Raw genomic sequence first — 57,671 nt, 5'->3', positions numbered from 1 at the left:
GAGCCGCACCCCGGCGCCGGGATGCCACTTCGCGAGCTCGGACGGCTTCACGGAGTAGTAGGTCCAGAGGAAATCCTCGACCGGGTGGCGCTCGTGCCGGAGCCGTCGGTCGAGGTGTGCGGCGGTGAGTGCGCGGGCCCGGCTCGCATGGGATTCCGCACGTGCACACCACTCGGATGACGCGAGAACAACGGGAGCCGGCACCCAGCGAGTGTAACGCTCGGAACCCGCACGCTTATGATCCTGCTGCTCACCGGGGCGGGAGCGCTGCTGATCGTGCGACGACGACGTGAGGCGGAAGCGGTGGCGGCGGGCTAGCCCTCGCCGTCGCGGCCCCGCAGCCGGTCGATGTCGCGCCGTTCGCGCTTCGTCGGCCGGCCGGCGCCGCGATCGCGCACGATCTCAGCCGGCCGCTCCACTCGGGGGAGCGGAGGAGGCGTGAGGTCTTCGAAGTGCTTCGCCGCCTCATCAGCGCTTCCGCGGCGCACCGGGAGGCCGGTGACGCGGTAGACCTTGTCGAAACCGTGCTGACGCACGCGCACCTCGTCTCCGAGCCGCACCGCCTGCGACGCCTTCGCTGTCGCGCCGTTCACCCGGACGTGGCCGGCGCGGCACGCAGTCGTGGCCTGGCTCCGAGTCTTCGCGAGGCGCACGCCCCAGACCCACGTGTCTACCCGTACGCTTTCACCGCCCATAGACTCGATGGTAGTCGGGGCGGGAGCGAGGCCCCTGGTCGGAGCGAGGGCGATGGAATACGAGACGATCGCGGCCCCGGTGGACGCCGAGCAGGAGATCTCCCGCTCACGATTTCTCGTTCGGCTCGAGCGCGTGGAGGACGAGCACGCGGCGCGCGCGGTGATCGCCCGCGTGCGCGCAGAGCACCCGCGCGCACGGCACCACTGCTCCGCGTTCGTGCTCGGGCCGGACGGGCGGGTGCAGCGCTCGAACGATGACGGCGAGCCGAGCGGCACAGCTGGAGCCCCGATGCTCGACGCCCTGGTATCGGCCGGGCTCAGCGACGTGGTGGCCGTGGTCACGCGGTACTTCGGCGGCGTGCTGCTCGGCGCCGGAGGGCTGACGCGCGCCTACCGGTCGAGTGTCGCGATCGCGACGCAGCGGGCGGGCCGGCAACGACGGGCGATGCGGCGATCCGTCACCGTGAGCTGCGCGTACGACATTGCGCCGCAGATCGAGGCCGAGGCGCGTCGCCGGGGATGGGCGGTGGGAGCAGCGGAGTACACGGATCGGGTGCTGCAGCGAATCTCCGTCGCCGAGGAGGAGGTCGCCGTGCTGGCATCGCTCGCCGCGGAACTCAGCGCGGGAGCGGCTGCAGTGGAAGCGGGAACCGCCGAGTACGTCGATCTCCGCTGAGCGGGCACGAAAAAGCCCCCGAAATCCTGGGGGACAGGTTCGGGGGCGTGTCTCCCGTGCCATATGGGGAAACACGGCTCGGGAGCGTGGTCTGAACTCGGGGGAACGAATCTTCAACCACTGAAGAGCATATGCCCGGGGTGCGGTCTTCGGGAGGGCCCGACGCACTATTCACCCGCGGTTTCACCCTCGGCCGGGACGAGGGCGGTGCGGGTGCGGGACGGGTCGAGCGATTCGCATCGCCGAGGGGAGGTCACCCATCGCGGTGTCGGCGGGGCGCGATACGATTCCGGGGTGGAGTACTGGGCGGAGATCGTGGGTCAACCGGAGGCGGTGCGCACCCTTGACGCCGCCGCAGCCCTCGATACGACGCCGTCGCACGCGTGGCTCATCACGGGTCCCCCGGGTTCCGGTCGCTCGAATCTCGCGTTCCGCTTCGCCGCGGCCCTGATCGCGCGCGGGCAGGATCGCGACGCGGTCTTCGCCCAGGTGCGCGCCCGCACGCACCCCGATCTCGGCGTCCTCACGACGCAGAAGCTCCTCATCGACATCAAGGCCGCACGCGATATCGTCACGACGGCCCACTACTCCCCGGCTGCAGGCCGATACCGGGTCATCGTGATCGAAGACGCGGACCGGATGCCGGAGCGCACATCCAATGTGCTGCTGAAGGCGCTCGAGGAGCCGCCCGAGCGCACCGTCTGGATTCTCTGCGCGCCGAGCGAAGCCGACCTGCTCCCCACGATTCGCTCCCGCGCCCGATCGCTGCGCCTCGTGACGCCTGGCGCCGCCGACATCGCGCGACTGCTGCACGAGCGCGATGGCATCGATGCCCGAGTCGCGGAACGGGCGGCGCGGCTCGCGCAGAGCCACATCGGCATGGCCCGACGACTCGCGAGCGACGCGGACGCGCTGGCGCGCCGAGAGCGCACGATCGACGTCGCCCTCAGCGTTCAGACGCTGGGGGACGGCATGCGCGCCGCGGCGACGCTCGTGAAGATCGCAGAGGCCGACGCTGCCGCGCTCACCGAGACCCTGGACCAGCGCGAGCGCGAAGACGCGTTGCGCAGCCTCGGCCTCCCCGCAGGGGCGGCGATCCCCCCGCAGATGCGCAGCCAGATCCGCGTGCTCGAAGAGGACCAGAAGCGCCGCGCGACGCGAAGCCTGCGTGACGGCATCGATCGGATCCTCACCGATCTGCTCTCGCTCTTCAGAGACGTGCTGCTCACCGCACTGCGCGCATCACCGGAGCTGATCAACCTCGAACGCGAGCCGGCGATCGCCGAACTCGCCGACCGATGGGGCGCGGAGCGCGCGCTCGCCGTCGTCGCCGCAGTGGAGGTCGCTCGGGAGCGCCTCGGGCGCGGCATCACGCCCGGGTTGGTGCTCGAAGCCCTCTTCGCCACTCAGAGCACCGCCGACATGCTCGTGCTCGGGGCATCGGAGAACGGAGCGCTTCGATGAACCGCCCGTTGCGTCGCTCCGCGAATGATCGTGGGCGCGACTCGCGCTCGACCCGCGCCCGTCGCGTCCTCGGATTCGCCGCACTCGCCACCGTCGCGGCCCTCACCGTCACCGGCTGCGCACCGATCGCCGCACTCCTGCAGCAGGCGACGGCACCGGAGCCCGAGCTCCCCGCCCTCCCCGACGGCACCGTGGCCGGCTTCGGCGCGCAGCAACCCGAATGGGTCGGGTGCGAGGACGGCCTCGAATGCGCCGTCGTGCACGCCCCGCTCGATTGGAATCAGCCGTCGGGGGAGACCATTGTGCTCCGGCTCGTGAAACAGGAGGCGCTCGGGGGTGAAACCGCCGGCACGCTCTTCGTGAACCCCGGCGGCCCCGGCGCCTCGGGCGTCGACTACCTCTCGGGCGGCGCCGACGGCGCCGTGCAGCCCGACGTGCAAGAGGCCTACGACGTCGTGGCGTGGGACCCGCGAGGGGTGGGGGCCTCGTCGCCGGTGACCTGTCTCGACGACGCCGGAATGGACGAGTACCTCTTCGGCGTCGACCCAGCCGAGGCCGACCTCGACGTCGGCAGCGACGCATGGATGGAGGCGGCGCTCGCGCACGAGCAGGCCTTCGGGGATGCCTGCCTCCAAGAGACCGGAGACCTGCTGGCGCACGTGAGCACGGCGGAGACCGTGCAAGACCTCGACATGCTGCGCGCGATCGTCGGCGATCCGAAGCTCAACTACCTGGGGTACTCCTACGGCACCTACATCGGTGCGCGCTACGCGGACGCCTATCCCGAGCGTGCGGGCCGCCTGGTACTCGACGGTGCGATCGACCCCGCGGCCAGCCTCTCCGACGTCGTGCGCGAGCAGACACGCGGCTTCGAGACGGCGCTGCGCACCTACGTTGCCGATTGCATCTCGCGGCAGGACTGCCCCTTGAACGGACCCGTCGACGTGGGCATGGCGCAGATCAGCGCACTGCTCGACCAGGTGGACGCGAAACCCCTGACCGGGTCTGACGGCCGCTCCTTCACGGCATCGACGATGCTCACCGCGATCATCACTCCGCTCTACGCGCAGAGCAACTGGGGCTACCTCGACGAGCTCTTCTCGTCGGTGGCGCAGGGGGATCCAGACATCGGGCTCACGCTCGCAGACTTCTACTACGACCGGGAGAACGGGACGTATCGGAGCAACTCCACCGAGGCCTTCACTGCGATCAACTGCCTCGACTACCCGGCCGGAGACGTCGACCGCGATCAGATGCGCGCCGACGCCGCCGAGCTCGCCGAGATCGCGCCGACGATCGGACGGTTCCAAGGCTACGGCGACCTCGCCTGCGCTGCGTGGCCCGAGCAGCCGGCGGCGGAGCGCGGGCCCGTCACGGGCGCCGGCGCCGATCCGATTCTCGTCGTCGGAACCACCGGGGACCCCGCAACGCCGTATCGCTGGGCCGAGTCGCTCGCGGAGCAGCTCGAGAGCGGCGTGCTCGTGACCTACAACGGCGAGGGGCACACCGCCTACGGCGAGAGCGCCTGCATCAACGGCGTGATCGACGAGTACCTCCTCACCGGGGCGGTGCCGACCTCCGACCCGCAGTGCTCGTGAACGACGTGTGCGAACCGGGTGCCAGAACGTGCTAAAGTGATCTCTCGTGTGCGAGAGCGTTCTCGCACTCCGCCGACTTAGCTCAGGGGTAGAGCAGTTCCCTCGTAAAGAACAGGTCTCGGGTTCAAATCCCGAAGTCGGCTCTCATCGGCCCCCGCCTCGGCGGGGGCCTTCTGCGTGGGTCGCCGGCGCTTCATCGCCTCGTCAGCTCGCGCGAGATCTCGTCCGAAGCGTGCTGCACCTCTGAGACGAGTGCCGCATCTCCCGGGCGCTCAGGATCCAGCCACTCGTCGTGCATCTCGCGGGGCAGCACGAGCGGCATGCGCGGCCAGACCTCCGCGGCCTCACCCACGGCGTCCCGCGTCACCATCGAATAGCTGATGAGCTCCGAGCCGTCTTCGAGCGTGACCGTCGACGTGAGTGCGGCGATCCCGAACGCCTCGTCACTCGGAAGACGGAAGCGCCCCTGTTTCTCGACGTACCAGGTCGCCGGCAGTATCGCACGGTGCTGAAACGGGCGCTTCCACGAACGCAGCAGCCGATCGTCGCGAGAGTTGAACGCCGAGAACTTCACCGGACCGCTCGCATCGAGCCAGAGCCACCACCAGGCGAGCTGCACGTGGCGCTCGCCCGACGCATCGGCGGTGATCACCGGATTCAGGTTGCGCGCGTTCTTGCCCGTGATCTTCGCGTTGCCCGACCGCTGCTCCAGCCACGCATCGATGAGCGCTGCACTGCCCGGTTCGCTGAGCGGCTCGAGATCGAGTGGGAGCGAGCCGCCGAGGCCGTAAGAAGCGCACATGCGGTCAGAATACGCCGGGCGGCGTCGCTAGGCTACAGAAATGAGTTCTCCGACGACGGCATCGGTGGCCCGACAGGCGGGGGCGCCCCGCGTCGCCTTCTGGGACAACGCCCGCTTCGCGCTCATCGCGCTCGTCGTCGTCGGCCATACGATCTCCACCGTTCGTCACGATACGGCCCTCGCCTACGGCGTCTACACCTACCTCTACCTGTTCCACATGCCGGCGTTGATCCTGCTGAGCGGCTACTTCTCTCGCGCGAACGCCTCGTCGAAGACGATCCGCGCGACGGTGCAGCTCATCGTGGTCTGGGTGCTCTGGGAAGGGATCTGGGCGGTGATCGGATTCGCCGTCGTCGAGGAGACACCAGCCGAATCGTTCCTGATCTCGCCGTCGTGGACGCTCTGGTACCTCGTCAGCATCGTCACGATGCGGATCATGCTGCCGTACCTCGCCCAGCTGCGTCGCCCGCTGGTCGTGTCGGTCGCGATCGCGCTCGTCGGCGGTGTGATCCCGGTGATCGGCACCGAATTCTCTGCGGCCCGCACGCTCACGTTCCTCCCGTTCTTCGTCCTCGGCTGGCTCGCGAGAAACCGGGGATGGCTGAACGGCCAGTGGTTTGCGCTGCCCCACCGGTGGGTGCGCACCGTGTCGTGGGGCATCCTGGCGCTCGTCGCCGCGATCCTCATCGCAGTGCCCGGCCTGCGGTCGTGGTGGCGCGTCGATGATTGGCTGACCTGGCGCGACGGCTACGGCGCGCGCTTCTCCGAAGCGCCGATCGGTGATTGGGCGCCGCACCACTGGCTCGAAACCTCACTGGGGGGAGTCGCCGTCACCGCGGCGCTGTTCGTGATCGCGGCAGCGATGACGTTCGCGGTCCTCGGGGTGACCCCGCGTCGCCGGCTCGTCATCACCGACTGGGGCGCGCGCACCCTCTCCGTCTACCTCCTGCACGGCCCCATCGTCTGGGCGCTGCGCCAGACCGGGGTGATCGATACGATCGGCGGCCTCGGCGCGTCCGGCGTCGTGATCCTGATCGCCGGAGCCGTTTCGCTCGCGGCGGTGCTCGCTCTCGCGCCCGTCGAACGCGCCTTCCGCTGGATACTGACGCCGAATGTTGACTGGCTGTTCGGGAGCGCGCGACAAGACGCTGATCGCGGCGGTCCCTGACGCCGCAGCTGCAGGCGTCGCTCAGCGATCTTCGGGCACGAGCAGCTGATGCTGCGCGAGCTCGCGATACAGCGGGGTGCTCGCGATGAGCTGTTCGTGCGTGCCCTCGCCGATGACGCGTCCCTCGTCGAGCACCACGATCTTGTCCGAGTCGACGACCGTCGACAGTCGATGCGCGATCACGACGAGGGTGCGCCCCGTCGAGACCGCGTCGAGCGCCTCCCGCATGAGGCGCTCGTTCACACCGTCGAGGCTGGCGGTCGACTCGTCGAGCAGCAGGATCGGCGGAGCCGTGAGCAGGGCGCGCGCGATCGCGAGTCGCTGCTTCTCGCCGCCCGAGAGCATCACGCCGTTCTCGCCGACGGGCATGTCGAGCGCAGTGGCGAGGGCAGCATTCGCATCCCCCGTCTTCCACGCGCCTCCGCGCTCGAGCAGGCCGCCCAGGTTGACGGCGCGCAGCACGCGCTCACAAGCAGCGTCGCTCGCCTCGGGTGCAGCCAGAAGCAGGTTCTCGCGCAGCGTTCCCGCGAGCACGGGCGCATCCTGTTCGACGTACCCCATCTGGCGGCGCAGCTCGCCCCGATCGAGCGTGCGCACATCGGCGCCGTGCAGTGCGACGGTTCCCGCTTCGGGGTCGTAGAAGCGCTCGATCAACCCGAGGATCGTCGATTTGCCGGCACCGGAGGGGCCGACGAGAGCGACCCGCGATCCGCGGGGCACCGTGAAGCTCACCCCCCGCAGCACCTCGGTCTCGATGAGTGCAGCGGGAGCGGCCTCAGCGTCGCGGCGCGCACCTCGGCCTCCGCGCACGAGCTCGCGCGCGTCGGCGCGCTCAGGTGCGGCCGAACGGTAGGTGAAGCGCACATCGGCGAGCTCGATCGCGGGCGCGTCGTCGTCGCGGACCTCGGCGAGCGGCACGAGACGGCCGAGCGGGGAACGGGCGACGTCGCGCTCCGCCTCGGTCTCCAGGCTCGCGATCTCCTGGATGCGGCCGAGCGCTCCGAGTGCCTGGTTGACGGCCGAGATCGCCCCGAACGCTTGGGCGAGCGGCGTCACCATCAAGAACAGGAAGATGATGAACGTGACGAGCTGGGCGATGGTGATCGCTCCCGTGGCGACCCGGAACCCGCCGAGCCCGAGCACGATCAGGAACGAGAGCTGCAGCGCGAGGAACGACACGGGCACGATGAAAGCCGAGATGCGAGCGACCTTGATGCCGAGCAGATACGCCTCGGTCGCGTCGCGCTCCGTCGCGGCCTGCTCGCGTTCGGCGGCCCCCGCCGCCCTGATGGTGCGGATCGACGAGATGGACCGGTCGACCTGCGCGGCGAGGTCGCCGACCTTCTCCTGCGCGCGAGCGACCGCCGGCCGGATCCGGGAGGAGACCGCGACGACCACCACGAGCGCGACGACGATCACGCTGAAGGTGATCCCGAACAGCGCCGGGTCGATCACGAGCATGCCGACGAGAGCGCCGACGAAGATGAGGATGCCGCTGGCCGCCTCGACGAGGCCCTGCGTCAGCACCGCGCGCAGCAGCGTCGTGTCGCTGCCGACGCGTGAGACGAGATCGCCGGTGCGGCGGCGATCGAACTGCGCGATCGGCAGATGGAGGATCTTGGCGATCAGGCGCTTCCGGCTCGTGAGCACCACGCCCTCGCCCATGCGCTGCAGTACGTAGTGCTGCAGACCGCTGAGCACGGCACCGACCACGACGATCGCGGAGAGCAGGCCGAGCAGGCCGGCCAGGGGCAGGCCCTCTTGGACGCGGGTGATGATCTGCCCGAGCAGGGGCGGCTGCACGAGCGAGGCGACCGCGGCGACGAGGCCGAGCACCAGGGCGACGACGAGCAGTCGGCGCTGCTCGAAGAGATAGGGGAGCAGCTCCCGCAACGAGGCCCGCGGCCCGCGGGGTGCGGCGGTGGTCGTCGCGCTGCCGGCCGATGCGGTGTCGTCTGCGGCGGAATGTTCTGCTGATGCTGCTGGCCGGGTCACCCGCCCAGCCTACGCCGTCGCGCTGATCGGCAGCGCGGAGCGACCCCCCCTTTGCGGCCCCAACCTCCCCCTTTTTTTTGCGAGCCGGGTCACTCTTCGTGCGTGTTGGGATGGTGACACGCACGAAGAGTGACCCCGCTCGCAGAGAGTGGGTAGGGGAAGGGGGACGTGAGGCGGCTACGCCGAGATGCGGCGGAGGGCGACCGCGAGGTGCAGTGCGGCCTCGGCGGCCTCGCGACCCTTCGACTCTGGAGCGCCCGGGCGGCCGGAACGGTCGAGCGCCTGCTGCTCCGTGTCGGTGGTCAGCACGCCGAACCCGATCGGCTTTCCCGCGTCGAGCTGCACGCGCGTCAAGCCGTCCGTGACCGCGGAGCTGATGTACTCGAAGTGCGGGGTGCCGCCGCGAATGACGATGCCCAGGCACACGGCAGCGTCGAACCCGCCGCCCCCCGCCTCACGAGGCGCCAGGGCGACCTGGGCCGCGAGCGGCAGCTCGAACCCGCCCGCCACAGTGAAGGTTTCGTGCTCCGCTCCGGCTACCGAGATCGAATGCTGGGCGCCAGCGACGAGGTGCTCCATGATCTCGGCGTGCCAGCTGCCGGCGATGATGGCGACCCGCAGGCCGGTGGCGTCGACGGTGAGATCCGGGGCTCCGGCTCCGCTCATGATGTGCTCCTTCGAATCGGGTGTGTGGGTGGGGTTGGTGATCGAGCGCTGGATCGCCGCCTACTGGGCGTCCCGCACGTTCTCGGGCAGCTGATGGCCCATGCGGTCGCGCTTGACCGCGAGGTACGCGAGGTTCTCCTCCGTGACGCCGACGAGCAGCGGCACGCGCTCGGTCACGGCGATGCCGTGCGCTTCGAGCTGCGAGACCTTCTCGGGATTGTTCGTGAGGAGGCGTACCCGGTCGATGCCGAGGTCTGCGAGGATCTCCGCCGCAGCCGTGTAGTCGCGGGCGTCAGCGGGGAACCCGAGCTGCAGGTTGGCGTCGAGCGTGTCGACGCCCTGCTCCTGCAGCTGGTAGGCGCGCAGCTTGTTGGCCAGGCCGATGCCGCGACCCTCCTGCCCCCGCAGGTAGACGACCACGCCGCCGGTCTCGTGCACGCGGTCGAGCGAGGCGTCGAGCTGCGGGCCGCACTCGCACTTCAGGGAGCCGAACGCCTCGCCGGTGATGCACTCGGAGTGCACGCGCACGAGGGTCTCGCCCGAGGGCAGTGAGCCGTCGGGCAGCGGCGCGACGAGCGCGATGTGGTCGATGCCGGCTCGCCGGTCGCGGTAGGCCATCGCGCGGAACTCGCCGTGCTCGGTCGGCAGCAGCGTGTCGGCGCGCAGGCTCACGCCGCGGCGTTGCTGCTGCACCGCGGGAGCGCCCTCGGGATCGTGGGCGTTGAGGTACGCGATGAGCTGCTCGATCGTGATGACCGGCACGCCCTCGCGGTTGCCGAGGGTGATGAGCTCCGGCAGGCGCATCATCTCGCCGTCGTCCGCGACGATCTCGGCGATGGCCGCGACCGGCCGCAGGCCCGCCAGCTGCATGAGCTCGACGCCGGCTTCGGTGTGCCCGTCGCGGGCGCGCACCCCGCCGTCGACCGCTCGCAACGGCAGCACGTGGCCGGGGCGGCGCACGTCGGTCGGCTTCGCCTCGGGGTTCGCGAGCGCGCGGAGCGTGGTGGCGCGGTCGCTCGCGCTGATGCCGGTGGTGACGCCGTTGGCCGCGTCGACGGTGACCGTGTACGCGGTGCCCCGCACGTCCTCGTTGCGTGAGACCATCATGGGCAGATCGAGCTCGTCGGCGATCGCGTTGGTCATGGGGGCGCAGAGGAGGCCGGACGACCAGCGCACCGTCCACGCGATCCACTCGGAGCTCGCGAGCTCGGCCGAGATGATGATGTCGCCTTCGTTCTCGCGATCCTCGTTGTCGGCGACGATCACCGGTCGGCCGGCGCGGATCGCCTCGATGGCCGATTCGATCGTCGAGATCCCGGGGGTGCGGGGGGCTGCGGTGCGCGGGGTGGCCGCGGGGTCGGTGGTGCTCATGCGCGGGTTCCTTCGGTGTTCGGATGGGCTGATGCATCGGTGACGCCGAGGCGCAGCATGCGGGCGACGTGACGGGCGAGGATGTCGGTTTCGACGTTGACGCGGTTGCCGGGTTCGAGGTCCCCGAGGATCGTCGCGGTGAGCGTCTCGGGGATGAGGGAGACCTCGAACCACTGCTCCGGATCCGATTCGGGGGCGATCGCCGAGACGGTGAGGGATACCCCGGAGAGCGTGACCGATCCCTTGTCGACGAGCAGGGGAGCGAGCGCTCGGTCGAGCGAGAACCGGAGCACCCGCCAGGCCTCGTGGGGCGTCGCGGAGATGAGGGTGGCGGTACCGTCGACGTGCCCCTGGACGATGTGGCCGCCGAGGCGGGTGTCGACGCGCACCGCGCGCTCCAGATTGACGCGGGCGCCGGCAGCGAGGTCTCCGATGGTCGACATCGCGATCGACTGGGCCATGACGTCGGCGGTGAAGGTGCCGCGGCCGTCCTCCGTGGTGCCGCGATCGATCACGGTGAGGCATACGCCCGACACTGCGATGGATGCCCCGTGGGCGGCGTCGCTCGTGACGAGCGGCCCGGCGATGACGAGTCGCAGTGAATCGTCGACGGGTTCGACCGAGACGACCTCGCCGATTTCTTCGATGAGTCCAGTGAACATCAGGATCCTTCCGTGGCGGAGCCAGGAGCTCGGGGGATGAGGGGCGCGGAGTGGAGTGCGGGGAGCGCGGCGGTCACGAGTACGTCGTCGCCGAGGGGCTCCAGACGGGCGTCGGCGAGGCGCTGGATGCCCGACATGCTCGGGATCCCGAGGTCGCCGATCGCCAGCCGCCCGCCTCCGAGCAGCGCGGGAGCGACGTACACGAGTACCTCGTCGGCGAGGCCCGCCGCGATGAGCGCGCTCGCCACCGCGGGTCCGCCCTCGACGAAGACGCTGCGCACGCCCCGCGCGGCGAGCGAGGCGAGGTCGGCGACGAGATCGGTGCCGCTGTAGTGCAGCGGCTCGGTCAGGCCGTTGGCTGCCAGCGCTGGGTGGGCGCGAACACGGGCGCCGTCCGGAATGGAACGGCGCCCGAGCACGACCGGAATTGGCTGCTCGACCGCGGGTACGAGCAGGTCGCCCGAGGCGGCACGGGCGGTGAGCGCCGGATCGTCGGCGAGGAGCGTGCCGGTGCCGATGAGGATCGCGTCGGCTGCCGCGCGTCGGCGATGCACGTCTGCGCGAGCCTCGGCTCCCGTGATCCACTGGCTCGACCCGTCGCTCGCGGCTGCGCGGCCGTCGAGGGTCTGCGCCCACTTGACGATGACCTGCGGGCGCGCCGAGGCGTCGGCGGGGGGACGTCGAGCCGCCGCACGCGGTGCGGCCGCGGGATCCTGCTTCGCGAGCCACGTGCGGAGCAACTCGCGAGCCTCTGAAGCGAGCACGTCGCCGTGCACCTCGACGCCTGCCGCGCGCAGCGTGTCAGCTCCGCCGGACGACTCCTGGCCCGGATCGGAGAGCGCGTACGCGACGGCCCCGACACCAGCGGCGATCAGCGCTGCGGCGCACGGGCCGGTGCGACCGGTGTGGTTGCAGGGCTCGAGGGTGACGACCGCGGTGAGTTCTCCTGCCCGATCGCGCCACTCGCCGGGGAGCCGGGAGATCGCGTCGACCTCCGCGTGCGGAGTGCCGGCGCCGCAGTGCCAGCCCTCGGCGACGATGCGGCCAGCCCGGTCGAGCAGTACGCAGCCGACCTGGGGATTCGGGGTGTCGGAGGGCCCGCGCCGTGCGATGGCGAAACCGCGGCGCATCCCATCCTCGATGAGGCTCTGCTCGAGCATCCCCGGTCCACCGTTTCACTCAGTGCCGGGTGCGCAAGGGTCCACGGACGTCCGTGACTCACGCGTTCCTCTCATCCGGACTCGAACGCACGAGGCGTCCATCACCGTCGGTACCGGAGTTCCACCGGTTCAACATCGCTGGAGCGACGCTCGCGGACTCTCACCGCCGGTTCGGAATCACACCGACCCCGGAACACGATCCTCATCGTAGTCGCCCGCGCGATCCAGCGCGCACTCGATGGCGGATATTTCGCCCGGGGCGCAACACTCCGCAACGCTCCGCAGTGTTCCGCGCCAGCTCTCAACAGCGTTTCGCGACGGGGTCGAGGGACGCGATCAGGATGCGCCGTGCGACGACATGCCGACCGCGGACGAGACGAGGTCGCGCATCGACGCGTCCGGCAGATAGGCGCGCGTGAGTGCGATGCCGATGCGGGGCAGATCGCCCTCGTCGCGGTAGAGCAGGTACAGCGGCTCGGAGCGCGGGTTGAATTTCTGCTTGAAGCGGTGCAGCGACTTGAACCCGTAGAGCGGCTCGATGAGCTCGCCCAGCTGGTCGAGCACCTGATCGACGGGCCCCGCCTGCGCGTCCTCGGGTCGCACCAGCGGCGCCCCTGAAAGCGAGACGAACTCGTAGCCCGCCTCCGAGAAATGCAGTGCCGACGAGGCGATGAGAAATTCCATGACCGGTCCGAAGCCGCCGTCGCGGCGTCGCATGAGGTCGAGCGTCCAGCCCACGATGCGCGGCTCGGTCTCGCCCGAGCCGTCGTCGCGCGCCGCCGCGGGCCCGTAGACCGGGAGCCACGAGGTGATCCCGTGCAGGTTGCCGCCCGCATCGACGGCGAGGCCGACGTAGACCGCCGGATCCAGCGCCTCTTCGACCGTGCCCAGTGTGAAGCGCATCTCGGGTAGGCCCTTGTCGCCGGTCCACTGCTCGGAGATCGCACGCACCTGCGCCAGTACGTTCCACGGCTGCTCAGCGAGACGCACCATGCGGAACGAGATATCCTCGCGGCCGGCGCGGTTGATGGCGGTGCGCACCGCGCCCCAGGCCTTGCCCGTGAACGCGAGCCCGGGCAGATCGACGATCGTGTCCTCGGCGACGATGACCGAACGCCACCCATCGGGCTTCGCCGCGGCCGAGACTCCGCCGGCCGAGAACGCGCACGGTATGAGGCCGGCCTGCTGCGTGGCGTGCGCGAACTGCTCCAGGGCGTCGGCGTGGCCGCCCTCCGGGACGATCGGATCGCCGAGCATGATGGCGACCTCCGCGTGCGACTGGTAGGCGATCGCACCGGTGCCGCTCGCGATCCGCTGATTCGCCTCCCACGTCGACATCCAGGAGATCGTGCCTCCCCCGAAGCGCTCGAGCCGGTGCACGAGCTCGTCGCGAGTGAGCGCCGCTGCGGGCAGCACGCGTCGCGACTGGCGCAATCTGACGCGGAACGCACCTCGACCGATGACCAGGAAGACGAGGATCGCGGCCCAGAGCAACGCCGGAGCGAGCAGCAGCGCGAAGACCTGCCGCGGTGAATCCAGCGCTCCCGTGTCGACGAGCGCGGGGAGCAGAGCGAACCCGAGCGCCGCGGTCAGCAGGTTGAACCCGCCGAGCACGAGCGCGCCGATCCAGGCGACCCGGTAGCCCTTTCGAATGCCGTTCGCGACGAGCGCGATCACGATCACGTCGATCGCCACGTCGATCAGCGACGCCGTCGGGTGGTTCTCGCCCAGCGGCCCGTTGAAGGGGACGATGAGATCGAACACCTGAATGACGCCGACGGCGACCAGCCCGGAGAGCCCGATCAGGCGCCACTCGCGCTGGGTGGGGCGTCCCGCGGGGTGCCGGAAGGCCGGCAGCCATCCGCTCACAGCGAGGCCGGCGGTCATCGCGACGGCGTGCTCGAGATCGTAGAGCTCGCCGAGGTAGAGCACGGAGATGCCCACCCACAGCCCGATCGCGATGCGCGCGCGCAGGCGCCAGGGGGCGGGGAGCGTGGCGATGGCGAACACGAGGGCGGTGAACGCCGCGCACGACGGCCCGACATCGACGGATTCGGTGAGTCGTACGGCCCAGTGCCACCCGGTCGACGAGACGAGGAGGAGGATCCCGGCCGCGCCGAGCACTCCGACGATGTGGCCGCCGAGTGCGATCGCCACCGTCCGCAACGACCCGAATCGCCACTCCGCCCAGCCGAGCCCGCCCACGACGAGGGGGAGCAGCGTCAGGTAGACGAGCGGGTGATCGACGAAGAACGGAGATGTCAGCAGCGTCCACCAGCGACCGTCGGCGAACGACGGGATGCCCGTGGCGACCTGCGAATACCAGCTCTGCTCCGCGGTCGGTCTCCAGAGCGTCCCGGTGGCGAGCCCGACGGCCAGGAGAGCCACGATGAACGACGCGGTGAACGGCGTCCTGCGAAGCACGTGCCCCACGCGTGATCGAGTGCGTGCAACGGGCTCGTCGGCGCTCTTCGGCACCACGGGGGCAGTCATGGGCTCAGTCTAAAGAGCGGACTGCGAGGCGGCTAGCGAATGAGGCCGATGCGTTCGTAGACGAGGTCGAGGGTGCGATTCGCCACTTCATCGGCCCGTTCCGCAGCGCGACCGAGCAGCCGGTCGAGCTCAGCCGGGTCGGCGAGCAACTCCTCGGTGCGCGTGCGCACGGGCGCGAGGCTCTCCTCCACGACCTCGACGAGGCCCTTCTTGAGGTCGCCGTAGCCGCGGCCTGCGTACTCCTGCTCGAGTGACGCGATCGGGCGGCCGCTCAGCACCGAGTAGATCGTCAGCAGATTCGCGACGCCCGGCTTCGCCTCGCGGTCGAAACGGATCTCGCCATCGGCGTCGGTCACCGCTCGCATGATCTTCTTCTTCGTGACGTTCGCGGGGTCGAGCACCTTGATGAGGCCCGCCTCCGACTCCGCCGATTTCGACATCTTGGCGGTGGGCTCCTGCAGGTCGTAGATCTTCGCGGTGCCCTTCGGGATCTGGGCCTCGGGAACCACGAACGTGTCGCCGAATCGCGAGTTGAAGCGGTTCGCGAGATCGCGCGTGAGCTCGACGTGCTGGCGCTGATCTTCACCGACGGGCACGCTCTCGGCCTGGTAGAGCAGGATGTCGGCGGCCATCAGCACGGGGTACGTGAACAACCCGACCGAGGCGGCGTCGGCGCCGTTCTTCTGCGACTTGTCCTTGAACTGCGTCATGCGGCTGGCCTCGCCGAACCCGGTCACCGTGTTCAGCACCCAGGCGAGCTCCGCGTGCGCCGAGACCTGCGACTGCACGAACAGCGTCGATTTCTCCGGGTCGATGCCGGCGGCGATGTACTGGGCCGCGGTGCGTCGGGTGCGGGCGATCAGCTCTGCCGGGTCCTGGGGGACCGTGATGGCGTGCAGGTTCACGACGCAGAAGAACGCGTCGAAGTCCTCCTGCATCTGGGTCCACTGGCTCAGCGCGCCGATGTAGTTGCCGAGCTGGAGCGAATCGCTCGAGGGCTGCATGCCGGAGAAGAGGACGGGCTTGGAGTGTGCACTCATAGGAGTTCCTTGCGGGAGATGCTGCGAAGCGTGGGTGGGGATGGAAGAGGCGCGTGCCAGGGCCGGATCGGCCGGAGGTGCCCGCGCCGCGCGTCAGACGCGGTAGTCGACGACGACTGCTGCGTGATCCGACCATCGCGCGTCGTACGACGCGGCGCGATCGACCGTGTACGACTCGACGCGCTCGGCGAGCGCCGGCGTGACGACCTGGTAGTCGATGCGCCAGCCCGTGTCGTTGTCGAACGCCTGCCCGCGGTTCGACCACCAGGTGTACGGCCCATCGACCTCGCCGTGGAAGCGGCGCCCCACATCGACCCAGCCGTAGCCGACGCCGTCGGTGCCGTCGACGCCGACGACGGGCTCGCCCGCAGCGCCGAAGAAGCGGTCGAAGTAGGCGCGCTCTCGGGGGAGGAAGCCGGCGCGCTTCACGTTGCCCTTCCAGTTCTTGATGTCGAGTTCGCGGTGCCCGACATTGAAATCGCCCACGATCGCGACGAGTTCGCGCTCTGCCGCGAGTTCGTGCATGCGCTGCCCCATCGCGTCGAGGAAGGCCCACTTCGCCTCCTGGCGCGGGGTCTCCACCTCGCCGGAGTGCGTGTAGTTGCTGACCACCGTGAGGGGGGTGCCGCCGAGATCGAAGTCGGCCTCGAGCCACCGACCCGACGACTGGATCTGCTCCTGAGCGGCGAGCGCCCCGAGTCCGACGCGGTGCGCGGTCGCAGGCACGCGGCTCGCGATCGCGACTCCGGCGCGGCCCTTGATCTGGCAGGGGTCGTGGATGAAGTGCCATTCGTCGCCGAGGAGCTCTGTCAGGTGGGCATCGTCCGCCCGCACTTCTTGCAGCGCGAGCACATCGACACCGCGGGCATCGAGCCACTCGCCCATGCCCTTCCGGAATGCGGCCCGGATGCCGTTGACGTTGACGGATGCGACGCGCAAGGTTTCAGCCATACCCGCCAGTCTACGTCGGGAGCGGCGGCAGCATCGAGAGCCGCCGGTATTCGACCCGGCCGGGCCGTGAGGCGCCGAACGCGTCAGAACACCATCGGGCGGTCGTCGTCGTCGTCGAAGGTGCCGCCGAGCAGATCGACGTCGATGTCGCAGACGACCGGAACGTGGTCGCTGGGCGCATCGCCCTTGCGTTCGTCGCGTTCGATCGACGCGCCGGTCACGGCGTCGGCGAACGCGGGCGATCCCATGATGAAGTCGATGCGCATGCCCTGGTTCTTCGGGAACTTGCCGGCCTGATAGTCCCAGAAGGTGTAGCCCTCCGGCACGATCGGGCGCACGACGTCGGTGAGGAGCGTTTCGAAGGAGGCGAACATGGAGCGCTCCTCCGGGGAGACGTGCGTGGAGGCTCCCGGACGGAACGAGGGATCGGCCATGTCCGTCTCGAGCGGCGCGATGTTCCAATCGCCCATGAGTGCGAGCGGCAGCTGCGGATCCTCATCGAGCCAGGCGCGCGTGTCTTCGCGGAGCGCCTCGAGCCACGCCAGCTTGTAGGCGAAGTGCGGATCGTCGAGCGAGCGGCCGTTGGGCACGTAGAGACTCCACAGGCGCAGGTCGCCCACCGTGACGCCCAGCGCACGGGCCTCGTGCGGCAGCTCGTTCGGGCCGAAGCCCTGCACGGCCTCCTGGCCCTTCACCGGCTTGCCGAACCCGGGCATTCCGTCGAACTCTCGCGCCACGTCCGTCATCTCGTGACGGCTCGCGATCGCCACGCCGTTCCACTGGTTGAGCCCGTGGATCTCGACCGAGTAGCCGGCCTGCTCGAACGCGGCGATCGGAAACTGCTCGGGGCGGCACTTGATCTCCTGCATCGCCAGCACGTCGATGTCTTCTCGCACGAGCCAGTCGACGACGCGGCCGAAACGAGTGCGGATCGAATTGACGTTCCAGGTGGCGATGCGCATGCGAATCAGCCTACCGCTGGGCGCTTGCGCAACTCCGCTTCCCGAGTCAGACTCTGGGCAAGGCCCGCGAGGATTCGGGGCGCGGAGGGAGCGTCATGGCGGCGCGGGGGCAGGGCGGTCCGGTCGGGAGCGCATCGCGGTTCCACGACGCAGGCTCCGAGACGTCGTCGAGACCGCGCGCGCCGAGGGTTCGGTCACGCTGCTGCTCGGAGAAGCGGGGAACGGCAAGGGATACCTCGCGGAACAGGCCGCGCTGGCGCTCGCCCACGAGCATCCGGGCGTTGTCTCGGTGCACGTGCTGCCGCGGCCCCCGCGCCCTGCGAGCGGCATCGCCTCCGTTTTCGCCGCGGATGCGTCTCAGTCTGCGGGGGAGCACGCGCTCGGAGACGCCTCGCCCGCCGACCGAGTCGAAGAGGTGCGCGCCACCATCGGGCGCGCGGATCCGGCGGCGCCCGTGATCCTCGTCGCTCCTGACATCGACGAGTACTCCCCGCAGGATCTGCGCATCCTCACCGAACTCGCGCGCACCCGCGCGTTGCGCATCATCGCCACCGCGCGTCAGCTGTCGAGTGCGATCGAGCGCGTGGGCAGCGGGCCGCAGGTGCGTCGCCTCACCGTCGGACCCCTCGACCTCGAAGAGAGCGCTCTGTTTCTCTGCACCATGCTCGGCGTCGACCGCATCGACCCCGATACGCTCCGCCGGTGGCACACGGTCTCGGGCGGCAACGGGTACGCGCTCGCGGTGCTCGCGCTCGCCGCAGACCGGAGCGGGGAGCTCCGCCGCAGCCACGGCACGGCGTGGGCGGCACGGCTGCACGACGTCGTGACGGGGGAGTACGCCCACCTGCTCGCCGACTCGTGCACCGACGAGGAATGGCGGGCGCTGGAGTTCGTCGCGCAGGCGGAGCCCATCATCGAGACGGCGCTGCTGCGCAGCGTCGATGCGGGCGCGCTCACGGCGCTCTTCGAACGCGGCCTCGTCGTCACGCAGTCGCGCTCGGGCACCCCCTCGCTCACGCTCGGGCATCCATTGCTCGCCGCATCGTTGCGGGCAGGCATATCGCCGGTGCGGCGCATCGAACTCGACGACCGCATCTTCGTCCTGCTCGATGAGGATCGCGCTGGCGTCGACCCGGTGCTCGACACCGAGCGACTCATCCGGCTCGTCGTGTTCGGCACGGCCGCGGGCCGGAACGTGCCGTTCGCCTGGATCTGGCGAGCATTCGAATCCATGGCCACGGGCGGCGACCCGCGTCTGCTGCTGCGTCTCGCGCGCGTCATCGCCGCGCACACGGATGCCGACGGGGCGCAGGCCGGAAGCGCTGCGCTTCGAGCCGTGCGCATCGCTCGGCTGCTCGGCGACGAACCCTCCCGCCGCGGCACGCTCGACCGCATCGAGGAACTGCTCGACGACGCCCAGCGCCGCGATGAGATGCCCGCGACGCTGGAGATCGGGCTCGCGACCACCGTCGCACGGGAACGGGTGAGAGACGGCGGCGATCTGGACGCCGTGCTCCGCGATCTCGACGCGCTCGAAGTGCGAGCGTCGAACGACGCCGCCATGGCGATGCTCGGGAGCACCCGCGTGCACGTGCTCGCCTACACCGGCCGACTGCGCGAGGCGGCGGACGCATGCCCGCCGCTCGAACTCTCGCCGGATCTCGGCATCGAGTGGGCCAGATCTCCCGGTCGTGCGATGGCCTCCCTCATCCTGGAGCAGCGCGGCGCGTTCGAGGACGCCGTGGCGAGCGCCGAGCATGCGCAGGCGCTGAGCCGCCTCGGGCCTCGTTCTCGGAGCGATCTGGTCGACATCCACGGTTTTTGCACCTTGCTGGGCTACTGGGTCAGCGGCAGCCGCGAGAGCGCGCGGCGCGTGTACGAGGAGCTCTCCGGTCAAGCGTCGGCAGATGCGCACGCGGAAGCGCACTACTCCGGGCTCGTCGAGGTCGGAGCGATGCTGCTCGCGGTGCAGGAGGGGCGATGGACCGAGGCGGCCGCGAGCGGTGATCGACTGGCGGATCGCCTCGGCGCGAGCGACCCGTACTCCCTCGCGCCGCTTGTTCAGGCCGCCATCGCGCTGGCTCTCGCGGTGCTGGGGGAACGCGACCCCGCACTGCGCGCGCTCGCCGCATCGGAGTCGCCGGAACGCGGGGTCGCGCTGGCGCTCAGCGGACACCGACGGATGCTCGCGCTCCGCGCCCGACAATGGCTGCGGGATCCGAACGCGGTCACCGGCGCGGCCGACATCGCCGAGTGGGCTGCGCAGGAGCACCTGCCGTACATCGAACTGCTCGCGCGGCACGCGCGCGCATTCGAGTCCCGCAGTGCGACATCCGATGAACTCGCGCATGTGCGGCACCTGGCGTCCCGTGTCGATGGTCCCCTCGGGGCGGCGCTCGTCTCCCACATGCAGCGGCTCGCTCGCGCGGACGGGGCCGGATCAGCGGCCGGAGGCGGTGTTCGCTCACGAGCGGGCACCGCTGCCGGGCAGCAATCCGCCGGGCAGGATGAACCCGAGATCCGGTTGCTCGCAGATCTCGGAGTCTGGCTTCCGCTCCCCCCAGCCGGTGGGTTGACCCCCCGCGAACGCGAAGTCGTGCTGCTCGCAGCGCTCGGATACTCGAGCCGATTCATCGCCGAGCGACTCTCCATCTCCGCCCGCACAGTCGAGACGCATCTCTCGCACGCCTTCGGCAAGATCGGGGTCGAGAACCGCGATGAACTGCGCGAGTGGGTGGCACGGAATCGCTCCGTGATGGCGCCCGCGAAAAGTACGTAATTCCCCCGGATCCGCCCCGGAAATCGCGCACGTAGCCTGCGATCAGGTTGACCGAAGTCGCGCGGCCCGGGGGAATTCTCAAGTGCCATGCGCACCTGAGAAGCGAGACGAATCATGCATACATCGATTCGGGGCAACGGCGATGGAGCCGCACCCCGTCTGCAACGCAGTCGCTGGTTGATTGCTCTCGTCGGCGCCGTTGCGCTGACGCTCGGCCCCGGTATCGGCGCTGCCGTCGCGGCAGAACCGCTCTCCCCGGCCGACGGCACCGTCGAGGTTTCCGCCGCCGATGCCGGCGCGGTGACGGAGCCGGAACCACAGATCGCGCAGCCCGCCGCGGCACCCGTTCCAGAGCCGGTGGTCGAGCCGGTGGTCGAGCCGGTGGTGGAGCCCGTCGTTGAGCCGGCGGTGGAGCCGGTCGTTGAGCCGGTGGTCGAGCCCGTCGTTGAGCCGGTCGTTGAGCCGGTCGTCGAGCCGGTGGTGGAACCCGTGGTCGAACCTGCCGCAGAGTCGGTGGTCGAACCTGCCGCAGAGCCGGCCGCACCCGCGGCGGCACCCGAGCCCGCTCCAGCGGAGGACACCAAGACGAAGACCGGCAACGGCAGCGAGAACCCGCATAACAAGGTCACGCTGTGCCACGCCACCGGCTCGGAGAAGAACCCGTACGTCTCCCACACCGTGAACGCGAACGGCACGGCCAGCGGACACATCGGTCACCAGGGCGGCCGCGACATCATCCCCCCGTTCACCTACAACGAGCACGGCTCGGAGATGTCATACGGCGGCCAGAACTGGGATGCAGCAGGTCAAGCGATCTGGGCGAACGGCTGCAAGCCGGTCGATCCTGATCCCGATCCCGGTTCGCCCGTGCTCACCATCGATCCCATTGCCTGCGTCGCAATCGATGCCCCGCTGCCCGAGACCGTCGCCGTCACGGTCTCCGGCCTCACCGAAGCCGGCAGCTGGACGCTGACCGTGACCGGTGGAGCCAACGGGAGCAGCTCGGTCGACGTGACCGGGAACGGCGTGTACGCGGTTCCCGTCAGCGGTGTCGGCAGCTACTCCGTCACCATCGGGAACGGCGACACCGTCGCCGGTTCAGCGAGCTTCGTCATTGCTCGGTGCCCCGACCCGCGCGGAACAGATAAGCCTGTCATCGAGGTGCCGGACCTCGCCTGCGTCGAGGTCGACGCGGAGCTGCCGGGCACGATCTCAGTGATCGTCAGCGGACTCGTCCCGCCGGAGGACGGCGCAGCACTGGCCGACGAGGGCGGGTACCTCCTGCAGATCAGCGGCGGATCGGGTGAGACAGCCTCTGTGCCGGTGGACGGAAACGGAAGCTACGCACTGCCGCTCAGCGGAACAGGAACCTACACCGTGGAACTGCTGAGGGGCGGCATGACCGTCGCTTCGGGCTCCGTGGTCCTCGAGCGGTGCGAGCCGGTGACTCCGGTGACCCCGCCGGAGCCGCCTGCACCGCCTGCACCGCCTGCACCACCGGCCGTGCCGGTCGAGCCGAGCCTCGTCCAGCCACCGACCGTCCCGTCGATGACGCATCAGCCCGCACCCGCGGCGCCGATGCACGTGACGCAGCAGCAGCCGTTGCTCGCAGTGACGGGAACGTCCGGTGACGCCGCCCTGCTGGGAGCTGCAGCCCTCGCGCTGATCGTCGGGAGTGGGCTGATGATATCGCTGACGCGTACTCGTCGCTCGTAGTCGCGACACGACGCACTGGAGGCATCGGGGATCTCCCCCGATGCCTCCAGTGCGTCGTGCACCGGCATGCTCAGCTGAGTTTCCAAGGGCACACCCAGTGCCACCATGTACATTGAATCGTTATGTCGGGCGCGATCAGCGCTGCCCGCGCGATCCTGGGAAGCTGAATGACACAGAAACCTGCTGGAGCACTCGAACGGCACTCGTTCGTGCGACATGGCAAGCTCCGTCGTTCGAGCGCATGGGGCAACGCGCTCCGCGTGCTGCTCACCACCGCAATCGTCGTGGTGCTCAGCGGCGTCGCGACCGTCTCGTACGCCGTCTGGGGCCTGGTGCAAGACATCGACACGGTCGAGCTCGGCAACGAGTCGACCGCTGTGGGCGTGGGCGATGCCACGATCGACGGGCCCCTGACGATTCTGCTCGTGGGCTCCGATTCACGGGCCGGCCAGGAGATCGACGACGGCGAAGAGGGTGAGCTCAACGACGTCACGATGATGCTGCATGTGTCAGCAGACCACAAGAATGCGACGGTCGTCAGCTTCCCGCGAGACCTCATGCTGCCGATTCCGAGCTGCCCCGGACCGAACGGCGAACCCGACTACTTCTCGGCGATGAGCGAGCAGCAGCTCAACTCGACCCTCGCAAACGGAGGATTGCCCTGCGTCGCCGAGACGGTGTCTGAACTCACCGGCATGGAGATTCCCAACGCTGCGCTGATCACGTTCGACGGCGTCATCGGCGTCTCGAACGCGATCGGCGGCGTCGAGGTCTGCCTTGCGCAGCCGATCGTCGACGAGCACACCGACCTCGACCTTCCCGCCGGTGAGAACACTCTCGTGGGGCTCGAGGCGCTGCAGTTCTTGCGCACCCGCCACGGCGTCGGCAACGGCGGCGATACCAGTCGCATCAGCAACCAGCAGGTCTTCATGTCTGCGCTCGTGCAGAAGATGAAGAGCGCCGACACGCTCTCCGATCCGGTGAAGGTGTACGGGCTCGCGAAGGCTGCGGTCGAGAACATGACCATGTCGAAGAACATGGCGAGCGTGCAGTTCATGCAGCAGGTCGCGAACACGGTGAAAGACATCGACCTGCAGAACATCAACTTCGTGCAGTACCCGTCGTTCGACCACCCCTACCAGTCGGGCCGACTCACGCCCGACTACACGAGCGGCAACGCGCTGTTCGAGGTCATCAAGAGCGGCCAGCCGTTCGCGGTGAACGGCGTCGGCGAAGGCGTCGAGGTCGAAGGGGCCGACGACGGCACCGTACCCGAGACGGGAGCCGAGACTCCGGCGACGGAAGAGGCGCCCGCGAGCGACCCGAATACGGGCGAGCCGATCCCGGACCCGGCAGTCGAGGACCCGGCAGCCGACCCGGCTGCTGAACCGACGGACCCGGCGACAGGGGGCGGCGCGGGGGAGACTCCGCTGCCCGACAACGTGACCGGCGTGCAGGCGGACAAGTCGGTCTGCTCCCTCGGTCGCACCGCGTACTGAGCCCGATCGATTTCCACCGCGCCCGTTCGTTCGGGTAGAGTGGATGACGTTGTTCGTGTATGGAGACGTGCCAGAGCGGCCGAATGGACTTCACTGCTAATGAAGGGTCGGGGTTAACTCGACCGGGGGTTCAAATCCCCCCGTCTCCGCCAATTGAACAACACCGAGAACCCCCGAACATCGTCGAGAAATCAATGGAGTTCGGGGGTTCTGGCCTTGCGTACTCGCGGATCTGGCAACAAATTGGCAACATCCTGGGAAGCGATCGCTTGATCGAGGCGCTTTGTGAGCGCTTCGAGGTCGTCATCGAAAAGGTCGGAATAGACATCGAGGGTCATTGCCGCCGACGCGTGACCGAGCATTCGTTGAACCGCTTTCACGTTAGCTCCGGCGCTCACAGCAAGCGAAGCTGCCGTGTGCCGAAGGTCGTGGAGCACCATCCGATCCACTCCAGCATCGTCTAACGCGCTTTTCCACCACGATTTCGATCCTCTACTGGCTCGAACCCGCTTCATGAATCCGCCGTAGCCGTTATCGAAGACGAGGTCCGTAGATTGTTTAGTCGCGCATCGGATTCTGAGTCGCTCGAGCACTTCCGCGGGAACGGGTACCGCGCGAGTCTCATGAGTTTTGGGAGTGCCTTCATGAAATTTGCCATCTACCTCGACTACGTTCCGTGTGACATGGATGCGGCTCTTGTTGAAATCGATGCTTGATACTTGGAGTCCAATGAGCTCGCCCCATCGTAGGCCGCAATAGCCAAGCGTAAGCACGAGCGCGTGGTGTTGGCCTGCTGCCGAAGCAACTCGCCAGAGCTCTCGGTGCGTTAAGTATCGGCGTTTTCTGTGAAGCGTCTTTCGGGGAAGTGAGATACCGCGGGACACGTTGCTCGCTACGCGTCGATCCCTCTCAGCCGTATCAAGAATGCTGGCGAGAATTCCGTAGGCCCTTGCGACGACCGTAGAGCTCATGCCGATGCTGGATACCCACGTCTGCACCTCAGAATGACGTATGTCCGCGATCGCGCGCCCACCCCACTTCGGTTCGACGTAGTTCTTCCACGAGGCTTGCAAGGAAGCAAAGCTCGAAGGCTTCAAGACGCCTTTCTTGGAAGCGAGCCAGGTAGCGCCAAGTTCGCGCACCGTGACTCTACCTTCACTGGCCGTGACGTACTCGCCACGGGCCTTTGTGATCTCCACTTCAGCGAGTCGCAGTTCGGCATCTCTCTTGCGCCTGAAGCCTCGCTCACTAGTTTGTTTGTGATCGGGACGTCGGTAGATGATGCGATAACGTTTCTCGCCCTTCGCTGTCTGATACGCGGAGATGCTGCCCATGATTAAGCCCCGAGCTCTGCAGCGGTGTGCAACGCTTGTTGGTTGTGCTTCCCTTCGGCTAAACGGTGCGACAGGTTGAGTATCGGAGCTCCATCCTTTTCACCGCGCGTTGTCATAAAAATGATGATGGCAGCACTCTCGTTTGGGAGAAGGGCTGAAGTCCATCGACTTTCGCGAGCGTGCCTAAGGCTCGTTCGTGTGGCTCGCCGCCACCTTTGGGGGTCATGACTCGTGTCCTCCATCCCGTAAAGCGCTTTTGTAATAGCCGGCGGTATGTGGAGGGCGGGTTTCACAAAGCGCGCGGCCCGCGTTGTGTCCTCCGCCGGGATCGCCCCATCACGTGTAGCAACGGGTCCACAGACACACGCGTCGGATGGTACGTCAAGGTTGAGATCGTTCAAGCTGTTCATTTTCATTTGGAAAGCGTATCGGAACAAAAACTACATGTACACTTTTTACGTACACGATGCATAAGGGGGGGGATCTGATGGGCGAACGGCTGCTTACTCCAAAGTCGCTTACGGAGCTAGTTCCAGGCACGACAGTCAGTTACTGGGCTGGGCTGCGTTTCAAGGCAGTAGGACCGAAATATTTGAAGCCCAGTCCTCGAAAAGTTCTGTACGTCGAAGCGGACGTACTTGCGTGGCTGCGAAGTACTGAGCGCGGTGGTGCTGCGGAGGCCGCCCGACGGGCGTAACGACTTCGTGCGCATCCGCACGAGAACGAAATGGACAGCACGGGGACCCGCGGTATGCGGCTCATGCTAAACATGGTTTTGAGCCTATTCCCGCGGTTGGATGGAGTCTGAGCAGCAGTGTCGAGAAACTCGATCTGAGCTGGCGGAGAACGTACACCATAGAATGCCCCAGAGTCTGCCGCACCGACCCCACCCGCGACGACCGATACAGTCGCATTCGAGTTCCCCTCAACTCCGATGGCGGAAGACGTGCCTAAAGCTGTCCCCGCCCCTGGGCGTCCCCAAGCGATATGCGATGAAAAGGTACAGCTCGGTGTGAAAGTGAGCGAAGAGCTGAAAGGGCGAGCGCGGGCCGCCTACAAGGAAGCTGCGTATCACGAAGACGTGTCCACCTTCCATCAATTCGTATCGCAGGCGCTCGAAGCTGAAATTCACCGCATCGAACTTGCCTACAACAACGGAGAACGACTCCAGCCGCGCGCAGAGAACCTCCGCCGTGGCAGACCAGCACTCTAACTGTCAGGCCGTCAGAACCCCGCGCTGCCAAGCCGGCGCGAGGGGTTCGTCGTTGCCTTCACGAACTGACGCACCAACGCGCGCTTCTTGAGGAAGTACGCATGCCGTTCGAGCTCGCCCGCCGCATACTGTGACTCGAGTTCCACGAGGGTCTCATCCGCGGCCGCCGCACCAAACCGAGAACGGTCCTGCCCGAAATCATCACTCGATCTGATCTTCATGCTCTTGCCTCACGCACTTCATCTCAATGTGTTGTGGCACGCCTAAACAGCATCTCTCGTTTCATCGTCCACACCGGAGCGCCCTAAAGCCCGCCACGGCCGATCCTGATCGTGCGCGGGCCGAGCTTCTGAGTGATCGCATCGAGCGTTTCCCCGATGCGTCGACCCTCATACTCCGGCTCGAATAAAGCCAGGGGAGTGACGTTCGTCTTCGTTCGCAACCCCGTGAGCACGACGCCCGCTCGCACGTAGTCAGAGCCCGGGCGAATCTTCGGGAGCACCGTGAACGCCGCCTTCGTCAGGCCCACCGGGTCATCCGTCTCGGTCGGCATCCCCACGGCCACGTGGGCGGTATGGAATTCGCCATCGCGGAAGGGCCTGGTCGACGCCCACGCGGACACGATGCCGGCGACCAGGCCGTGCTCGCGTAGCCGGCTGCTGGCGCGCTGCGCGTAGATTGACAGCATCTGCTGCATCGACTCTCTCGTCTTGACGGGCTGAGAGAACGAGCGCGAGAGCATCAGCTGGTCTTTCTGGGGCGGCTGCTCCTCGAGCGGGATGCACGGGATGCCCCGCAGCTCGAACACGGTGCGCTCCATCACGACGGAGAATTTCTTCCTGATCCACTTCGCGTCCGTATCGCGGAGATCTTTCGCGGTGAAGATGCTCATCGCTGCGAGGCGCTTCCCGGTGCGGCCGGCAATGCCCCAGAGGTCGGTCGTTTTCGTGCCCGCGAGAATGCGTTCCAGCCATTCGGGGGAGTACGCCCCCAAGTGGCACACGCCGCCGAGTGAGAGGTCGGCTTTCGCGCCCCGGGACGCGAGCTTGGCCTGCGTCTTAGACGGGGCGATACCGACCCGGACGGGGATCCCGGTGTAGCGGAGTACTTCGGCGCGGATCTCGTGCCCGATCGCGGTGAGCTCCGCAACTGTGCCGTGCAGACCGATGAAGGACTCGTCGATCGAGTACACCTCCTGCCAGGCGGAGTATCTGCCGATGATCTCCAGCACCCGGGCCGACAGTGAGCCGTACAGTTCGTAATTGCTTGAGCGGGCGACGACGCCGGCACTTGCTGCCCAGTCTTTGATCTTGAACCAGGGAGCGTCCATCTCCACCTGCAGCGCTTTCGCTTCGCGCGATATCGCCACCACGCAGCCGTCGTTGTTGGAGAGGACCACTACTGGGCGGCCATAGAGGGAGGGGTCGAGTACGCGCTCACAGCTCGCGTAGAACGATTCGCAGTCCACGAGCGCGATCATCCGCTTACGATCGGAGGACACGGAGCAGGATCCTCGTTACGACGCCCCAGATATGCAGCTTGGACAGCTCGGCGACCTCGATGTTGGGATGCTGCCGATTCTCCGCCGACAGGATCACGCCGGAGGGGGTGACGCGGAGGCGTTTCACAGTCATCTCGCCGTCGACGACGTGCCCGTCCTCCGGTGAGATCGAGCGGTCCACGATCAGCTCGTCGCCGTCGTAGATCCCGGCATGGGTCATGCTGTTCCCGCGGGCGCGGATCAGGAACGTGGCGACCCGGTTCGGCATCAGGTGCTCGTTCCGATCAAGCTCGGTGGTCTCGTAGTCCTGAGCGGGGGAGGGGAACCCACACGCCGCCTCAACGCTGGCGAAGGGAAACGCTATGGCAGGCGCGTCAATGCTGAGTACCCGCACATTTTCCACCCACATATCGCCCCACAATCATCGAACACATGTAACCGACCTCAACGATGGATCACCCGCTATCTCGTCGATTACGAGTCGGACATACTCGAGCGCCTCGCATCATGGGTGACAATTCCCTCGGTCGCTGCGGGTGGTGGTTGGCGTGTCGAGAGGCCAGATGTTATCAATCACAACCGTGGCAAACGCAGATCAGTGAAGCCTGGGATGGACCGGGTCTATGTGGCCATCTGGGACCATTCTCATCTCGCGTACGCTCGTGTGCTTCCGGATGAGAAGGGTGCAACATGTGCACCGTTTCAGCGGGACGCGGCAGCGTTCTTCCATGGTCACGGGGTCATGATCCGAGAAGTAATGACGGACAACGCGTTTAAATATTGGTTATCGTGGGAGTTCCAGCACTAACTCGAAGTGCTGGGGCGAATCAGGTGCTGACAAGGCCGCACTCGCCATCGCAGAATGGGAAAGCCGAACGGTTCAGCCGCACGATGCAAGAAGGCAAGAAGGATGGGCGTACCGTCGCCCCTTCACATCGAACCAAGAACGCACAGATGTGCTGGGGCCATGGCTTGAGCACTACAACTATGATCGGGGACACACCGCTTGCGGAGGCCTACCCTGATCAGTCGTGTGTCACCAACGATCTCACCGGGTATATCTAGATCTGCATACCCGACGCCTGCCCCAACCCGCAGGATGCAATCTGCCTTGCGGTGCCTGGAGTCGAACTGGTCGAAACTGCATCGGCTGAATGGCTCCAATGCTTACTTTCCAATGCTTGCCGCCTGCCGACACTGCAAACATCACCCTCGGGCGTACTGGCGCAAGATTGGGAATATCCATAAAGGCCTAAATTATCTTGAATGGTATCCAGATTGGATAGGCCTGTTTGGAGCCCGTCGATCTATCGTGTAATCACACGTACTAGGTGGACTCGCCATAGTCCCGTACGCATTTGGAATCAGCTTGCACCAAGGAAGATGTAGGTAAATCATGCAAATGACTGGTAACGCACTCCTTTTTGAAGGTGTAGGCAGCGAACCGTATCTTCAGTCTATAGAAACACGTCCGCCTCGCCATGGCGAAGTCCTTGTCAAGTTAGAGGCCGCTGGTATCTGTCACTCTGACTTGCATGTGTTGAAGGGTGAATGGCCGATCTGGGAACGGACCGCGCTTGGGCACGAAGGTGCGGGCATAGTTGTCGGGTTGGGTGAAGGGACTACCGGCCTTACCGTGGGAGATCGTGTGATACTGAGCTGGTATGCCGCGTGTGGGTACTGCAGTGCATGCGTGGACGGAAAAACCTGGCTTTGTAGTAAAAGTAATGCTGTAAATCATATGCTTCCTGACGGCACCACGCCGTTGTCTGCGAAAGACGGCCGACCAGTGCAGCCCTATCTCGGCGTGTCCGCCTTTTCAGAGTACGCGGTGGTTCCGCGTGAAGCAGTAGTGAAGGTCCCGCACGAAGTGCCTCCCGAGATTGCGGCGTTGATCGGTTGTGCGGTTACCACAGGTGTAGGTGCTGTGTTGAACACTGCCGGGGTTAAGGCGGGCGAGACTGCGGTGGTTGTGGGCGCTGGCGGCGTAGGGCAGGCGATTGTGCTCGGACTGCGACTATCGGGGGCAAGCAAGGTCATTGTGCTCGATCCATCAGAGGAACGACTCGAAATAGCCGCTCAACTTGGTGCCACAGATGTCATCGATGGCATGTGTTCGCAACGCTTCGAGAAAGTTAAAGAACTGACTGATGGTGAAGGCGTGGACTTCGTATTTGACGCCATCGGTATATCTCGTGTTACCGCCGACGTCATGAAGTACTTGAAGTATGGCGGCGCAGCCGTTCTCGTAGGTATGCCAGCGAAAGACGACAAAGTTACCATCGACCATTGGCCTCTTGTGTACTCAGGTCAGAGAATTTTAGGTTGCCACTACGGTTCTTCGCGACCCCAAGCAGACTTTGTGAAAATCGCGCGGCTCTACCTCTCCGGGTTACTTCCCCTCGATCAGTTGGTCGGCGACAGAATTCCGCAAACGCAAATTTCTGATGCGATCTTGGGGCTTGAAAAGGCGGCGGGAAAACGTGTTGTCGTCGACTTCAAAATGACCTGAAGTCCAGTCGAAAGCTTTAACCACTGACGTAGAAACCCATTTTTTAGCGAAAAGGAACATTGTGAAGAAACAGTTTCGGAAATGGGCCGGTATGGCCGCATCAAGCCTTAGCGTTGCAGCACTGCTGGTCGGATGCAGTGCCTCTAGTAATGAACCGGGCAATGACGCCCCAGAAGCAACCAATGGCGCCATCGCTATGGGCTTTGCAGGACTGGACATTGACATCTGGAATGACATCCTGGCTCTCATGGAAGAGGAAGCAGCGGAAGCCGGATATGAGCTCTTGAGCAGTGACCCACAGTGGGACGTGCAGAAGCAAGTTTCTGACTGGGAAGCGTGGGTTCAGCGGGGTGATGTGAAAGCCATCATGGGCTTTCCAGTTCAGAGCGACGCAATGGTGCCCGTGACGACTCGAGCAGTGGAAGCGGGTGTTCCAGTACTTGCTTACGGAACTTTATGGGATGGTGCGCTCGAAGGAACTATGTTCGACCCTTACGAAGACGGCTACATGGTAGGTACTGCGGCCGCGAAATGGATCAATGAGAATAAGGCGGAGGAGAGCACAGTCCCTGTTGCTCTCATCGCCGACAAGACTTCGGATCTCGGTAATGGCCGAGTTCAGGGCATCCAGGACGCTCTGAGGGAGTTGGCACCCCAGGCGAAGGTACAGGAGCTTCCAGGAATTTCACGCGAAGATGGCAATAGTGCAGCTAAGAGCCACCTAATCGCTGTTCCTGAAACTTCGGTTTGGATCGGAAACAACAATGACAATGCGCTCGGTGCGTACCAGTCACTGCTCGATTCGGGTGTAGCTAAAGACGATGGGAATTATTGGATTGGCGCGCCTGACGCTACGAACGAAACACTCGATGTGATTTCTATTCCCAACAGCATCTGGCGAGGTGGGTTCATCCTTCCTGCAGCACCTATCGCTGAAAGCAATGTGAAATTGCTCATCGCAGCCGCTGAAGGAAGAGAGGTCGTAGCTAACACGGTACCGTTGACGCCCGTTGACGCCTCGAATGCCAACGAATTCTACGTTGACTAACGCTCGCGCCCTGCCCAACGTAGCGGTTGGGCGCGTCTCTTTGCGTAAGGGTTGTTTTGAGAATTCATAATGTGATCGGAGCAAAGATGGCTCGGTTGAGCTTCTCGGGCGTTTCAGTACGTTTTGGACCCACAGCTGCACTGGACAACGTAAGTCTTGAGTTCTCGGCTGGAGAGGTAGTCGGACTTCTCGGTCACAATGGTGCGGGAAAATCAACGATGTTGAATGTAGCCACCGGCGCACTTGCGGCTACGTCGGGATTTTTAGCGCTAGATGGGGAGACTATTGGGAGGCGTGCTACGCCGGGTGAGATTGCCGACCGCGGGGTAACCGTTATTCACCAAGAGCCAGCGTTGGTCCCAAACCTCAGCATTATCGATAATTTGTTTCTAGCTCGGGCAGACGCGCCGCTTCGAGCTAGCCGTGTCAAACGTGCCAGGGAAGCCCTTTCTGAGCTGGGCGCAGATCATTTACACCTTGAAGCACCAGTATCGACGCTTTCGCTGGGCGAACGACAACTCGTCGACTTGGCACGAGGCCTACTGAGAGGCGATATGCGTGTACTCCTTCTCGATGAGCCGACTGCAGCTCTTGGTCAGGCCGAAACTACGGCGCTACACCAGCTTATTCGCAAACTCGCTGCCAAAGGCACGACCGTTATCTATGTGTCGCATCGCCTACCAGATATCTTGGATGTCTGCGAGCGTGTGGTTGTTCTCCGTGGTGGAGGCGTCGTCATGGACACGCCTGCCATCGGGCTTAGCCTTGCTGATCTCACCCATGCGCTCGCTCCCGAGGTGGAGCGCGAAGAGGAATGGATCCCAAAGCCATCTCACTTGCGACTTCAGGTGCGCGAGCCGGCGGCCGACTTGGAGTTTTACGATGGAGAAATTGTCGGACTCTTTGGAATGGCCGCAGGTGAACAATTCCATTTGCTCGAGCGACTTTTCGGGATTCGTGGAGGACTTGATGCAAACCTCAGCGACAAACGATACCGTATTGCAAAACCCATTGATGCGATCATCCAAGGGGTGCACCTAGTGCCTGCTGATCGCGAAAGCGACGGCCTTATAGGCGGGCTTAGTGCCATCGACAACACATATTTGCCATGGTTCTCAAGAGGTTTTCGTTCGCGAAAAAATATCGCGCAGGCTTATGCGGGAATTCGTTCGACGCTCAATGTTCAAGGCCCAGCTGGCGATGCTCCAGTCATGAGTTTCTCTGGTGGAAATCGGCAAAAACATCTCTTAGCGCGATGGATGTTTCCCGTTGCACCCAAAGTTCTGTTGCTTGCCCAGCCCACGCAGGGCGTGGATGTAGGAGCGAAGCAAGATATCCGACTTGCGCTACGGGAACTAGCCGATACTGGAGTTTGCGTGCTCGTCGCTTCAGCGGAAGCGGATGAAATTACGTCACTTTGCGAACGTAGCTACGTCATAGCCCGCGGAGCCTGCCGTGAAGTGACACGCTCCTCCCGTTATGAAACAGAACTCCTTGAAACCCTTTTGGATATTTCACGCGTAGGAAGCAACCGCAAATGAATCGATTGAAAATATTCCTAGTACAGAACAGCACCTTCGTCGCGTTGCTCGCACTTGTTGCGTTTTTCGCCACAGCGAATCCCCGATTCTTGAGCTTTGGCAACGCTCAAACGATCCTGCTTCAAATTGCGGAGCTTGGCTTAATTGCTCTGCCCCTTGCATTCCTAGTTATGGCGGGCACTCTTGATCTTTCTGTTGGTTCAGTAGCCAGTCTTGCCGCGATCCTGAGTGCTCTTACTATCAACGAGACCGGGAACATAGTTCTTGGTCTCGTCGCAGGGGTCGGTATGGGAATCGTGGCGGGATTGTTAAACGGGATTCTAATCGCTTATCTTAGAATGAACGCTCTTGTTATTACCTTGGGTTTTCTCAGTGTCTGGGGAGGAATGGCTCTTTTCCTGACAAATGGTGCAACAGTTTCCGGGTTACCGGAGGCGTTTACGTCTATTGGTACTATGGCACTCGGGCCGGTGTCGCTCCAAGTGATCATCCTGTTGCTCGTCACGTTCGCCGCTTGGTGCATGCTTAACCGTTGGGCCGTAGGCCGCAATGTACTCGCGATTGGTGGAAATAGCCGAGCAGCGCACCTTATGGGCATCAATGTTCCACGCACCAGGCTATTCCTGTTCGTTCTCACAAGTGTGATGGCGGCGCTCGCGGGGATGCTTCTCACTGCGAAGCTCCACTCTGCTCCGCCTACGGTGGGGTCCGGAATGGAGATCCAGGCACTCACTGTGGTTTTGCTCGGAGGAGTCGCACTTGAGGGTGGGGCAGGACGTATCAGTGGCGTGATTGCTGGACTTCTGTTTGTGGGCGTCCTTAGAAACGGCCTTGTCATTATGGGGGTGTCCCAGTTCCTGCAGACAATCCTTATTGGCGCGACTCTCGTTGCGGCTGTTGTACTAGATGGATCGGTCCAGAGGCTTCTCAAGCAAGCCTGGAATAAGGTTGGAGTTGCAGAAGCAAAGCCTGCAAGGGTCAGTTCGCGGTAGCTATTCTCAGCTGCAACTGGGCTGGTTGGCTGGGGTCTGATGCAGGAATCGGCGAAAACTGCTTTGGCTTGTTCGGAAGGGCGGCCTAGAGGAATATCGGCTTTACCCGCTCGGGAAAGAGCTCGCCGCTGACGAGGTTCCCGTCGGGGTGACATGGCCTCTCGCCTTCCCGCCAACCGTATTGCCGGTGGTTGGCACCCCAGTCACGGCGGTTTCATGTGGTCGTTGCAACACCCTTCATTTGAAGGGACGTACCCGCTTATGCCTCATATCAGCAGAATCCTGCAACAGCATATCGACACGTTCTGGTCGGGTATCGCTCGCGGCCTGTCTACTGAGGACGCGGCTGTCCAGGCTCATTGCAGTCGGGGCTGGGGCGAAGGAATGTTCCGCAATGCTGGAGGAATGACCCCACCCCCACGCCCGGCTCTATCGGGACGATACCTCTCAAAGCTTGAGCGTGAGCAGATCCCGATCGGAATCCCTCAAGGAGACTCGATCCGGCACATCGCAAGGACTTTGGGGCGATCCCCATCAACCGTGCTGCGAGAGCAACGCCGCGACCGGGGCATGCTGCCGATGTATCGCCAACGCCACATCACTCGTCCTCCTGGGTCTGCTGCACGGATAGGTGACAGGTTGTAGTCACGCCGCCAGTGCGACGGTCGTGTTTATGATGGTCTCGAACTCGATGGGCGTCAAACGGCCCAGGCGGGGTTGGCGTCTCCGGCGGTGGTAGGTCCGTTCGATCCAGGTCACGATCGCGATCCGGAGCTGCTCTCGGGTGGTCCATGAACGACGGTCGAGGACGTTCTTCTGGAGCAGGGCGAAGAACGATTCCATGGCCGCGTTGTCACCGCTGGAGCCGACATGACCCATGCTCCCGACCAGGCGATGACGGGTCAGAACGCGCAGGAACTTCCGGCTTCGAAATTGAGATCCTCTATCGCTGTGGACACTGCAGCCGGCAACGTCGCCGCGCATCCGGGCGGCGTTCTCGAGGGCCTGAACGGCCAGTCGGGACTTCATCCGGGAGTCGATCGAGTAGCCGACGATGCGGCCGGAGTACACGTCTTTGATCGCGCAGAGGTAGAGCTTGCCTTCGGCGGTCTTATGCTCCGTGATGTCGGTCAGCCAAAGTTCATTAGACAACTTGGCCGTGAATACATGCCGCGTCCGGCCGTGCTCGTCGACCACGGCGCACAAGTCGTCGTGCGCCGGTGGCCCAGGCTTGCGACCCTTGCCGCGCTTGGGCTTCCCGAACGCGCTGAACCAGCCGTTGGCTGACACGATCCGCCACGCGGTCCAATCCGACATCGTCTCACCCGCATCGCGGGCCTCGTCGGCGAGGAGCCGGTGCCCGAACTCGGGGTCGTCCTTGTGAGCGTTAAAAAGCGCGTTCGCGCGATACGCCTCCACTACCTCGCTATCGGTGATGGGGTCCGCCAGCCACCGGTAGTAGGGCTGGCGAGAGAGCTTGAGCACCCGACACGTCACCGTCACAGGGACCCCTGCAGCGGCGAGCTCAGTCACGAGCGGGTAGAGCCTTTTCCCGGCAGATTTGCCTGAGACAGATACGCCGCCGCACGCCTCAGCACCTCGTTCTCCTGCTCCAGCAGCCGGTTCCGCTTCCGCAGCTCACGGACTTCAGCCGCCTCGGTCCGCGACTGGCCGGGCTTCGCGCCTTCGTCGACGTCGGCGCGACGCATCCACTTCTGCAACGTCATCGGATGGACCCCGAAGTCTCTCGCGATCTGCTCGATCGTCACACCGGGCTCACGGTTCCTCGCGACTCGCACAACATCGTGGCGGAACTCTCGGGGATAAGGCTTAGGCACAATGACATCCTTCCAGCCCACCCTCCCGGGCAAGCCAACTCAGATGTCACCTATCCGTGCAGCAGACCCGTTTCGAGAATCGGTCTCGACGCTCCTGGGACCATCCGTAGTGGATGCCTGGAGGCTCTAGCTTGTCCAGTAGGTATAGGCATCATGCTCTGAATGTTTCCTAGGCTTTAGAAGCGGCATAACTTTGACGTGATGCCAGCTACACCATCCTCCTTCCCGGAGGGTCAGATATAGATACATAGCTTCAGAAAATGTGAGGAGAACCTCGATGGTTTACAAGGTCGTGAACCCGTATACGGGTGAGAACGGAGAGGCGTTACCGGTATTGAGCGAGGCCGAACTCGAGGCTGGCATTGAGTTGGCTCACGAAGCTTTCTCGGCGCTTAACAAATTAAGTATTAAGCAACGTTCTGCCATGCTTCTTCGGGCTGCTGAGCTCCATGAGGAGCGCCGGGATCAGCTCGCTCACATAATTGTTCGCGAAGTGGGCAAGCCCTTGTGGCAGGCCATTGGCGAGATCAGGTTCGTTGGGTCGATCTACCGCTATTACGGTGAGGAAGGTGCGCAGTATCTCGCTGATGAAGTTCTCGAGTCTAAGCGAGGGCGGACGGCGATCGTGCGGTCGACACCCTTGGGCGCCCTGCTCGGCATCATGCCCTGGAATTTCCCGGTCTACCAGATCGCCAGGTTCGCGGCCCCAAATCTGCTCGCGGGGAACACCGTGCTCATCAAACCAGCCTCCCAGTGCCCGGAATCCTCGGCCTTTATCGCCGATATTTTGCGTGATGCTGGATTTCCAGAAGGTGCGTACCAGAATCTCTACGTCGAAAGCGGTCGAATCGATCGTGTGATCGCCGACCCGCGAGTTAGGGGCGTCTCGCTCACGGGATCGGAAACCGCCGGCCGTTCCGTCGGTGAGGTTGCGGGCCGCCACCTGAAGCCGGTGGTGCTCGAACTCGGCGGCTCCGATCCGTTTATCGTTCTGAGTGTCGAGAACATGGATAACGCGGTCGCCGCTGCACTCAACTCACGGTTGCATAACAGCGGCCAGGCCTGCAACGGTGCGAAGCGGTTCATCGTCATTGCCGAGCTGTACGAAGAATTCCGCAGTCGGTTTCTCGCTGCGCTTGAAGCTGCCCCACTGGGCGATCCGCTGGTCGAGGGGGTTCGTGTCGGCCCGATGTCGTCTGCAATCGCGGCTGCCGAGCTGGAACAGCAGGTCGGTCGCGCAATTGAGGAGGGCGCGAAGCTGGTGCTCGGAGATGGCAGGGCCGATGGTGCATTTTTTAAGACAGCCGTGCTCGAAGAAGTGCCCGTCGGGTCGGAGACCTCGCAGGCTGAGTTCTTTGGTCCGGTATCGCAGCTCTATCGTGTTTCCTCTGAGGATGAGGCTATCGAACTGGCTAACGACATCCCCTTCGGTCTGGGCTCGTATCTCTTTACCATCGACCGGGACCAAGCCCTGCGTGTAGCCAACCGCCTCGATACCGGCATGGTCTATGTCAATGAGTCGCTCGCGGATTCCCCTGAGCTCCCGTTTGGTGGGACCAAAGCTTCAGGCTTCGGCCGAGAGCTCGGTCGCTTCGCTATCACTGAGTTCGTGAACAAGAAACTAATCCACTTGCCTAATGAGTCCGACTGGCCTCTGGCGCGGTAGCATGCATACTGCACTCGGAGGGAATTCAATCCAAACACGCCCCTGTTTGTGTACTAACTTTCTACCGATCTAGCAATTTCTACTCAGAATCTAACCTTGGCGTACCTTGCGGTGATAGTGGATGCCGCTCCGGAGGTCTGGACTGTCGCTACGTCTTAGTCTCACTAAAAGCTTGATCGTTGAGGACGAGCCGTGATCGCTTTCAGAGAATATTCGATTTATGACGTTTCCGTGCGCTCCATGGAGGAATGCGATGAAGCACGGACGCCTCTGGCCGCTTGTCAAAGGATCTGAGCATTCTGCCCGTCACCCGCAACCATATATTTGCCATTCTGATTGGGGAGCGGGCTCGCAGGCTTGCTCCCGAACTAGCGATTTTGGGCTCAAGCCACCCAACAATGGGCAGCGGACGCGTTGTGGGGCAGCAGCAAAGGGCTCCCACCGCGCGACAGCTTCACGTTCCTCACCAAGGTACTTCGAGCGGTAGGAACGCATCGAGGGGATCCAGGTGTGTGGTGCGTTTACACCACCGGCGTCAATTTGCGAGATGGTATCACGGTGCGGAGCGCCCTTCATGAGCTCCGGATTCGGCGACCACGGTGCGCAGGGAGGAGACGAACTGGTCGAGTTCCGTTCGCGTAAAGGAGGCGGTTTCAGGATGCTAACGCAACACCGGTGAGTAGCGCTCCGAGTTTCTCACGAGGCGTCGCCCAATCTAGAGTCTTCCGCGGGCGATCGTTCAGCAGATCCTGCATCTGAGCGATCTCTTCACCAGCCACCTGGTTGAAGTTCGTGCCATTGGGATAGAAGTTTCGGATCAGGCCGTTGAGGTTCTCGTTCGATCCTCGCTGCCAGGGCGAGTGCGGATCGCAGAAATACATCTCGCATTCCGTCGCGATCGTGAAGCGGCGGTGCTGCGCCATCTGTTGCCCTTGATCCCAGGTGATCGTTTTCGTGAACTCGGAGGGCAATGAATGGATCATGCGCTGCATCAACTCGCTCACCGTCATCGACGCTCGTATTCCGGGAAGCCTCCCGACCAGCGCGAATCTGGTCCGCCACTTCACCAGGGTCACCAGGCCGGAGTTTTCAGGCCCGACCGCGAGATCCCCTTTCCAAGGCTCTGGGACTGCTCGGTCTTCTACCTCGGCGGGACGATTCGATAACCGTGCCCCTTCGAGCCAGGGCCGGTTCGAACGACGCGGAAGTTTTGACTGTGGAACCCGGCCAGTACGCCCAGACCGGAGTGCTTTCTCAACGGGGAGCTCGTGCCGGAGCGCGTCTTTGCCCTGCACGTAGAGTAAAGCGCCCTGGATTCGGTGGAGGCTCCATAGTTATGGAACGAGAATGGGACCATGCCCCGACACAAGCACAAGGGACGCCGCTACTCGACTGAGGAGAAAGCTGCAGCCATCCGGATGGTGCGCACCTTCCGCGCCGAGTTCGGCACCAGCCAAGGTACGACCATGCGCGTGGCTGAGCAGCTCGGTTACGGGATCGAATCGGTACGTGCCTGGGTTCGCCAGGCCGATATCGATGACGGGGTGAAAGTCGGAGTCACCACCGACGAGCAGGCGCGGATGCGCGAGCTTGAGCAAGAGAACCGTGAGCTCAAGCGTGCGAATGAAATTTTGAAGCGGGCCGCGTCTTTCTTCGGGGCGGAGCTCGACCGCCAACACAAGATGTAGTTCGATTCATCAACCAGAACAAGGACGACATCGTCGCCCGTCGACGTCTCGGCGTTGAGCGCATCTGCAAGGTATCGTAGGTGGCCCCGTCCACGTATTACGCGAACGGTAGGCCGGAATCAGCGCGACAGCTCCGGGATGCGGAGACCGCGCCGCGACTACTTGACCTCTGGGAATCGACTACTCCTTCTACGGGGTACGGAAACTCTGGAAAGCTGCCCAGCGGGCAGGTGTCGAGTTCGGCCGCGACCAGGTTGCCCGGCTCATGAAGGCCCTAGATATTGAGGAGGTGTGCTGAGAGAAGCGGTTCAAGGCCATGAAGCCTGACCCGAAGATGCCCAGGCACCCTGACCTTGTGATCCGTGTATTCAGTGCTGCTGCACCGAACCCAGTTGTGGGTGACTGATTTGACGTTCGTGCCGACCTGGCTGGGCGTTGCCTAAGTCTGTTTCATTGTCGACGCGTGTAGTCGCATGATCGTCGGTTGGCGCTGCGCAGCGAACATGAAGACTGAGACGGTGATCGATGCGATCGAGATGGCCCGGTGGTCGCGGGGAAAGCATCTCCCGGAGCTGTGTTGTCACAGCGATGCGGGCAGTCATTCACGTCAATTCGGTACAGGAACGCCTCGCGGAGATCGGGGTGACACCCTCGATGGGGACCGTGGGCGACAGCTACGATAACGCTCTCGCCGAGACGATGAACGGCTACTACAAGGCTGAGCTCGTCCGTGGGCCCGCGAAATCAGGGCCGTGGAAACATCACTGCCATTGGTGACTGCTTCGCGCAACAGCAGCCCACTCCCAGCGTTCCAGGGGTGTCGCCTCTCATTCTGATGGTGAAGCACATTGAGGGCTGTTATTTTTACCCCGCACGCCATCTCGCTCACGACGCGCTGCCGCGGGCGCAAGCCACATCGATGCAAAGCTGATCACTCCCATAAGCGCGAGGTACGCGGCGACCGGCCACCACGCCCCATCGAAGAGCGTGTATAGGCCGGTTGCGATGAAAGGTGAGAGTCCGCCCGCGAAGACGGCGGCGACCTGGTAGCCGATCGACACTGCGCTAGTGCGGATCTCGGCTGGGAACAGCGCGCCCATAATGACGGGCTCGAGCGCGAACATGATGCACGCGATGCCGACGGTGAGCGACATCGCCGTCGCGATGACGGCGAAGTTACCGGTGTTGAAGAGTAGGAAGTAGGGGAACGCGACGAGCACCGACGCCGCCGCGGCCCACAGGAAGAGCTTTCGGTGCCCGAGCTTCTCCGACCAGCGCCCGAACGCGGGAATCAGCAAGAACTCGATGAAGGCGCAGATCAGTACAGCATTGAGAATGAGCGAGCGGTCGAGTCCGAGCGCCTCGACACCATAGGTGATCGAGAACACCGTGACGACGTAGAAGCTGGAGTTTTCGGAGAAGCGAGTGCCCGCTGCCGCGAGAATGGAGCGCCAGTGTCCGCGCACCGCGACGGCGAGTGGCATCTTCTGCACGCGCCCCGCCGACGCGACGTCCTGGAACTCGGGCGACTCCTCGATGGAAACGCGGATGAAGAGGCCCACGAGCACGAGCAGGAAGCTCGCGAGGAAGGGGAGGCGCCAGCCCCAGGCGAGGAACTGATCCTCAGGCAGCTGTGCGAGCAGCGCGAATGCGCCGGTGGAAAGGATTGTGCCGGTCGGCACACCCATCTGCGGGATCGAGCCGAAGAAGCCCTTCCGTCCCTCGGGCGCGTGCTCGACGCTCATCATGACCGCGGCACCCCACTCGCCGCCGACACCGATGCCTTGCACGAGGCGGAGCACGACGAGCAGTATCGGCGCCCACACGCCGATCTGATCGAACGTCGGGAGGAGACCGATCGCGGCGGTCGCGATCCCCATGATGAGCAGCGTGGTGACGAGCACCTTCTTCCGGCCGATGCGGTCGGCAAGGTTGCCAAAGATCGCTCCACCGAGCGGGCGAGCGGCGAAGCCGACGCCGAAGGATCCGAATGCAAGGAGCGTACCGATGATCGGATCCTCTGAGGGGAAGAACAGAGCGCCGAACACGAGCGCTGACGCTGTGCCGTAGAGGAAGAAGTCGTACCACTCAATGCTCGTGCCTATGAAGCTGGCGAGCGCGACCTTACCGGGCGAACCGCGGTGTCCGGTCTGGGTGGAGTGAGAGAGTTGCTGCGTCATGGTGTCCTATCTGATGGTGAGTTGCGGTTGCTTCGTGCTGCGCAGTTGCCGGGCAGATCGTCCGGCATTATAATGGCGGCGCGAGCTGCAGGCCGCCGGCGACGTGCAGCACCTCGCCCGTGATGAATGCGCCTCCCGGGCCGGCGAAGAACGCGACGGCCCTCGCGACGTCCTCGGGGGTCGCCACCCGACGCAGGGGCGAAGCGGCGGCGTAGCGGCGGAAGTTCTCGGCCCGCGACTCGCCCATCACCATGTCGTCGACGAGCGGGGTGTCGACCGGCCCCGGGGCGACCACATTGCACGTACCGCCGCTCGGGCCGAGGGCGTGAACGAAGGATCGCGCGAGGCCGACCACCCCAGCTTTCGAGGCGGTGTACGCGGGATTGCCTCCAGCGAGCCAGGTGCGAGAGCCGACCATCACAATCCGTGCCGCGGGGGCGGCACGGAGGTGCGGCAACGCGGCGACGCTCATGAGGTAGGCGCCCCGGAGGTTCACTGAGATCGCACGATCGAAGTCGACGAGTTCCGTGCTGCCGACGCCCCCGGGCGGCGAGTAGCCCGCGTTGTTCACGAGCACGTCGAGTCGCCCGTGGCGAGCTACGACGGCGTCGACGCACGCGGAGATCGAGCTCTCGTCACCGAGATCGAGGGCAACGAAGGAGGCCCCCTCGATTGTCGCGGCGACGCGCTCGGCGGCTTCGAGGTCGCGATCCGCGATGATGACAGTGCAGCCGTTCTCTGCGAGCTCCCTGCTGATCGCCGCACCGAACGCTCCAGCGCCTCCGGTGACGACGACGACTCCACCTGTATTCACGGGTGTACATCCTCTCTATTGCTGGTTCGGAATTCGATGGCCATCCATAACTCCAGGAAGTTCTCGGGAAGCGTGAGGTCACGCCCGGTGAGCTGGGTGATTCGCAACAGTCGCGAGCGTACGGTGTGCCGGTGTACCCCGAGGGCCTCGGCGGTGGCGGCGTGATTGCCGAGCGCCGTAACGTACGCTCGTACCGTAGTGAAGAGCTCGGTACCCTGGCTCGCGTCCGACGCATCGATCGCGCTGAGTACGGTGTCGGCGAACTGATGGCGCACCTCCGCGGTGCCGAGCATCATGAGCGCTCGGTATCCCCCGGTGTCGATGCGCTCGAGCACGGGCACATCGCGCGAAGCCGCGACAGAGCGCACGAACCGAGCCTGCGCCACGCTCTCCTGCACGTCCTCGAGCGCTCGCCGCTCGCTGAGTCCCGCTGGGCCGAGTCCTGCCGCGACCACGAGAGGCGTGAGCGCGTCGATCACGCGCGGTTCAGTGCCGAGGAGCAGGAAGAGCCGTTCGCTACCGCTACCCGCCACCACGACCTCCTCGCACAGCCCGAGAGCCTCGACGACGAAGCCCTCAAGCGCCGTCTGATCCTGCGGCTCAGACGCACATAATACGTGCGAGTGAACGATGTTGACGTCTGCTTTGGTAAAGTACTCGACCGTCTCGGGCAGCGTTGTGATGTCGTCGAGCAGCCGCTCGAGCAGCTGCGTCTCGCGCATTCGGCGGTGCTCCTGTGAGGCGTATCGGCGCTCGAGCAGGATGCCGAGGAGCGACGCGACGAGACCAAGGGTCGCGCGGCCGTGCATTGTGATGGCGCCGGGCGAGACGACCGTCAGGATCCCGGAGAGTCGGCCGGCGGTACCGAGTGGCAGGACCACGAGCGTGTCGTGCACGCCACCCTCCGAGATGGACCAGCGCAGTCCGTCTCGGAGCCGACTCTTCAGCTGATCCCGAATCGGTTCGATGCGCGCCTCAGCGCCGCTGTCGCTCCGCGCGATAGTGCGCAGCCGGTCGTCGAGTACGACTACCTGGTACCGAAGCACCTGCGCGAGTACATCGATGATGCGCTGCGCGCCGTCAGGGCTCGATGCAGCCTCACTCAGTTGGCGTTGCAGTGAAAGTGAGCGCATGAGGTCCTGGTTCTGGGCCTGGTGCAGCGCGTTCGATACCTCCTGCACGACGTGCTGCATCAGCGTGTCGTGCGGCACGTGTACCAGCGCCACCTCGTGCTGGCGGGCCGCCGCGACGAGCTCCTCGGGAACTGTGCGGTGGGGGAGGCTCGGCCCAGTGCTGAACCCGATTGCCGCGACACCCGCGTCCCGGAGGCGTCGGCAGTATGCGTCCCATTCCTCGGGCTTGTCGACGAGCGAGATGCCGGTCGTCAGCAGCAGTTCCTTGCCGAGCAGCCACGGCGAGGGATCGACGAGCTCGGTGACATGGGCCCAACGGATCTCCGACGAGGGGCCACGCGGAATGTGGACCGGGGTCAGGCCGAGCTTTAAGATGTGGAACACATCGTGCAGGCGGATCATCGTCGACTCCGGGAGCTCTGGGCTAGGGACTGCCATCCATGTTCGCGGTCGCGCACACTCCACGGCATATACAACGAGTACGAATCTGAATTCTTCACCGGACCAAATGTATAGGTCTCCCGCCCACGTGCGTCTTTAGCCTCGAATCCGATCGCGCGCGCGAAAAGACGCGCGCGATCCCGAGCGGGTGGGACGGAGAGGGAATGCCGATGGTCTATCAGGTGATGAATCCCGCGACGGGCGAGCATGGCGATCCGTGGCCCTCGCTGATGCTGTGAGCTCAGCCGCGAGCTGAGTCGTTACGCAGCGCCCCTATCCAAGCAAGTCGTGAAGGACCGAAACCCGGTACTGGCGCGTCGGTGAGTTCACCAAATGCAAGCGAGGAGGGGCACAGAGAAACTCACTCCTCCAGACGAAGAAACCTCCACCGGTCTTCTGTCCGAGTTTCCCCGCCTCTACCATGTCGCGCAGGATCTGCGGTGGAGTGAAGCGCGGGCCGAACTCCCGCTCCATGTGCTCGGCGATGGCGAGGCGTACGTCGAGTCCCACCATATCGGTCGTGTGCAGCGGGCCGACGGCGTGCTGGTGCCGGAGGTTCATACCGAAATCGATGTCCTCGGGGGTCGCGACGTTCTCTTCGGCCATCCGCATCGCCTCGAGCCCGATGGCGAGGCCGAGTCGCGTGGTGGCGAATCCGGCGGTGTCGGTCACCGAGATAGGGGTGCCCCCAGTTCCTCGGTCCACCGCTGCGCAGCGGCCACGGTCTCGTCGGAAACGCCGCCGTGCAAGATCAGCTCGGTGAGCACCGTGTCGGGCACGGGCTGGAAGAAGTGCATCCCGAGAAACCGCTCCGGCTGCTCCAGCGCGTCGGCGAGAGAAACGGCGCTGAGTGAGCTGGTGTTTGAAGCGAGGATCCCGCTCGCGCTCAAGCGCTCCGCGGCGGCCAGCACTCGGGTCTTGAGCTCGGGGATCTCGGGTACCGCCTCGACGATGAGGTCCGATTCCGGCGCCACTTCGATGCTACCGACGACTCGCAGGCGCTTTACGGCGTCGCCTCCGGTGCGTGCGCGCACGTCTGCTGCGATGCCACCGATGAGCTTAGAGGCGCGACCCGCGTTTGTCTCGACCACGGTGAACTCGCGAGTGGTGCTCATGGTGGTCCTTTCAGGGGTGCGAGGAGCTCGACGGCTGTGCGCCGAGCACGCGCGGCTCGGCGGCGTTGCGAGGGTGGGCGTTCTAGCGCCCAGCGATACCGGACGGGTCGAAGAGCAGCGCGCCGCCGACAGCCGTGGCCGCGATTGGGATGCTGGGGAGCGTCTCGGGCGCTGCGGTGAGCGGATCTCCGTCGAGTAGTACGAAGTCGGCGTGGAAACCGGCGCTCAGTCGCCCGAGGCGGTCTTCGCGGTGCACGGCGAACGCTGATTCGCGAGTGTACCCGACGAGGGCGGTATGCACGTCGACGCACTCGTCGGGGCTGAAGGAGCGCCCGCTCGAGGTGCGGCGCATGACCATGTCGCGGATCGCGGTGAGCGGGTTGCCCGAGACCACTGGGCGGTCGCTACCGCAGGCGAGCCGCACGCCGGCGTCCATAATCGACCGGTGCCGGTACGTCCACGCCTCGCGGTCACCGACCCCGGCTAGCACGGCGTCGCCGAGCGAGCTCACGAACTGGGGCTGGGTCGACGCGATGACGCCGAGCTCCGCCATGCGGGGCAGCTGATCGTCGCGCACGATCGAGGCGTGCTCGATGCGATGACGCTTCGTGTTGGTGGGTGCGGCCTCCCGGGCCCGCGCGATCATGCCAAGGGCAACGTCGACCGCGTGGTCGCCGATCGCGTGCACCGCGAGTTGCCACCCAGCGCGCGCCGCCGAGGTGGCGAGGTGCTGGAGCTCCTCCTCACCGAACTGCATGACGCCGGTGCTGTCGTGGTCGCAGAACGGGGTGGTCAGCGCCGCGGTGCGACTGCCGATCGCGCCGTCCGTGAACATCTTGAGGGCACCGATGCTGAGCTTGTCGTCGCCGAGCCCGGTGCGGAGCCCGAGGTCGATGCCGAGGTCGATGAGGTCATCGGGGGAGGCCGTCACCTCTTTGAGATTCTCCATCGACACCATGAGCTGAGCGCGCACGCCGAGGCGCCCGTCCTCGGCGGCGAGCTGGTACGGCGCGAGCTCTATGGGGCTCGAGCCGACGACGGGGGAGTTGCCGATGCCGGCCTCGACAACGGATGTGATGCCTTCGGCCAGGAAGTGGTCGCTCGCGCGGCCGATGGCGGCGGCGAGGGCATCAATCGAGTGCGGGCGGGTGAGGTCCCGGAACGGTCCCATCGCCTGCTCGCCCACGAGCCCGGTCGCTTCGCCGCCCTCGTCGCGCTCGATGAAGCCGCCCGAGGGCACCGGCCAGTCGGCCGAGAGCGCGCCGACACGCTCGAACACCGGGGTGCTCGCCACGAGCAGGTGCGTCGTGTTGTGATTGACGATGATGGAACGCCCGGGCGCCACCGTGTCGAGCGCCTGGCGCGTGGGGTGACCGCCGAGGCGGTGCTGATTGTAGGAATCGGCTACGACCCACTCGCCCTCCGGCAGCTGTTCGTGCCGCTCGCGGATCGCCGCGTAGAGCTCATCGAGGGAGCTCAGCCCGGAAGCGTCGATGTTGATGAGGCTGCGGCCGAAGGTCGACATGTGGTTGTGGGAGTCGTGAAACCCCGGCATGAGCGTCATGCCGCGCGCATCGATGGTACGCGCGAAGCGCAGGCCGTCCAGCTCCTCATCAAGGCCGATGATGAGCCCCTTCCAGATGCCGATCCGCTCGGCGCGCGGACGCCGCGGATCCATCGTCACGATGCGGGCGCCGATTATGAGGAGGTCCAAGATCACGTCTCCATGTTAGATTCGGGGAACCGCGAGGGTCGGTGTCGGTCGCCCGCGATTTGGGTGGTGGTGGGTTTAGCGATGCGCAGCCGGGGCGTTGCGTCGAGGCTCTGGCAGACCTTCGAAGGGCTCCCAGCGCGGCACCTCGGCTGTAGCCTCGCCCAGGTACTTCGAGCGGTAGGAGCGCATGGACGGGATCCACGTCTCGGGAGTGTTCACGGCACTGTCATCGATGCGAGAGACGGCGACGCGGTGCGGAGCGCTCTGCACGAGCTCGGGATCCGTCGCCGCCTCGGCGGCCACGGCCTTGAGTGACGCGATGAACTGGTCGAGCTCGGAGCGCGAGTACGATTCGGTCGTCTCGAACGTTGCGGGCTCGGGCACCACGTACGGGTGGTGGCTCGTCCAGTAGTGGAAGCCGAAGTCGGCCATCCGCACCGCGAGCTCGGCGGAGCGCACGCCCGTGCGATCGGTGAGCTTCTTCAGGCTGAAGCGCACCTGCTCGAGGCGGTGCCCGTTCGGCGCGAGCGGAGCCTCGATACCCTCGATCTGCAGCAGCTCGTGCAGCAGGTAGTTGTTGTTGAGAACCGCGCCCTGGGTCACCTGCGCGAGGCCCTCGTCTCCGAGCGCGAGAATCCAGGCATACGCTCGAACGATCTGCCCGGTGACACCGTAGAACGGGCGCACCTTGCCGATTGAGAGCGGCCGATCGTGATCGAGCGCGTAGACGCCGTCCCGCTTCACGACGACAGGCGCGGGCAGGAACGGCTCGAGTTTCTCCGAGACCAGGCACGCACCCGAGGCCGGGCCGCCCGAGAAGTGCGGTGCGCCGAACGTCTTGTGCAGGTTGAATTGGCACGCGTCGAACCCAGCGTCGGCCGCCCGGGTAATCCCGAGCAGCGCGTTCGCGTTCGCCTGATCGTAGACCGCGAGGCCGCCGAACTCGTGCACGAGGTCAACGAACTCCTTGATGTGAGGGTTGTAGACGCCGATGTCCTCGGGGTTCGTGATCATGAGGGCCGCGACGTTCTCGGTGAGTACCTCGCGCAGCGACTCGATCGACGGATACCCGTCCTCGGTCGACTCGATGGTGACGACCTCGTACCCCGCGGAGCGCGCTGTCGCGGCGTTCGAGGGGTGCGAGAAGCTCGTCGTGATGACGACGTCGCGGTGCTCCTCATTGCGCGAACGGTGGTACGCCTGCACCATGCGGATGTTGGTATAGATCGCCGCCGAACCGCTGCCGGGCTGCAGACTGCAGGCGGAGAGACCCGAGATCTTGCAGAGGAACTCCTCCATCTCGACGAAGATCTGAAGCATGCCCTGCACGGTGCTCTCGGGCTGCAGCGGGTGGAGCTGCGCGACCTCGTCGGAGAGCGCGAGGTCGTCGTTGATCATCGGGTTGTACTTGATCGTGCACGTGCCCTGGCCGATGTCGACATTCAGGTGCGACCCGAGTGTCTCCTGCGACAGGCGGAGCATGTGGCGGAGCACCTGCGCCTGGCCCACCTCGGGCAGGCGCGCGAGGTCGGGCCGAGTGGACGGGATCCCCGCCCGTGCGCGGCTCCCGCTCTCGCGCATGTCGGGATCGGATCCAGGCGGCAGCACGCCCCGTTCGCCGGGAGCGCCGAGCTCGGTGATCAGCGGTTCATTCCACTTGGCGCCGTGGTATTGAAACGGTTGCGTGGCTCGCGTCGGGAAGGAGATCATGCCGCCACCTCCTGGGCGAGTGCGTCGATGTAGGTGTCAATGTCGTCGCGTGTGTGCACCTCGGTGACCGCGACGAGCAACTCGCTGTCGTTGAGCGCGACACCTCCGAAGACGCCGTGCTCAACGAGACGTTCGAGGAGGGCATCCGCGGTCGGCGCGGTATCCGGCAGCACGACGACGAACTCGCGGAAGTGCGGACGATCCGCGTCGCGCACCTGGGCTCCGGCCCGTGCCGCGATGGCCTCCATCGCGTAGCTCGTGCGATCGAGGATCGCGTCACCGAGCTCGCGCATGCCGTGCGGCCCGTGCAGCGAGAGGAAGACGCTGGCCACGATCGCCGAGAGCGAGGACGCCGTGCCGATCCACTCGACGCCGTTTTCGCGAGCCGCGAGCGAGGTGCGCTCGTATGCGAGGTCGGTGAAACCGAGTTCGCCCTCGACCCGGGTCGGCGCCGCACCGAAGAGGCGTGTCGGCAGCTCGTAGACGAACCGGGGATCGTCGTGCACCGCGAGGAAGCCCGCGTGTGCGCCGCCGAAGTGCATGCCGTTGCCGAGCGACTGCAGGTCGCCGCAGACGATGTCGGCGCCGAGTGAGGCGGGGGCTGCGAGCAATCCGAGCGCGATTGGGTCGACAGAGACCACGAAGATCGCCCCGACGGCGTGGGCCGCGTCGGCGATAGCTCGGATGTCGGCATCGATGAGCCCCTCGGCGTCGGGGATCTCGAGGAACACCGCGGCGGTCGCCTCGTCGAGGGAGGCGCGGACCGCCGCGATGTCCGCGGTGGAGTGCTCGATCCGGTCGATCGTTGGGGCGACATACTCCGCGATGCGGGATCGCTTGTCGTCAAGGAGAGACCCGACTGCCACGGCTCGTCGGTGTCCGGTGATCCTTCCGGCCATGCGCAGTGCCGTGCCGGCGGCCTGGTAGCCGTCATACGTCGGTATGCTCACGACGTCCATCTCGAGCAGTTCGGCCATCACGCACTGGTACTCGAAGAGCGCCTGGTGCTTGCCGTGATCCTCGTAGGGTTCACCCGCGTAGGCGCTCACGAACTCCGCGCGGCCCGCAACCTCGACGCAGACCGACGGCACGTCGTGCTGATAGACGCCGGCGCCGCAGAAGTTGAGCGCGCGCGTGGCCGGAGTGTTGCGAGAGAGTCGACGTCGGACGTAGCGTGCGAGATCGGCCTCGCTGCGGAGTGCGGGCGGCAGGCCGAACGGCTCGAGCTGGCGCAGCGCTGAAGGCACGTCCACGAAGAGCGACTCGAGGCTCTCCGCTCCGATGTGCCGCAGCATCTCCTCGGTAGCGTCACCCGCGGTGTGTGGGAGGTAGGGGTGCGTGCGGGCGTCGCGAGCGCAGACGGTCGCCTGGGGCGCCTTCTCGGACTCTGGTGTTCGCTGCAACGGGCTTCTCCTTCGAAAGACCTTGAGGGCGGGCTCTCCCGATCAACCGATCGTGATGCTCACCACTGTAGAAATCCGCGGCCGGTAATGGGCGCGACACTGTGTACAGTCGATCTGATGGGAGTGTCCAAGATGTCGACTATGTATACGTTGCACAGCCCACTCCAGCAGTGGTTCGTCTCGCACCGTCCACATCATGGGGTCCTTGCGTTACTGGAAGAGGCCGAAGAGTCGACGCGGAATCTCGCCCGTTTTGCTTGGAATCGGGTATCGCCTTCTTTCCTCTCGGGTATCGAGCGGAACAGTCGAGATGATGTTGCCTCTCCCACCCGCGGTAGGCGCAGCATTACTCGCTTAGCGGAACGACGGTCCGGCCAGATCCCAGATCCCAGACGGCGGAGGCTGGCGGCTTGACGGACGTCACGAACGGCCACATCGTAAGCGGGGACTCGGCTACGACTATGTCCGCACCGTGATTGATGATCACTCCCGTGTCGCCTATGCCGAGATCCACGACGACGAGAAAGGCGTCACCGCAGCAGGAGTCCTCGAACGTGCGATCACGTTCTACGCGACATTGGGTGTGAGGGTCGAGCGCGTCATCAGCGACAACGCGTTCGCCTACCGGCACTCCGCCGCGTTTCGAAGCATCATCGAAGCCCACGCAATACAGCAGAAGTTCATCAAGCCGCACTGCCCCTGGACCAACGGCAAGGTCGAACGACTCAATCGCACCCTCGCCACCGAGTGGGCGTACGCACGCGCCTGGACCTCGAACCGGGGCCGAGCTGCAGCCTTGCAGTCCTGGCTCGACTACTACAACCTAGACAGAGCCCACCTCGGCATCGGGGGCAGCACTCCCATCGACCGAATCAACAACGACCGGGTCGGTGCAGCTAGGGCCGCACCCGTGGCCTCAGCGTCGAGGACGTGCTCGGTACGACCTTCAGTATCGACCGCCGCCCCGGCGCGCGACGACGCCGACTGGGGCATGGTCCGCATCGAGGCATCAGGACTCCTGTCGATGTGCGGTCACGGCACGATCGGTGTCGACACCGTGCTCGTGGAGACCGGCATGGTCGATCGATTCTTGTCTGCTCCAATCGAAGGGCATCGGGTGTTCAGGCGGCAGAGATCTGGGACCCTCCACGCCTTCATGCCAGATGCATGAAGGAGGCGACCGATACCACGCATTCCCCACCCATTCCGGTTCGGCCGTTCACCACACTGCTTTGGGACTTGCGTCTAAACGGCCAATCTTCATACTCGAGATGAGCTCGCGCTTGCCACGTCTCTAGGGAATGATTCCTTTGGCGCTACCGGGTCCACTGGTCGGCTCAGGATCAACTCTCGTCCCGCCCAGCCCACCAGCCGATGACGTGTCCAATGTGGCAATGCATCACGGCTTCTGCGCTCTCACCATCACCGGATTCGAGCAGATCCAGAAGCTCGTGATGCTCGGCGGCGGAGCGGGAGAGCTTCTGGGTCGCCACCATGTTTGCAAGACCTGGTAGGCGGGTTTCTTTGCGTAACTGCGAGATGAGGTTGATCAAGCGAGGGTTGTCGCTGTTTGTGTTCACCGCGTAGTGGAATGCCCGATCGGCCTCGAGATATGTGGTCAGATCGCCTTCCGCCGCTCCCTGCACGATAGTGTCCGCCATCGCGCGAAGATCGGAGTAGGCGTCCGCGGGGATCTTCCCTGCGAGGTGACGCATCAGAGGCGGCTCAAGCAGCTGGCGCACGGCGACGATGTTCGCCACGTCTTCATCGCGAATCGTCGTCACACGGAAGCCCTTGTTGCGCACTGCCTCCACGAAGCCGAGCTTCTCGAGGTTCAACATCGCCTCGCGCACGGGGGTGGCCGACACGTTGAATCGGGCAGCGAGCGCCGGGGCGGAGAACACCTCGCCGGCGGGCATCTCGCCGGACCGGATGGCGGCTTCGAGCGCCACCTCCACGCGCTCGCGCAGGTTCAGTGCGGGTCGGAGGGGTGTGACAGTGGAGGAAGGGGTCATGTGCGGCCGATCGACGGGGGATGCGTGTGCACTGCGGCAGAGCACTGACTCCACAACCTACCGGACGGCGGCACGGCCCGCTGAGGTGCCGCGCCGCCGTTCGGTGGGTACTCGCCGAGCGAGCCGTTGCCGGCGATGCCTTTGCATCCGTTGCCTGGGAGGAAGGGAGCCTGCTGATACACTCTAGTTTCTTTCCAGCTAAAGCGGCATTGTCGCCATATATGGAAGGTTATATATCACATAAGGCTCGACATCCAGCGTTCAAGTCCCGCCGCGTCAATTGGTAGATCGGAGCTTAGGACCTCGTGCCCGTTCTCGGTCACTATGAGGTCGTCCTCGATGCGCACGCCGATGCCGCGAAGCTCTGGTGGCACGGTTTCGTCCCAGGCGTGAAAGTATAAACCGGGTTCGACCGTCAGCGCCATCCCCGGCCGCATCGTCGTCCCGAAATAGCCCTCATAAGATGACGCTCCGCAATCGTGCACGTCAAGGCCCAAGTGATGGCCCACGCCGCAGACAATGTAACGGCGATGGTGCTGCCCGTCGGCCGATAGCGCCTCGTCCACTGAAACTGGCAGCAGGCCCCAGTCTGAAAGCCCGCTCGCTAGGACTTCCATGCAACCGGTGTGGAAGTCGCGCCAATCGCGCCCCGGCGCGACCGCGGCTAGACCTGCACGGTGCGCGCGCTCGACCAGATCGTGCACCTCACGCTGCGCAGCGCTGAAGGTGCCGCTGGCGGGAACTGTCCGAGTGACGTCAGCGGTGTACCCGCTGCGGTTCTCCACGCCCATGTCCAACAGCAGGAGCGCCTCAGGATCGACTGGGCTCTCGGCACGTACCCAGTGCAGGATCGGCGCGTTCGCACCCGAGCCGATGATCGAGGCGTATCCGGGCGCCTGTCCCATCGTGCGCGCATAGCGGTCGAAGGTGCCTTGTAGCCAGCGCTCGCCCCCGAACTCCACGGCCCGCGGAATCTCGCGACGCACCGCTGCGAACCCGTCAACGGTGTGCTGCACTGCGCTGCGCAGCTCGCCCAGCTCCCACGCATCCTTCTCCATGCGTAATTCTGCCAGCACGCGCGCGAGCAGCGACGATCTCTCGCGACCGGCGAGCGCGGCTCCTGCGCCCCTTCCGACCACTGAGCTTCCGGCGATGAGGGCGTCCAACGGCGCCTCCAACTCCTCGAGCGATCGCACGCGCAGTTCGAGAGCGGTGTCCAATTCAGCGATGCCGGGCTGCGCGCCAACCCACAGCTCGCCGTGCGCAGGATCGGCATGGAAGGCATCAGCACCCGGTCGCGCCGGAGGTGTGATGAACAGCGTCGCAGTGTGCCCGCTGCCGGCCGGTGTCATCACCAGTACGCCGTCCTCGACGCCGAGACCGGTCAACCACAGGAAGTCGCTATGAGCGCGGAAATCGAAAAACGAGTCATTCGCGCGAACATGTGCACGCCCCGCCAACACGATCAGCGTCTGGTTATGAAGGGCGGCCGACAGTCGCTCGCGGTGCCCACGGGCGGCTTCTACTGCGCCCGGCACGACCCTTGGCGTGCGATCTGCGGAACCCCAGCCGGTGCGCATCCAGTCGGAGAATCCGGCTGCTTTCGCCAGTGACGGCATCAGCGGGTCTTGGGTACTCGTCCGAGCATTTGGGATGCTGCCCTCCCAGTCAATGACGAGGACGGTGTCGTCATAGCGGGGGCTGTGCATGTGCGTGCTGGTCATGGCGATCTCCTGGTCGATTTTGTAGGTCAACGCCCACGATGAATGTTGTCAGCGGGTGCGCAGTGTGCCGCCGAGACGTCGCTCTAGGGCGGTGAACAGCTGCTCGGCGACATCGCCGCGCACGAGTCCATCGTGTTCGTACTCGTTGGTAACCCAGGCGTTCAGCCCCTTGACGTCGCGGGCGGTTTCCAACGAGAGCCCAGCATCGACGTACATGTCGTCGAAATAGACGGCGGCCTCCACCGGCACATCCCCGGCGGTGAGACGATCTCGGTCATACAAGCGAATTGGCCATTCACCTGCCGCGAGCGCCTCGACGCCAGCCCGAAAACCGCGCAAAGCGCGAATTTCGTCGAACATCCAGGGGAACACCATCTCACCAGTGAACAGCAGGGGACGGGCTGATTCGTCGAATCCCGGATGCCGTGCGCGCTCACGCTGTGCCGCCCAGGCCGTGGGGCCGGGGCCGTAGATGCTCTCCTGCAGTGCGATGAACAGCGGATTGGTGTCGAACGCAGTCGCCGCTGCGACCGTGGAAAGGAACGTCTCACTCAGACGCGTCTGCGCTCGGTCGGCGAACGCCTCGTCGAACATCCAGTGCATCCGGTCTAATCCGGGGGCCATACCGAAATCGAATCCGAGCGTCTGCAGGCGGCGCACCGTTAGACGGTCCCCGTCGGGTAGGAGGACCTTCTCATGCTGCAGCAGATCCGCCACTCGACCGATGCGCTCCACAAGGTGCGGCGCACGCTCGCGGAACAGTTGGTTCTTCTCCGCGACACGCGGGAACGTGCGCCGGTACACCTCGGCAGGATCGGGTGCGAGCGAGGGGAGCCCGCCGGTCACGGCCGAGGCGACGATAGCCTCCGGAGCGGTCGACAGGTAGTGCATCGTGAGGAACCCGCCGTAGCTCTGACCGATCGTCCACCACTGCCTGCCCTCGTAGTGCGCCGCGCGCAGCGCCTCGAAGTCGCGCACGATCGAGTCCGCTCGATGCAAAGATAGGCGGCGGGCGGCCTCATCGGCCGGGAGCGTCTGAAGATCCGATCCCGACAGCGGGGCCGAACGGCCGGTACCGCGCTGGTCGGGGACAATCAGACGAAAGCGCGACAGCGCTGCATCGATCCAGCTGTCGCGACCGATCGGGCGCACGCCCTTACCCCCCGGCCCGCCCTGCAGATGCAGCAGCAACGGCAGTTCCTCATTGCGGCGTTCTGCGGCCACGAACTCTCGGGCGAAGAGGTCGATCGTCTCACCGGAGGGGTTGTTCCAATCGAGGGGAACCGTGGTCCAGACGTCCCGCGCGACGATTTCTTTACTGATGAAGTACTCCGTGGTCATGCGTTACATCCTGCCGATCGCGTTTAGTGAGCCCGGGTGCGCACGCGGGAGTCCAGCAGCGCATAGAACAGGTCGACGATGAGGTTGGAGAGCGCGACAAACATTCCGCCCAGCAGCACGATCGCGATGATCACCGGGCGGTCCTGCATGGATACGCTGGAGATGGCGAGGGCGCCAACGCCCTGCAATCCAAAGACCTGCTCGATTACGATGACACCGCCGAGCAGCAGTCCGATGTCGATGCCGAGCTGGGTGACCAGCGGAGGCATGGCGCTGCGGAACGCATGCACATAGATCACACGACGCTCCGTGAGTCCTTTGGCCCGTGCGGTGCGCACGTAGTCCTCGCCGAGAACATCGAGCATTTGCCCTCGGGTTAGCCGGGCGTACACCGCTGCGGTGACCAGGGCCAGAGTCAGCCAGGGCAGTGCCAGGTGCCACGCCCACTGCAGCGGATTCTCGGCGAAGGGAACATAACCTGAGGGAGGAAAGAGGAGCATTCCGAATTTCGTCGGCAGGAAGTAGAGCAGGTACAGCGCCAGCATGCCGAGCACGAACGTGGGAAAGCTGATCCCCACCAGGGCGAAGCCCTGGCCGAGGCGGTCGCGCACGCTACCGGGACGCTTGGCGGAAGCGAGGCCGATAGGGATGCCGATGGCCAGCCACACGATGACCGCGCCGAATACCAGCGACACCGTCGCTGGTATTCGGGCGAGCACCAGGTCGGCGACCGGCAGATTCGACCGGTACGAGTATCCCAGGTCGCCCTGCAGCAGGCCGCCGAGGAAGCGCAGGTACTGCTCCCAGAGCGGTTTGTCGAGACCGAGATTGGCGCGGATCTGATTCATCAAATCTTCGGTCGCCTTGTCGCCGGCGATGATACGTGCCGGGTCGGACGGGGTTACGTAGAACAGTACGAAGACGAACACGCTCAGTAGGAACAGAACGAGCAATCCGAAACCGACGCGTGAGAGCACGTAGCGGATCATGCCCTGGCTCCCTTCATAGAGGACGGATCAAGGGCGTCGCGCAGCCCGTCGCCCAGCAAATTGAAAGTGAGAGTCAACGCAAGTAGAGCCAGTCCCGGGACGAGGACCATCCACGGCGCAACCATATACATCGACCCGTTCGCGGCGTCCGCAAGCATGTTGCCCCAGCTTGGAGTCGGGGGCACGATACCCAAGCCGAGGAAGGACAGCGTCGCCTCGAAGACGATCGCGGCGGGGATCATCAGCGTCGTGTAGACGACGATTGGCACCACGAGGTTTGGCAGCACATCACGAAACATCGTCGCAACACCGGACTGGCCGATCGATCGCGCGGTTTCTACGAACTCGCGCTCACGCAACGCGAGCACTTGGCCGCGGATGACGCGGGCCAGTCCTGCCCAGCTGAAGAACACGATCACCCAGATCGACAGTTGCAGGCTCGGTCCGAGCACGGACACCGTCGCGATCGCCACCAGCAGGAACGGAACGCTCATCACCAGATCGATCAGGCGGCTGAGCACCGTGTCGACGACACCGCCAGCGAATCCTGCCGTCATCCCGATCAGGATGCCGATTGTAGCCGCAGCGAGCGATGCAACCACACCGACCAACAGCGATACTCGTGCGCCGTATGCCAGGCGCACCAGCACATCGCGGCCGAGCTGATCGGTTCCAAGCAAGAATTCTCCGTTTGGCCCTACCGGCATTCCTGCAGCCGACAGGCCGGTCTCACGGAACTGTTGCGTGGGACCGTGCCCGGTCCACTGCGCGATGAGCGGAGCGCCGACAGCGAACAGCACGATGAGAACGATCAGGATCGCCGAAACGATGCTTGCGGGATCGCGGCGCAGGCGCTGCAGGGTCAAGTGCCATGAGCTCTTGGCGGCCTTCGCTGCCTTCTCGGCTCCGCGCGACGGCAGCACGAGCGTCATCGTCTCTTTGGAGAAGACGTTCATGAGGTGACCTCCTTTGCTGGGAGTTCGAGATCGGGTGCCTCGCCGGTGAGTGTCTCCAGGAAGGATGCCGCTAGCAATCGCTTCGTGAAGGGCTCGCGCGGCGAGTTGTAGATCGTGCCAGCATTGTCGAGCTCGATGATGCGACCGCTCTCCATCACTGCGATCCGATCGCACATGTGCCTGACCACGGCCAGGTCGTGTGAGATAAAGAGGTACGTCAAACCCAGGTCGCGCTGCAGGTCGTCGAGTAGTTGCAGCACCTGAGCCTGCACGGTGACGTCCAGAGCCGACACCGGCTCGTCGAGGATGACCAAGTCAGGATTCAGCGCGATCGCGCGGGCGATGCCGATGCGCTGACGTTGGCCGCCCGAGAACTGGGATGGAAAGCGGTTGTAATGCTCAGGGTCGAGACCGACGAGCTCCAGCAGCTCGAGCACCCGGCGCTGTCGCTCCCGAGCGGTGCCCATGCCGTGCACGCGAAGCGGGTCCTCGATGATTGACCCGACTCGACGTTTCGGATTCAGTGACGAGAATGGATCCTGGAAGACCACCTGCACACGCTGCCGCATGCGCCGCCACTGAGCGCGCTTGATCTGCGAGACATCCGTGCCGTCGAAGCGCACGATGCCCTCTGAGGGTTGCACGAGACCGGCAATGGTACGCGCGAGCGTCGTCTTGCCGCATCCGCTCTCCCCCACGAGCCCGAGGGTCTCGCCGCGGCGCACCTCGAGGTTGATCCCGTCGAGCACTTTGCGGGTGACTCCGCGGCGCTGCGAGAACGACAGGCTGACATCCTTCACCTCTGCGATCGGGCCAGGCGCCGGATCGGCGGTCGGCTCGATCGGTGACTGGCGTTCGCTCTGCGTAAAGGAAGACGACTCGATGAGCGCAGCCGTGTACGGGTCCTGGGGGCGGGTGAGCACGTTTGTGCTCGTTCCCAGTTCGACCTGCTCGCCGTGGTACATCACCATCACGCGGTCTGCGACGCTGGCCATCACGCTGAGATCGTGGCTGATCATCAGCACCGTCGCTCCGAAGTCCTCCTTCATCTCACCGAGAAGCTGCAGGATCTGCGCCTGAACGGTCGAGTCGAGTGCGGTGGTGGG

45 protein-coding genes, 2 tRNA genes, 4 pseudogenes and 1 riboswitch (2 of these 52 only partly in view) are annotated in these 57,671 nt (G+C 65.0%); of the genes and pseudogenes, 19 read left to right on the top strand and 32 right to left on the bottom strand.

From position 1 onward, the window contains the following. Both JSQ98_RS09800 and JSQ98_RS09795 read right to left on the bottom strand, forming a co-directional pair. Positions 1-204: the 5' portion of a 3-methyladenine DNA glycosylase gene (locus JSQ98_RS09800; RefSeq protein ID WP_211649504.1), read on the bottom strand. 813 nt of this gene lie to the left of the window's left edge; only the first 204 of its 1,017 coding nucleotides appear in the window; the start codon lies at positions 202-204; the stop codon falls past the left edge of the window. 110 nt (positions 205-314) lie between these two features. After that, positions 315-695 (bottom strand): RNA-binding S4 domain-containing protein, encoded by a 381-nt coding sequence (locus tag JSQ98_RS09795; RefSeq protein ID WP_090152888.1) that lies wholly within the window; start codon positions 693-695, stop codon positions 315-317. A gap of 52 nt (positions 696-747) precedes the next feature. Here JSQ98_RS09795 and JSQ98_RS09790 point away from each other — a divergent pair, with 52 nt between their 5' ends. The 4 genes from JSQ98_RS09790 (at position 748) to JSQ98_RS09775 (ending at position 4,576) form a co-directional block, all read left to right on the top strand. After that, the gene (locus JSQ98_RS09790) at positions 748-1,371 is read left to right on the top strand and encodes a YigZ family protein (RefSeq protein WP_211649503.1); all 624 of its coding nucleotides are present in this window, start codon (positions 748-750) and stop codon (positions 1,369-1,371) included. Positions 1,372-1,665: 294 nt separating this feature from the next. Beyond that, entirely contained in the window at positions 1,666-2,835 is a 1,170-nt protein-coding gene (locus JSQ98_RS09785; RefSeq protein ID WP_211649502.1) for a DNA polymerase III subunit delta', read from the top strand. After that, the gene (locus tag JSQ98_RS09780) at positions 2,832-4,433 is read left to right on the top strand and encodes an alpha/beta hydrolase (protein ID WP_211649501.1); all 1,602 of its coding nucleotides are present in this window, start codon (positions 2,832-2,834) and stop codon (positions 4,431-4,433) included. The genes JSQ98_RS09785 and JSQ98_RS09780 overlap by 4 nt, the downstream gene beginning before the upstream one ends. A 71-nt stretch (positions 4,434-4,504) precedes the next feature. Further along, positions 4,505-4,576, top strand: a tRNA-Thr gene (locus JSQ98_RS09775). A 50-nt stretch (positions 4,577-4,626) separates the two neighbouring features. Here JSQ98_RS09775 and JSQ98_RS09770 read toward each other — a convergent pair. Further along, entirely contained in the window at positions 4,627-5,235 is a 609-nt protein-coding gene (locus tag JSQ98_RS09770) for an SOS response-associated peptidase family protein (protein ID WP_211649500.1), read from the bottom strand. A gap of 40 nt (positions 5,236-5,275) precedes the next feature. Here JSQ98_RS09770 and JSQ98_RS09765 point away from each other — a divergent pair, with 40 nt between their 5' ends. Continuing rightward, positions 5,276-6,403, top strand: coding sequence for an acyltransferase family protein (locus JSQ98_RS09765; RefSeq protein ID WP_211649498.1), 1,128 nt, complete (start codon positions 5,276-5,278; stop codon positions 6,401-6,403). Positions 6,404-6,424: 21 nt separating this feature from the next. Here JSQ98_RS09765 and JSQ98_RS09760 read toward each other — a convergent pair whose 3' ends face one another. The 9 genes from JSQ98_RS09760 to JSQ98_RS09720 all read right to left on the bottom strand — a co-directional run bounded on the left by JSQ98_RS09760 (position 6,425) and on the right by JSQ98_RS09720 (position 17,703). Continuing rightward, on the bottom strand, positions 6,425-8,296 hold the full coding sequence (locus JSQ98_RS09760) for an ABC transporter ATP-binding protein (protein WP_430413604.1): 1,872 nt from the start codon (positions 8,294-8,296) through the stop codon (positions 6,425-6,427). A 279-nt stretch (positions 8,297-8,575) separates the two neighbouring features. Next, on the bottom strand, positions 8,576-9,064 hold the full coding sequence (gene ribH / locus JSQ98_RS09755) for a 6,7-dimethyl-8-ribityllumazine synthase (protein WP_211649494.1): 489 nt from the start codon (positions 9,062-9,064) through the stop codon (positions 8,576-8,578). A gap of 60 nt (positions 9,065-9,124) precedes the next feature. After that, positions 9,125-10,435, bottom strand: a complete 1,311-nt coding sequence (gene ribA / locus JSQ98_RS09750; protein ID WP_090152864.1) for a GTP cyclohydrolase II — start codon at positions 10,433-10,435, stop codon at positions 9,125-9,127. Continuing rightward, positions 10,432-11,097 (bottom strand): riboflavin synthase, encoded by a 666-nt coding sequence (locus JSQ98_RS09745; RefSeq protein ID WP_211649493.1) that lies wholly within the window; start codon positions 11,095-11,097, stop codon positions 10,432-10,434. The genes ribA and JSQ98_RS09745 overlap by 4 nt, the downstream gene beginning before the upstream one ends. Next, entirely contained in the window at positions 11,097-12,257 is a 1,161-nt protein-coding gene (gene ribD, locus JSQ98_RS09740; RefSeq protein ID WP_211649492.1) for a bifunctional diaminohydroxyphosphoribosylaminopyrimidine deaminase/5-amino-6-(5-phosphoribosylamino)uracil reductase RibD, read from the bottom strand. The genes JSQ98_RS09745 and ribD overlap by 1 nt, the downstream gene beginning before the upstream one ends. 59 nt (positions 12,258-12,316) lie before the next feature. Next, positions 12,317-12,457: riboswitch (FMN riboswitch) on the bottom strand. 136 nt (positions 12,458-12,593) lie between these two features. Beyond that, complete coding sequence (locus JSQ98_RS09735; protein ID WP_211649491.1) at positions 12,594-14,750, bottom strand: bifunctional lysylphosphatidylglycerol flippase/synthetase MprF; 2,157 nt, start codon at positions 14,748-14,750, stop codon at positions 12,594-12,596. A 32-nt stretch (positions 14,751-14,782) separates the two neighbouring features. Beyond that, on the bottom strand, positions 14,783-15,790 hold the full coding sequence (gene trpS, locus JSQ98_RS09730) for a tryptophan--tRNA ligase (protein WP_090152850.1): 1,008 nt from the start codon (positions 15,788-15,790) through the stop codon (positions 14,783-14,785). Positions 15,791-15,883: 93 nt separating this feature from the next. After that, positions 15,884-16,741, bottom strand: a complete 858-nt coding sequence (locus JSQ98_RS09725) for an exodeoxyribonuclease III (RefSeq protein WP_090152847.1) — start codon at positions 16,739-16,741, stop codon at positions 15,884-15,886. An 83-nt stretch (positions 16,742-16,824) separates the two neighbouring features. Then, a complete protein-coding gene (locus JSQ98_RS09720) occupies positions 16,825-17,703 on the bottom strand; it encodes an exodeoxyribonuclease III (protein WP_090152843.1) in 879 nt (292 codons plus the stop codon). Between JSQ98_RS09720 and JSQ98_RS09715 the strand changes: the two genes are divergently transcribed. From JSQ98_RS09715 to JSQ98_RS09700, 4 genes are all read left to right on the top strand, one after another. Then, positions 17,702-20,482, top strand: coding sequence for a LuxR family transcriptional regulator (locus JSQ98_RS09715; RefSeq protein WP_211649489.1), 2,781 nt, complete (start codon positions 17,702-17,704; stop codon positions 20,480-20,482). The genes JSQ98_RS09720 and JSQ98_RS09715 overlap by 2 nt on opposite strands. 114 nt (positions 20,483-20,596) lie before the next feature. Next, positions 20,597-22,198 (top strand): hypothetical protein, encoded by a 1,602-nt coding sequence (locus tag JSQ98_RS09710; protein WP_211649487.1) that lies wholly within the window; start codon positions 20,597-20,599, stop codon positions 22,196-22,198. Between the two features lie 167 nt (positions 22,199-22,365). Next, positions 22,366-23,697 carry an LCP family protein gene (locus JSQ98_RS09705; protein WP_211649485.1) on the top strand — a complete coding sequence of 444 codons (1,332 nt, stop codon included), beginning with the start codon at positions 22,366-22,368 and terminating at the stop codon, positions 23,695-23,697. A 61-nt stretch (positions 23,698-23,758) separates the two neighbouring features. Then, positions 23,759-23,849, top strand: a tRNA-Ser gene (locus JSQ98_RS09700). Positions 23,850-23,888: 39 nt separating this feature from the next. On the opposite strand, the gene JSQ98_RS09695 is transcribed toward JSQ98_RS09700, so the two are convergent. Further along, positions 23,889-25,031: a tyrosine-type recombinase/integrase gene (locus JSQ98_RS09695; protein ID WP_211649484.1), complete on the bottom strand. Its 1,143-nt coding sequence runs from the start codon at positions 25,029-25,031 to the stop codon at positions 23,889-23,891. Between the two features lie 934 nt (positions 25,032-25,965). Between JSQ98_RS09695 and JSQ98_RS09690 the strand changes: the two genes are divergently transcribed. After that, positions 25,966-26,244 carry a ParB family protein gene (locus JSQ98_RS09690; RefSeq protein ID WP_211649483.1) on the top strand — a complete coding sequence of 93 codons (279 nt, stop codon included), beginning with the start codon at positions 25,966-25,968 and terminating at the stop codon, positions 26,242-26,244. 11 nt (positions 26,245-26,255) lie between these two features. Here JSQ98_RS09690 and JSQ98_RS15275 read toward each other — a convergent pair whose 3' ends face one another. The 3 genes from JSQ98_RS15275 to JSQ98_RS09675 form a co-directional block, all read right to left on the bottom strand. Further along, complete coding sequence (locus JSQ98_RS15275) at positions 26,256-26,390, bottom strand: hypothetical protein (RefSeq protein ID WP_283242026.1); 135 nt, start codon at positions 26,388-26,390, stop codon at positions 26,256-26,258. Positions 26,391-26,548: 158 nt separating this feature from the next. Beyond that, the gene (locus JSQ98_RS09680; RefSeq protein WP_346728770.1) at positions 26,549-27,745 is read right to left on the bottom strand and encodes a Y-family DNA polymerase; all 1,197 of its coding nucleotides are present in this window, start codon (positions 27,743-27,745) and stop codon (positions 26,549-26,551) included. Then, complete coding sequence (locus JSQ98_RS09675; RefSeq protein ID WP_211650501.1) at positions 27,729-28,154, bottom strand: LexA family protein; 426 nt, start codon at positions 28,152-28,154, stop codon at positions 27,729-27,731. Before JSQ98_RS09675 ends, JSQ98_RS09680 begins: the two co-directional genes overlap by 17 nt. Positions 28,155-29,141: 987 nt before the next feature. Between JSQ98_RS09675 and JSQ98_RS09670 the strand changes: the two genes are divergently transcribed. The 5 genes from JSQ98_RS09670 (at position 29,142) to JSQ98_RS15525 (ending at position 34,483) form a co-directional block, all read left to right on the top strand. Further along, positions 29,142-30,257 carry a zinc-binding dehydrogenase gene (locus JSQ98_RS09670; RefSeq protein ID WP_346728769.1) on the top strand — a complete coding sequence of 372 codons (1,116 nt, stop codon included), beginning with the start codon at positions 29,142-29,144 and terminating at the stop codon, positions 30,255-30,257. 61 nt (positions 30,258-30,318) lie between these two features. After that, positions 30,319-31,305 (top strand): sugar ABC transporter substrate-binding protein, encoded by a 987-nt coding sequence (locus JSQ98_RS09665; protein ID WP_211649480.1) that lies wholly within the window; start codon positions 30,319-30,321, stop codon positions 31,303-31,305. Positions 31,306-31,376: 71 nt separating this feature from the next. After that, on the top strand, positions 31,377-32,846 hold the full coding sequence (locus tag JSQ98_RS09660) for an ATP-binding cassette domain-containing protein (RefSeq protein WP_346728768.1): 1,470 nt from the start codon (positions 31,377-31,379) through the stop codon (positions 32,844-32,846). After that, positions 32,843-33,838: an ABC transporter permease gene (locus tag JSQ98_RS09655; protein ID WP_211649478.1), complete on the top strand. Its 996-nt coding sequence runs from the start codon at positions 32,843-32,845 to the stop codon at positions 33,836-33,838. Before JSQ98_RS09660 ends, JSQ98_RS09655 begins: the two co-directional genes overlap by 4 nt. A gap of 153 nt (positions 33,839-33,991) precedes the next feature. Then, complete coding sequence (locus JSQ98_RS15525; protein WP_430413599.1) at positions 33,992-34,483, top strand: helix-turn-helix domain-containing protein; 492 nt, start codon at positions 33,992-33,994, stop codon at positions 34,481-34,483. Here JSQ98_RS15525 and JSQ98_RS09645 read toward each other — a convergent pair. Next, a protein-coding gene (locus JSQ98_RS09645; RefSeq protein ID WP_211650497.1) for an IS3 family transposase occupies positions 34,484-35,676 on the bottom strand; the annotation gives its coding sequence in 2 pieces (ribosomal slippage) (positions 34,484-35,389 and positions 35,392-35,676; 1,191 coding nt in all). It abuts the gene before it with no gap. 277 nt (positions 35,677-35,953) lie between these two features. On the opposite strand from JSQ98_RS09645, the gene JSQ98_RS09640 reads away from it, so the two are divergent. Further along, positions 35,954-37,342: an NAD-dependent succinate-semialdehyde dehydrogenase gene (locus tag JSQ98_RS09640; protein ID WP_211649476.1), complete on the top strand. Its 1,389-nt coding sequence runs from the start codon at positions 35,954-35,956 to the stop codon at positions 37,340-37,342. 653 nt (positions 37,343-37,995) lie between these two features. On the opposite strand, the pseudogene JSQ98_RS09635 reads toward JSQ98_RS09640, so the two are convergent. Further along, a pseudogene (locus tag JSQ98_RS09635) lies at positions 37,996-38,643 on the bottom strand (IS30 family transposase); the annotation flags it as partial. A 54-nt stretch (positions 38,644-38,697) separates the two neighbouring features. Between JSQ98_RS09635 and JSQ98_RS09630 the strand changes: the two are divergent. Next, a pseudogene (locus tag JSQ98_RS09630) lies at positions 38,698-39,789 on the top strand (IS3 family transposase); the annotation flags it as partial. A gap of 68 nt (positions 39,790-39,857) precedes the next feature. Here the strand turns inward: JSQ98_RS09630 and JSQ98_RS09625 are convergent. From JSQ98_RS09625 to gcvPA, 8 genes are all read right to left on the bottom strand, one after another. Next, the gene (locus JSQ98_RS09625) at positions 39,858-41,210 is read right to left on the bottom strand and encodes an MFS transporter (protein ID WP_211649474.1); all 1,353 of its coding nucleotides are present in this window, start codon (positions 41,208-41,210) and stop codon (positions 39,858-39,860) included. Positions 41,211-41,277: 67 nt separating this feature from the next. After that, on the bottom strand, positions 41,278-42,024 hold the full coding sequence (locus tag JSQ98_RS09620; protein WP_211649472.1) for an SDR family NAD(P)-dependent oxidoreductase: 747 nt from the start codon (positions 42,022-42,024) through the stop codon (positions 41,278-41,280). Then, entirely contained in the window at positions 42,021-43,559 is a 1,539-nt protein-coding gene (locus tag JSQ98_RS09615) for a PucR family transcriptional regulator (RefSeq protein WP_211649470.1), read from the bottom strand. Before JSQ98_RS09615 ends, JSQ98_RS09620 begins: the two co-directional genes overlap by 4 nt. A gap of 312 nt (positions 43,560-43,871) precedes the next feature. Next, on the bottom strand, positions 43,872-44,270 hold the full coding sequence (locus JSQ98_RS09610; RefSeq protein WP_211649469.1) for a 3-hydroxyacyl-CoA dehydrogenase family protein: 399 nt from the start codon (positions 44,268-44,270) through the stop codon (positions 43,872-43,874). Beyond that, the gene (locus JSQ98_RS09605) at positions 44,267-44,713 is read right to left on the bottom strand and encodes a 3-hydroxyacyl-CoA dehydrogenase NAD-binding domain-containing protein (protein WP_211649468.1); all 447 of its coding nucleotides are present in this window, start codon (positions 44,711-44,713) and stop codon (positions 44,267-44,269) included. Before JSQ98_RS09605 ends, JSQ98_RS09610 begins: the two co-directional genes overlap by 4 nt. An 82-nt stretch (positions 44,714-44,795) precedes the next feature. After that, the gene (locus JSQ98_RS09600; protein WP_211649467.1) at positions 44,796-46,427 is read right to left on the bottom strand and encodes an amidohydrolase; all 1,632 of its coding nucleotides are present in this window, start codon (positions 46,425-46,427) and stop codon (positions 44,796-44,798) included. Between the two features lie 75 nt (positions 46,428-46,502). Then, positions 46,503-48,137 carry an aminomethyl-transferring glycine dehydrogenase subunit GcvPB gene (gcvPB, locus tag JSQ98_RS09595; protein ID WP_211649466.1) on the bottom strand — a complete coding sequence of 545 codons (1,635 nt, stop codon included), beginning with the start codon at positions 48,135-48,137 and terminating at the stop codon, positions 46,503-46,505. Continuing rightward, positions 48,134-49,540: an aminomethyl-transferring glycine dehydrogenase subunit GcvPA gene (gene gcvPA, locus JSQ98_RS09590; protein WP_249290800.1), complete on the bottom strand. Its 1,407-nt coding sequence runs from the start codon at positions 49,538-49,540 to the stop codon at positions 48,134-48,136. The genes gcvPB and gcvPA overlap by 4 nt, the downstream gene beginning before the upstream one ends. 382 nt (positions 49,541-49,922) lie before the next feature. Here gcvPA and JSQ98_RS09585 point away from each other — a divergent pair. Both JSQ98_RS09585 and JSQ98_RS15080 read left to right on the top strand, forming a co-directional pair. Next, positions 49,923-50,417 (top strand): annotated as a pseudogene (locus tag JSQ98_RS09585) (integrase core domain-containing protein); the annotation flags it as partial. Positions 50,418-50,504: 87 nt separating this feature from the next. Then, a pseudogene (locus JSQ98_RS15080) lies at positions 50,505-50,624 on the top strand (proline racemase family protein); the annotation flags it as partial. Between the two features lie 259 nt (positions 50,625-50,883). On the opposite strand, the gene JSQ98_RS09575 reads toward JSQ98_RS15080, so the two are convergent. The 6 genes from JSQ98_RS09575 to JSQ98_RS09550 all read right to left on the bottom strand — a co-directional run. Continuing rightward, the gene (locus JSQ98_RS09575) at positions 50,884-51,555 is read right to left on the bottom strand and encodes a GntR family transcriptional regulator (RefSeq protein WP_211649465.1); all 672 of its coding nucleotides are present in this window, start codon (positions 51,553-51,555) and stop codon (positions 50,884-50,886) included. Between the two features lie 236 nt (positions 51,556-51,791). After that, on the bottom strand, positions 51,792-53,279 hold the full coding sequence (locus JSQ98_RS09570) for an aminopeptidase P family protein (protein ID WP_249290799.1): 1,488 nt from the start codon (positions 53,277-53,279) through the stop codon (positions 51,792-51,794). 48 nt (positions 53,280-53,327) lie between these two features. Beyond that, positions 53,328-54,620 carry an alpha/beta fold hydrolase gene (locus JSQ98_RS09565; RefSeq protein WP_211649464.1) on the bottom strand — a complete coding sequence of 431 codons (1,293 nt, stop codon included), beginning with the start codon at positions 54,618-54,620 and terminating at the stop codon, positions 53,328-53,330. A gap of 23 nt (positions 54,621-54,643) precedes the next feature. Beyond that, on the bottom strand, positions 54,644-55,609 hold the full coding sequence (locus tag JSQ98_RS09560) for an ABC transporter permease (RefSeq protein ID WP_211649462.1): 966 nt from the start codon (positions 55,607-55,609) through the stop codon (positions 54,644-54,646). Beyond that, positions 55,606-56,565 (bottom strand): ABC transporter permease, encoded by a 960-nt coding sequence (locus tag JSQ98_RS09555; RefSeq protein ID WP_249290798.1) that lies wholly within the window; start codon positions 56,563-56,565, stop codon positions 55,606-55,608. Before JSQ98_RS09555 ends, JSQ98_RS09560 begins: the two co-directional genes overlap by 4 nt. Further along, positions 56,562-57,671, bottom strand: the 3' portion of a protein-coding gene (locus JSQ98_RS09550; RefSeq protein WP_211649460.1) for an ABC transporter ATP-binding protein. The gene runs 531 nt beyond the window's last position; the window shows 1,110 of its 1,641 coding nt (coding positions 532-1,641); its start codon lies beyond the right edge, outside the window; the stop codon is at positions 56,562-56,564. The genes JSQ98_RS09555 and JSQ98_RS09550 overlap by 4 nt, the downstream gene beginning before the upstream one ends.

The organism is Leucobacter manosquensis (assembly GCF_018304845.1).
In the GTDB taxonomy this organism is placed as follows: Bacteria; Actinomycetota; Actinomycetes; order Actinomycetales; family Microbacteriaceae; genus Leucobacter; species Leucobacter alluvii.
This window is presented reverse-complemented; position numbering and strand designations above follow the sequence as displayed.

What these genes read in the sequence shown, in the direction of transcription:
- gcvPB (WP_211649466.1), bottom strand. Translation starts at nt 48,137, where the DNA reads ATGATCTCCTTCCCGACGCGAGCCACGCAACCGTTTCAATACCACGGC.
- JSQ98_RS09575 (WP_211649465.1), bottom strand. Translation starts at nt 51,555, where the DNA reads ATGACCCCTTCCTCCACTGTCACACCCCTCCGACCCGCACTGAACCTG.
- ribD (WP_211649492.1), bottom strand. Translation starts at nt 12,257, where the DNA reads ATGCTCGAGCAGAGCCTCATCGAGGATGGGATGCGCCGCGGTTTCGCC.
- JSQ98_RS15525 (WP_430413599.1), top strand. Translation starts at nt 33,992, where the DNA reads ATGGCCTCTCGCCTTCCCGCCAACCGTATTGCCGGTGGTTGGCACCCC.
- JSQ98_RS09795 (WP_090152888.1), bottom strand. Translation starts at nt 695, where the DNA reads ATGGGCGGTGAAAGCGTACGGGTAGACACGTGGGTCTGGGGCGTGCGC.
- JSQ98_RS09725 (WP_090152847.1), bottom strand. Translation starts at nt 16,741, where the DNA reads ATGGCTGAAACCTTGCGCGTCGCATCCGTCAACGTCAACGGCATCCGG.
- JSQ98_RS09670 (WP_346728769.1), top strand. Translation starts at nt 29,142, where the DNA reads ATGCAAATGACTGGTAACGCACTCCTTTTTGAAGGTGTAGGCAGCGAA.
- JSQ98_RS09675 (WP_211650501.1), bottom strand. Translation starts at nt 28,154, where the DNA reads ATGTGGGTGGAAAATGTGCGGGTACTCAGCATTGACGCGCCTGCCATA.
- JSQ98_RS09770 (WP_211649500.1), bottom strand. Translation starts at nt 5,235, where the DNA reads ATGTGCGCTTCTTACGGCCTCGGCGGCTCGCTCCCACTCGATCTCGAG.
- JSQ98_RS09625 (WP_211649474.1), bottom strand. Translation starts at nt 41,210, where the DNA reads ATGACGCAGCAACTCTCTCACTCCACCCAGACCGGACACCGCGGTTCG.
- ribA (WP_090152864.1), bottom strand. Translation starts at nt 10,435, where the DNA reads ATGAGCACCACCGACCCCGCGGCCACCCCGCGCACCGCAGCCCCCCGC.
- JSQ98_RS09690 (WP_211649483.1), top strand. Translation starts at nt 25,966, where the DNA reads ATGGCGGAAGACGTGCCTAAAGCTGTCCCCGCCCCTGGGCGTCCCCAA.
- JSQ98_RS09615 (WP_211649470.1), bottom strand. Translation starts at nt 43,559, where the DNA reads ATGATCCGCCTGCACGATGTGTTCCACATCTTAAAGCTCGGCCTGACC.
- JSQ98_RS09715 (WP_211649489.1), top strand. Translation starts at nt 17,702, where the DNA reads ATGCGAATCAGCCTACCGCTGGGCGCTTGCGCAACTCCGCTTCCCGAG.
- JSQ98_RS09710 (WP_211649487.1), top strand. Translation starts at nt 20,597, where the DNA reads ATGCATACATCGATTCGGGGCAACGGCGATGGAGCCGCACCCCGTCTG.
- JSQ98_RS09570 (WP_249290799.1), bottom strand. Translation starts at nt 53,279, where the DNA reads ATGACCAGCACGCACATGCACAGCCCCCGCTATGACGACACCGTCCTC.
- JSQ98_RS09735 (WP_211649491.1), bottom strand. Translation starts at nt 14,750, where the DNA reads ATGACTGCCCCCGTGGTGCCGAAGAGCGCCGACGAGCCCGTTGCACGC.
- ribH (WP_211649494.1), bottom strand. Translation starts at nt 9,064, where the DNA reads ATGAGCGGAGCCGGAGCCCCGGATCTCACCGTCGACGCCACCGGCCTG.
- JSQ98_RS09780 (WP_211649501.1), top strand. Translation starts at nt 2,832, where the DNA reads ATGAACCGCCCGTTGCGTCGCTCCGCGAATGATCGTGGGCGCGACTCG.
- JSQ98_RS09720 (WP_090152843.1), bottom strand. Translation starts at nt 17,703, where the DNA reads ATGCGCATCGCCACCTGGAACGTCAATTCGATCCGCACTCGTTTCGGC.
- JSQ98_RS09605 (WP_211649468.1), bottom strand. Translation starts at nt 44,713, where the DNA reads ATGAGCACCACTCGCGAGTTCACCGTGGTCGAGACAAACGCGGGTCGC.
- JSQ98_RS09765 (WP_211649498.1), top strand. Translation starts at nt 5,276, where the DNA reads ATGAGTTCTCCGACGACGGCATCGGTGGCCCGACAGGCGGGGGCGCCC.
- JSQ98_RS09790 (WP_211649503.1), top strand. Translation starts at nt 748, where the DNA reads ATGGAATACGAGACGATCGCGGCCCCGGTGGACGCCGAGCAGGAGATC.
- JSQ98_RS09560 (WP_211649462.1), bottom strand. Translation starts at nt 55,609, where the DNA reads ATGATCCGCTACGTGCTCTCACGCGTCGGTTTCGGATTGCTCGTTCTG.
- JSQ98_RS09655 (WP_211649478.1), top strand. Translation starts at nt 32,843, where the DNA reads ATGAATCGATTGAAAATATTCCTAGTACAGAACAGCACCTTCGTCGCG.
- JSQ98_RS09745 (WP_211649493.1), bottom strand. Translation starts at nt 11,097, where the DNA reads ATGTTCACTGGACTCATCGAAGAAATCGGCGAGGTCGTCTCGGTCGAA.
- JSQ98_RS09705 (WP_211649485.1), top strand. Translation starts at nt 22,366, where the DNA reads ATGACACAGAAACCTGCTGGAGCACTCGAACGGCACTCGTTCGTGCGA.
- JSQ98_RS09640 (WP_211649476.1), top strand. Translation starts at nt 35,954, where the DNA reads ATGGTTTACAAGGTCGTGAACCCGTATACGGGTGAGAACGGAGAGGCG.
- JSQ98_RS09695 (WP_211649484.1), bottom strand. Translation starts at nt 25,031, where the DNA reads ATGGGCAGCATCTCCGCGTATCAGACAGCGAAGGGCGAGAAACGTTAT.
- trpS (WP_090152850.1), bottom strand. Translation starts at nt 15,790, where the DNA reads ATGAGTGCACACTCCAAGCCCGTCCTCTTCTCCGGCATGCAGCCCTCG.
- JSQ98_RS09555 (WP_249290798.1), bottom strand. Translation starts at nt 56,565, where the DNA reads ATGAACGTCTTCTCCAAAGAGACGATGACGCTCGTGCTGCCGTCGCGC.
- JSQ98_RS09565 (WP_211649464.1), bottom strand. Translation starts at nt 54,620, where the DNA reads ATGACCACGGAGTACTTCATCAGTAAAGAAATCGTCGCGCGGGACGTC.